This window comes from Pseudomonas sp. GW460-LB5, assembly GCF_059423245.1.
Genome location: NZ_JBWKXT010000051.1, coordinates 1 through 47,683, shown reverse-complemented (window position 1 = coordinate 47,683; position 47,683 = coordinate 1). Strand labels below are relative to the sequence as shown.

Genomic DNA, 47,683 nt, shown 5'->3' with positions numbered 1-47,683 from the left:
GGGAGGACCGCGCTGCAGGCCCCATCCTGGGGCCCAGCGCTTGACGGGCATCCATGCCCGTCACCTCCCTCCGCAAGGCCTGCGTTCGGCCTCCTGAAGTCGCGAAGATCAAGATCAAGATCAAGAGCAAGAGCAAGAGCAAGAGCAAGAGCAAGAGCAAGAGCAAGAGCAAGAGCAAGAGCAAGAGCAAGAGCCGGGGCTCGGCTTTGGGTTACTTCACTTTGCATGCACCGTAATCGCCACCAACCGCACAACCACCGGCCTGACCATCAGCACACAAACAAACGCCACAGGCATCGCCAGTTGATAGGCCTTCAGCACATTGCTCAGGTACTGCGCAGTAACCCCGGCATTCGCCGCAGTGATCACGAAGCACATCAGTAGCGCCATGATCGACGACATGAAAAAGGCAAAAACGTAAGGCGTAGCACCCGGGTGCAATTTGCGTCGGCTGCGCGACTGGGACAGGTTGCTCATGTGAACTCCTGAAAGGTGAGTGGAGCCGCAGGTTAGCAACCCGCCCGGCCGCAGCTGTAGACCAGCTTTACTGAGTTCTTTATAAAGAGATTCTTACGAATCCGAGAGCTCACGCATGGACCTGCTCAACGCCATCCGCAGCTTCATCAAAGTGGTGGAGGCCGGCAGCATCGCCGGCGGCGCCCGTAGCCTGGGCCTTAGCCCGGCAGCGGTCAGCCAGAACCTGGCACGCCTGGAGGGCCATCTGCAGGTGCGCCTGCTCAGTCGTACCACCCGCAGCATGGCACTAACGCCGGCGGGTACGCAGTATTACGAGCGTGTCAGGCATATCGAACGTGACCTGGCTCTGGCCGAGCAGGCCGTCACTACGCCAGACAGTGAACCCCAAGGGCGTCTTTGCATTGCCTCGACGTCCGCTTTTGGCCGCCACGTGCTGGCGCCACTCATCCCCGCATTCAGTCGCCGCTATCCGCTGCTTTCGATAGAGTTGGTAACGACTGATCGGCGGGTAAACCACGCCCGTGAAGACGTCGATGTGAGCCTGCGCATTGCCCCGCAACTGGAAGACCAGCTGTTGGCTCGGCACATAGCCCGTATCCCGTTCATTTGCTGCGCCTCGCCCGGTTATTTGCAAAGCGCTGGGGTGCCGGGTTCGCCCGAGGCATTGCGCGATCACCGCTGCCTTGTGTTCCGCTACCCGGTGGATGGGCGGTTTTTACGCTGGGGCTTTATGCGCGACGGGCTGCGTTTTGAAGCGGAGTTCGGCAGCGTGCTGATCAGCGACGACATCGACGCACTGACTCAGATGGCGCTGCACGATGGCGGCATCACCCGCCTGGCTGAGTTCATTGTGCGACCGCATCTGGCCAGCGGTGCACTGGTACCGTTGTTCGAGTACAGCGACAGTGGCCAAGCCTACGCCCAGACTGAACCGATGGATATCTACCTGTGCCTGGCCGACCGTTTTGCCATGACCGCGAAAGTGCGTGTGTTCACGGATTATCTGCGCGAGTGCCTGGGGGACAGTTGGCAGGTACAGGCATGAAAAAACCGCCACGAGGGCGGTTTTTCAGAGGGTACGTACGGATCAGAAGCGGTAGGTGAGGGAGGCACCGATACCGTGAGCGCTGTTCTCGTACTTGGCCTGGTAGCTGCCTTTGGTTGCGCTCACCTGATTGACCTTGGTGTCTTCCTCCCACAGGTAGGAATAGGCCACGTCGATGGTCATGTCGTCGTTTGGGCTCCAGCCGGCACCCAGGCTGAACACCTTGCGGTCGCCAGTCGGGATACGTGGCGAACGGTCGTGGTTGTTGGTCGGCGATTGGTCGACGGTGAAGCCAGTGCGCAGCACCCACTCCTTGTTGACCTTGTACGACGCACCAATGGCGTGGGCCCAGGTGTCATGCCAGTTCTGTTCTTCGGTGATGGTCTGGAACGCCGAACCTGCCAGTGGCGCCGGGACATCGTTCTGCACGGTGATGTCTTTCAGGCGGCTCCAGCGGGTCCAGGTGCTGCCTGCATACAGGGTCCACTGATCGTCCAGTTCATGGGTCACCGAGAGGTCGACCGATTCCGGCGTCTTGATCTTCAGCGTTGCGTCGAACTTGCTGCCGTTGAACGGCCCAATCAGCGGGGTGCTGACGCGGGTCTTGCCCTCGAGCTTGTAGTCGACCATCGAGTGGTAGGTGAGGCCGACGCGGGTACGGTCGGTGGCCTGCACCAGGATGCCGATGTTGTAGCCAACGGCGGTATCGTCACCCTTGATTTTCACTTCGCCGTCATTACGGCCCGGCGTGAACGGGTTGATCAGGCTCGAGCCCAGTTCCCCTTCGATGCGGTTGATGGTCGGGCCAAAACCGATCGAGACCTTGTCGTTGAAGGCATAGCTGACCGTCGGCTGGAACGTGACAACCTGTACGTGGCTCTTTTTGCCCCAGTAGCGCGCGGCATCATCGCTGCCATAGTCGGTTACCAGGCCGAACGGTACGTAGACACCGAAGCCGACGCTCCAGTGGTCGTCGATCGGCTTGACGTAGTAACCCATGGGTACGCCAACGAAAGGCACCATGTCACCATCGGTTTCCCCCCCGAGGTTGCTGCCACGGCCCGAGATATCGGACTTGGCGATAACGGCGGCGGCGCCCACGGTAGCCTGTTCGCGTTTGAGGCGGGACATGCCGGCCGGGTTGCCAAACACGGTGCTGGCATCATCGGCAGAAGAAGAACGTCCCGCGAAACCTGTCCCCATGCTGCTGATGCTCTGTTCGTTGAGCGCGAAGCCGCTGGCGAGCAGTTGGCTGGAAGCAATTGCAACCGCTACGCCGAGGGAGGTTTTGAGCATTACTTTTTTCATTATTAGAAAACTCCTTGGGATCTCCGGGGCGAAAAGCTACCAACAAATCACGCGCTGCGCTATAGCGGCAATCGCTGAAGATAGAGCGCTTTTGTAGGACAATCCGACCAAAATTCCCTTTTTTCCGGTAATGTTGTAGGACGCTTCTTAAGATGCTTGTGGCAATTTCTGATCTATGCAGGTGTGCCAGGCATGGGTGAAGTCGCGCAAGCGACCTTGGGGATGGAAAATCTGCCGCCAGATCCGCGCCAGCGCTAACAGGTCGTCAGCTGCGGGCAGTGGCGTGCCCTGCTCTTCGACCAGCATCCAGGCAATTGCAGTGGAATAGCGCAGGTTGACGGTGAGTTCCAGATGCGGACCGCCCAGGAAGGCGTGCTGGCTGGCCAGGCCGCGTACAAGGCTGGCCAGGTCGGGGTCGCGGGCCAGATATTCGTCCCAGAGTGCCCGGTGACGGTGTTCGCCAATGCGGTAAAGGCCGTGCCCGCGCCGGTCATGCAAAGCTGACCCGAGTGCCGACTGGCTGGCGGCTATGCCCAGCAACAAGGCTTCGGCGCTGGCGCAGTGACGGTTCAGGTAGACCAGGGTGGGTCGGATCACATACTGACACAATTCATTCGCCGCAATACCCATGATGCCCTCGAGCAATTAAGGGCCGGACGGGCGCTGGAGCTTGGCAGCTGGTGAAAGATCAGGCCCGCCGGAAGCGGTAAGCACCGCTCGAGTTGAAGTGTAGTGTGATAATCGTGGTGTAAAGAGCTGTTTTTAAATCGATTGCTGCCTGACGTCCCGGGCTATATGCCCTGAGGCAATTACGCCAAGAACGTTCAGGCAGGCTTACAACAGGCCGATTCAGCGCTTGAATACCACGGTATTCGCCGCTCACGCGGTGAGCGATTGACGAGTCCGGGCGATGACCGCCTGCAGCGGTTCGTTCCGGCTGTACTGTTCAGGGTACAGGCGCTCGGTGTGGCAGGCGACGCCGTGTTCGTCTACCAAGGTAAAGCTGAAGCTGCCCTTGCGTGGGGCAACGATAAGGCACTTCAACGGCGAGAAGGCCTGGGAGAGGGTGCCAATGGCAGCCTGAATCTGATGATGAGTTTGCATAATTGTTGGAGGTTCCTGCTTTAAACACGGGGGATATGATCCGTGCATGATAGAAACGTTCCAGTGACGCCATTATTAAGGGACGAACGAACCTGACTGGAACAGGGCAGCCAGAGGGAGCGCAATCAAATGTGGGCGCTTGGGCTGACTGGTAGGTACTTCGGAAGGCAGGCAGCACTCCGGGGCCAAGGTTCTAGGCCGTCGGGTGGAATCCTGATCAATCTGTCACGTGATTCGTGCTTGAGCAGCCTGAGGCTGGCGAAGTGAATCATCGAATGGGCCGTCCTGGTTTCAGCAGCGCACTCTTGGGGGGAGTGGGTCTGCAAGGACGATGTGGCCCGAATTGACTTTCAGCTTGGTACTAACGAGGGGCACCTTACTGGAAAGATTGGCGCTTGGCAAGCCCTACGTTTGTTCAGGTGAGCCGCGCAGTATGGCGCGTAATCGCATTGCTGTGAAGAGGGGCAAACGGCCCGTATCCAGGCTGATGTGCCCATTTCGTGCACGACAATGACGATTAATGGTGCACTTGTTCACATTCGGGTCAGCGGTTGTAACAAGCCGGCAACACGCCTCAACAGCCTCGCCAATGCCTTGACTGGGCGGTTAAGTCAATGAAAAAAAACACTATTTTTAGCTGGTGAAAAAATCGTCAGTTTGAGACAAAGCCCCAATTTACGGGGCTTTGCGGGGTGTGCAAGGGGGTTGTCCACCGAGTTATCCACAGGAACTGTGGATTGTCCCGGGCGCTTGCTCTAGAACGGGCGTGCCAGCATTGCAATCAACTGTCCGACAATCGACATGCCCCGACAGACCAGTTGGTCATCGACTGGAAAACGTCAAGAAAAGATCATTGAAATTTTTTTTCAATCCTTCAGAAATCGACAGGTCATGGCGGAAAAAAAAGAGTAGAGTGGCGCGCCTTTCGAGTTACCAAACCTGTTGCTCATGAAGTTTCGCGGTAAACACCTCACCAGCCCCGCTGCATCGACGCCTCTTCCCGAACGCTTTTCCTTGAAAGTGGCCTTGTGGCTGCTCGACAGCCCGCGCCTGGGCGACAAGCCGCAGGTCAAACACCTGGCCGGGCGGCTGCTGAAACAGCCGGCGCGTCAGGGCGTGGTGGTGGCACAGAGCCGTTTGGGGCAGATGCTGTGCCGCGATTGCGGCAATGCCCGCGACCGGCGTATTGGCCATGAACTGCTGCGCCAGGCTGCCCGCGCCGGTGATCGGCGAGCACAGCTGGAGTATGCGCGGCTGTGCCAGAACAACGCACCGGACCAGGCGAAGTAATGCTCCGACAAGCCCCGGGCTGATAAGCTGCACTCAATTTGCAACAGCGTGATCGGGGTAAGCATGACAGTGGATCTGGGCAGCATTCTGCTGGGCTTGGTGGCAGGTGCTTTACCTTGCCTGGTGTGGGTCATGCAGGTGCAGCGCCGCCAGGGTGCACGGCAAAGCGAGCAGGCCTTGCTCGAAGAGCGCTTCAACGCAGCACAATTGACCCTGGCTGGCCTGCAGGCCCAGCTGGAGGCCAGCCGCGACGAAGTCAGCGACCTCAGCGAAGCCAATACCGTCAAGCAGGCTCAGATGGCCGCCCAAGGCCGCGAACTGGAGTTGCTGCAGATTGACCGCGACAACGCCCGTGACGCGGCCCACGCCTGGAGCCTGGAGCGCGCCAACCGTGAAGCCGAGTTGCGGCGCCTGGAGGCGCAGGCAGCGCGTCTGGAGGCCGAACTGCGTGAGCAGCAGGAAAGCCATCAGCAGCGCCTGGAAGACCTGCAGGAAGCCCGCGACACCCTGCGCGCCCAGTTTGCCGACATGGCCACCAAAATCTTCGACGAGCGCGAGCAACGCTTCGCCCAGACCAGCCAGCAGCATCTGGGCCAGTTGCTCGACCCGCTCAAGGAGCGCATCCAGTCTTTTGAAAAACGCGTGGAAGAAAGCTATCAGCAGGAAGCCCGCGAACGTTTTTCCCTGGGCAAAGAGCTTGAGCGCCTGCAACAGCTCAACCTGCGCCTGTCCGACGAAGCCACCAACCTGACCCAGGCTCTGAAAGGCCAGAAAACCCAAGGCAACTGGGGCGAGCTGATCCTTGAGCGGGTGCTGGAGCATGCCGGCCTGGAAAAAGGCCGTGAATACCAGACCCAGGTCAGCCTCAAGAGCGCCGACGGCGAGCGTTTCCAGCCCGATGTGCTGATCATGTTACCCGGCGACAAACAGGTGGTGGTGGATGCCAAGGTCAGCCTCACGGCGTACCAGCAGTTTGTCGCCAGCAATGATGAGGCCGCGCTTAAGCAGCATGTCCAGTCGCTGCGCAGCCACGTCAAAGGTTTGTCGAGCAAGGACTACAACCGCCTCGAAGGCCTGCACAGCCTGGATTTCGTGCTGCTGTTCGTGCCCATCGAGGCGGCCTTCTCTGCGGCCTTGCAGGCCGAGCCGAACCTGTTCCAGGAAGCCTTCGACCGGCATATCGTGATTGTCAGCCCCACCACCCTGCTGGCTACCCTGCGGGTGATCGACAGCCTGTGGAAACAGGAGCGACAGGGCCAGAATGCCCGGGAAATTGCCGAGCGCGCCGGCTGGCTGTACGACAAGTTCGTGCTGTTCATCCAGGACCTGGATGAGCTGGGCAGCCGGCTGCAGCAGGTGGACAAGGCCTATGCGGCGGCCCGTAACAAACTGTGCGAGGGGCGCGGCAACCTGGTCAGCCGCAGCGAACAGCTGAAGCTGCTGGGCGCCCGCGCCAGCAAGAGCCTGCCGGCAGACTTGCTGGAGCGGGCGCTGTCCGATGAGGTGCCGGATGCAGCGGTTACTGAACCTGGCTCAGATGGCGGTTGAGCATGGCGCGCAGGGCCGCCGGCTTGACCGGTTTGGCCAGGTAATCCAGGCCTGAGGCATGCACCATGGCGATGGTTTCCTTGCTGCCGTCGGCGCTGATCACTACGCCTGGTACCGGCTCGCCCAGGCGCGCACGTAGCCAGCCCATCAGCCCGGTACCGGTCTCGCCGTCATCCAGGTGGTAGTCCACCAGCGCCAGATGGGGGCGCATGCCCTTGGCCAGCAGGGCTTCGCATTCGGCCTGGTTGCGCGCGGTCCATACCTGGCAGCCCCAGCGGCTGAGCAGGCTGTTCATGCCAATCAGGATGCTGTCTTCGTTGTCCACGCACAGCACTTGCAGCCCCGCCAGTGGCTGGCCGCCCTGTTGTTCTGCGGGGGCGCTTGGCGCCGGAGCGGCCTGGCGGGCAATCGGCACGCTGACGCGGAACACCGTGCCCTTGCCCGGCCACGAGCGCACTTGCAGCGGGTGCCCCAGCACCCGGCACAGGCCGTCGGCAATCGCCAGGCCCAGGCCCAGGCCTTTTTCGGCGCGTGTCTGGTGGCTGTCCAGGCGCTTGAACTCCTGGAAGATCACTTGCAGCTTGTCGTCGGCGATGCCCGGGCCACGGTCCCACACCTCCAGCCACAGCCGCTCGCCCTGGCGGCGCGCGCCCAGCAGGATCGGGCTCTTGCCGTAGCGCAGGGCATTGGTAAGGAAGTTCTGCAGTACCCGACGCAACAGCTTCATGTCGCTGTCTACCCGCAGCCGGCTGCCACGCAGGCGGAACTCCAGGCCTTTCTCGGCCGCCAGTACCTTGAACTCGGCACCCAGCGTGTCGAACAGTTCGTTGAGGGCGAAGGGCTTGGCGTCAGGGGTGATCTTGCCGTTTTCAAGGCGCGAGATGTCCAGCAGGTCGCTGATCAGCTCTTCGGCCGAGCGCAGCGAACTGTCCATGTGCTGTACCAATTGCTGGGCCTCTTCGTTCATGCCCTCGGCCTGCTGCGACAAGGCGGCGGAGAACAGCCGAGCGGCGTTCAGGGGTTGCATCAGGTCATGGCTGACCGCCGCCAGGAAACGGGTCTTGGACTTGCTTACCGCTTCGGCCTGGCTCTTGGCTTCGGACAACGCCTGGTTCAGTTGCGACAGTTCGTGGGTGCGCTCGGCCACCCGTTGTTCCAGGCCTTCGTTGGCATCGCGCAGGGCCTGCTCGGCCTCACGGAACGGGGTGATGTCGGTGAAACTCATGACGAAGCCGCCCCCCGGCATCGGGTTACCGATCAGCTCGATCACCCGGCCATTGGGGAACAGCCGTTCGGAAGAATGCGCGCGGCCTTGGCGCATCCAGTGCAGGCGCCGCGCCACATGCACCTGTGCTTCGCCCGGGCCGCACAGGCCACGCTCGGCGTTGTAGCGGATGATGTCGGCAATCGGCCGGCCCACGCTGATCAGCCCGTCGGGGTAGTTGAACAGCTCCAGGTAGCGACGGTTCCAGGCCACCAGGTGCAGGTTCTGGTCGACCACGCTGATGCCCTGGTTGATGTTTTCGATGGCGCCCTGCAGCAACGCGCGGTTGAACTGCAGTACCTCGCTGGCTTCGTCGGCGATGCGTACCACGTCTTCCAGCTGCATGTCGCGGCCTTCGATGGCCGCCTTGACCACGGCGCGGGTCGACGAGGTTCCCAGCACCCCGGCCAGTAGGCGCTCGGTGTGCTCGATCCAGTCGCCGTCGGCATTCTGGTTGGGGTTGAAGCCCTTGCCCTGGCGGTAGGCGAAGCGGATGAAGCTCTGCCGGGCGCGCTCCTCGCCAACAAAACGCGACGCCAGGGTCAGCAGGTCGTCGATCTGCACCGCCAGCAATGGCTTGCTGCTGGGGCGGGCGCTGGTCTGCTGGCCGATGAAGCGGCCGGCTTGCCAGTGTTCGGAAACCCGTGTACGCGACAGTACCGAGACCCAGGCGAACAGGGTGAAGTTGCCCGCCAGGGAAAGCACCACCCCTTGTGTCAGCGGGCTTATTGGCAGGCCCAGTGGGTTGCCATGCAGCCAGGCCAGCCCCGGGAACAGCTGCAGCGGCCAGCCCAGGCTATGCGCGGCAATCGGCAGCACCAAGGTGTAGAACCACAGGAAGATGCCTGCCGCGAGGCCGGCGAACACGCCGCGGCGGTTGGCCTGCTTCCAGTACAGCGCGCCGAGCATGGCCGGGGTGAGCTGGGTGACGGCGGCAAAGGCGATCTGGCCGATGGTCGCCAGGCTGGCGGTAGAGCCCAGCAGGCGATAGCTGACGTAGGCCAGCAGCAGGATCACCACAATGGTTACCCGGCGCACCGAGAGCATCCAGTGGCGGAAGGCCTCGAACGGCCGCTCGGCGTTGTTGCGGCGCAGCAGCCAGGGCAGCAACATGTCGTTGGAGACCATGGTCGACAGCGCCACCGCCTCGACGATGACCATGCCGGTGGCTGCCGAAGCGCCGCCAATGAACGCCAGCAGGGCCAGGCTCGGGTGCGCCTCGGCCAACGGCAGGCTGATGACGAACGAGTCGGAAATCACCGTGCCCGGCAGCAGCATCTGCCCGGCCAGGGCAATCGGCACCACGAACAGCGCGGCCAGCGCCAGGTACATCGGAAACACCCAGCGCGCCAGGCGCATGTCCTGGGGTTCGATGTTCTCTACCACGGTGACGTGGAACTGCCGGGGCAGGCAGATGATCGCCATCATCGCCACCGCGGTTTGCACCACCATCGACGGCCAGTTGACGGTTTCTTGCCAATAGGCCTGCAAGTGGATCGACTGGCGTGCCTGGCTGAACAGGTCGTCGAAGCCGTCATACAGGTTGAACACCACGAAAATGCCCACGGCCAGGAAGGCCAGCAACTTGATCAGCGATTCGAAGGCAATCGCCAGCACCATGCCACGGTGGTGTTCGGTCACGTCCAGGCTGCGGGTGCCGAACACGATGGCGAACAGTGCCAGCACCAGGGACACCACCAGCGCGGTGTCCTGCACGCGGGTGCCGGTGGCGTCCGCGTTGGCCCCGATCAGCAGGTTGACCCCCAGCACGATGCCTTTGAGCTGCAGGGCAATGTACGGCAACACGCCGACCAGGCAGATCAGCGCCACCACCACCGCCAGGGTTTGCGACTTGCCATAGCGTGCGGCGATGAAGTCGGCGATTGAGGTAATGTTCTGCTGTTTGCTGATCAGCACCATCTTCTGCAGCACCCAGGGCGCGAAGATCAGCAGCAGCACCGGGCCCAGGTAGATCGGCAGGAATGCCCAAAGCTGTTCGGCGGCCTGGCCGACGGCGCCGAAGAAGGTCCAGCTGGTGCAGTAAACGGCCAGCGACAAACTGTACACCCAGGCACGCAGCTTCGGCGGCAACGGCGTGCTGCGGCGGTCGCCGTAAAAGGCGATGGCGAACATGACGGCCATATAGGCCAGGGCGACCACGGCGATCAGCCCGCTGGACAACGACATGAAAACTCCGAAGCAAAAAAGATAACGCGGTCCCGATCAACCAGTCTGGCACGCAGGTGCAGCTTCGTCAGCGCAGACCATGGTTGTAGGCGAGAGCTTGCTCGCGATTGATCTGAAACAAAACATCATTTTTTTCGGGTGCCCAACCCGTAAAACACCCCCGCCAGCAACACCGACAACACCAGCAGGTAGAAAATTGCCCCCGGCCAAAGGTGCACCAGGGCAAACCCCACCATCACCGGCCCCAGCGCCGCCCCGAGGTTGGACAGGTTCTGCGCGCCGTAATACACCCCGCGCAAGTGCTCCGGCGCGATCAGGTCGATGAACATGTATTCGGCAGGGATCACGATGATCTCGCCCAGGGTGAACACCAGCATCGCCAGGCACCACGCCAGCACCGAGCCTGCCAGCGAAAAGCCCAGCAGCCCGGCGATGAACAGGGCCATGCCGGCCAGCAACCAGGGCATCAGGTGCTGGCGGCTGATGCGCCGGCCAATCAGGTACTGCAGGGCAATCACCGTCACTGCGTTGGTGGTGACCAGGTAGCCGACCAGCCGCGCCGCCTCCGTCGGGCTGCTGGTGACCACCAGGTACTGCGACAGGTAGGCGGTGAATTGGCCGAACACCACCGCGCTGAGCACCCCGCCCAAGGTGAAATACACCAGCCGGCGGTCACGCGCCAGCCCCAGCGCCACCTGGCCGAAGCCGGCCGCAGGCTTGTCCGGTGCGCTCGCCTGCAGGTCACGGTCGCCAAGGCGCCAGTAGGCCAGGCACATGCCCAGGCCTAGCAGGGCCGAGGCGATGAACGGCATGTGGTCGTCCAGTTCCAGCATGGCGACCCCCAGCAGCGGGCCGGCGGCGTAGCCGACGTTGCTGAGGGTGTACTTGATGGCGAACACCTCGGCCCGCGCTTCCACTGGCAGCAAGGCACAGAAGCCTGCCTTGGCGGCGATGTCGACCACTGCAAGCGCCAGGTTGATCAGCACCAGGCACAAAAAGAACAATAGCGCCGATTCACTGACGACCGCGGCGACGAAGGCCAGGGCGAACAGCAGGGTGCTGGCGCTGACCAGCGTGTGGTTGCGCACGGTGTCGACCAGGTGGCCACCATACAGGCTCAGCAGCGAGGCGATGATCAGCGCGCCACCGATCAGCAGGCCGATCTGGCTGATCTGCAGCTGGAAGTTGTCGGCCAGGTACACCACCAGGTAGGGCAGGGTGAGGGCGCGGGCGACAGTGAGGGTGAACGTGGTCAGCAGCAGCAGGCGTACGGTGTGCGGGTAGCGTTTCAGGGCAGCTAGCATTACCACGTCCTTGTTGTTCTGGTTTGCCGGGCACAAGCATAAGCCACATGTGGCCTCGGCAGGAGTGCCCCGGCTGCTTCTGCAAAAAGCGTGTAGGCTTGCCAGCCAAGGCATTTGCCATGCAGATTTGTGGCCTGACGTGCCCGGCGCGCCTCCAATTGAAAAGCCCTCAGGACCAAGGACGATGAGTCACTCCTCGCAATTCACCTTGCTCGGCAAGCGGCGCTTCCTGCCGTTTTTCATCACCCAGTCGCTGGGTGCCTTCAACGACAACCTGTTCAAACAATCGCTGATCCTCGCGATCCTGTTCAAGCTCAGCCTTGGTGACGGTGACCGTTCGATCTGGGTCAACCTGTGCGCCTTGCTGTTCATTCTGCCGTTCTTTCTGTTCTCGGCGCTGGGCGGGCAGTTTGGTGAGAAGTTCGCCAAGGACGCGCTTATCCGTGCGATCAAGCTGGCCGAGATCGTCATCATGGCAATCGGTGCGCTCGGTTTCATCACCAACCACCTGGCGCTGATGCTGGTGGCGCTGTTCGGCATGGGAACCCACTCGGCGCTGTTCGGCCCGGTGAAGTACTCGATCCTGCCGCAGGCCCTGCGCGAGCAGGAGTTGGTCGGCGGCAACGGGCTGGTGGAAACCGGCACGTTCCTCGCCATCCTTGCCGGCACCATCGGTGCCGGGGTCATGATGTCGGCCGACAGCTATGCCACGGTAGTGGCCGGCGGTGTGGTCGGCACTGCGGTGCTCGGCTACCTGGCCAGCCGCTGGATCCCGCGGGCCGCTGCCGCCTCGCCGAACATGGCGCTGGACTGGAACATCTTCAGGCAGTCGTGGGCAATTCTGCGCATGGGCCTGGGGCAGCCGCCCGCTGTGTCGCGCTCGATCGTGGGTAACTCGTGGTTCTGGTTTGTCGGGGCCATCTACCTCACGCAGATCCCGGCCTATGCCAAAGACTGGCTGCACGGCGATGGCACGGTGGTGACCTTGGTGCTGACGCTGTTCTCGGTGGGCATCGCCTTGGGTTCGTTGCTATGCGAACGGCTTAGCGGGCGCAAGGTGGAGATCGGCCTGGTGCCGTTCGGCTCGTTCGGCTTGACCCTGTTCGGCCTGCTTTGGTGGTGGCACTCCGGCGATGTGCCGGTTGCAGCGGCGCCGCACGACTGGCTGGCGCTGCTGGGCATGGGCCAGGCCTGGTGGATTCTGCTGTCGATCGTCGGCCTGGGCGTGTTCGGTGGCTTCTACATTGTGCCGCTGTATGCGCTGATTCAGGCCCGCACGGCCGAAGACCAGCGCGCCCGGGTGATTGCGGCCAACAACATCCTCAATGCCTTGTTCATGGTGGTGTCGGCGGTGCTTACCATCATCCTGATGGGGCTTGCCGAGCTGAGCATCCCGCAGCTGTTCCTGGTGGTGTCGCTGCTTAATATCGCGGTCAACGCCTACATCTTCAGGATCGTGCCCGAGTTCACCATGCGCTTCCTGATCTGGCTGCTCAGCCATTCGATGTACCGCGTGCAGCACCGCGACCTTGAGCGCATCCCCGACGAAGGCGCGGCGCTGCTGGTGTGCAACCACGTGTCGTTCGTTGATGCATTGCTGCTGGGCGGAGCAATCCGCCGGCCGATCCGCTTTGTGATGTATTACAAGATCTACAACCTGCCAGTGCTCAACTTCGTGTTCCGCACCGCAGGCGCCATCCCGATTGCCGGGCGCAGTGAAGACCCCGCCACCTACGAGCGGGCCTTCGCACGCATTGCCGGGTACCTGGCTGCTGGTGAGCTGGTGTGCATCTTCCCGGAGGGCAAGTTGACCGGCGATGGCGAGATCGATGTGTTCAAAGGCGGCGTCAAGCGCATCCTCGAAGAAACGCCGGTGCCGGTGATTCCGCTGGCTTTGCAGGGGTTGTGGGGCAGTTTCTTCAGCCGTGACCCGGCCAAAGGCTTTTTCAGGCGCCTGTGGTCGCGGGTAACCATTGTGGCGGGCGCTGCCATCCCGGTGGAGGCAGCGCAGCCTGAGCTGTTGCGCGAGCAGGTCAGCCGCCTGCGCGGTGACCTGCGCTAGCCAGGCAGGGTCAGCTGGCGCTGACTTTCAGGCCGACAAGGCCGCAGACGATCAGCGCCACACTGACCAGACGTACCAAGGCCATGGACTCGCCGAACAGGATGATCCCGGCGATGACAGTGCCGACTGCGCCAACACCGGTCCAGATGGCATAGGCGGTGCCCAGCGGCAGTTCTTTCATGGCCAGGCCGAGCAAGCCCAGGCTGATGACCATGGCGCCGACCGTGAGTACGGTGGGAATCGGTTTACTGAAGCCGTCCGTGTATTTCAGGCCCACGGCCCAGCCGACCTCGAACAGGCCGGCGAAGAACAGGATGATCCAGGACATGTGAGTGTCTCCATCGTTTAAATGATGGGGCCGTCCCCGGAATGGTCACGCGGTGCGTCGTGAGGCCGTCCTCACCGTGGGCACTATGGTGCACACCTGCAGGTTTCAGGGCAAGCCTGTGCCGGCCTCTTCGCGGGTAAACCCGCTCCCACAGGGACCGTATAGGTATCAAGCCTTGCGCAGCACCTGTGGGAGCGGGTGTACCCGCGAAGAGGCCCGCACAGGCAGACATCAATGCTTGGCCGGTTCGATCCCTTCAGCCTCAGTCTCAGGCTCATCCATGCGCCGGAACCAGGTCGACAACAACGCCCCGGAAATATTGTGCCAAACGCTGAACAAAGCACTCGGCACCGCCGCCAGTGGCGAAAAGTGCGCCGCCGCCAGTGCCGCCCCCAGCCCGGAGTTCTGCATGCCCACCTCCAGCGCCAGCGACTTGCGCTGGGCCAGCGGCAGTTTGCACAGCTTGCCGGTCAGGTACCCCAGCAAATAGCCGAAGCTGTTGTGCAGCATCACCACCGCCATGATCAGCAGCCCCGACTCGGCGATTTTCGCTTGGCTGGCAGCCACCACCGCGCACACGATCATCACAATGCTCACCACCGACACCAGCGGCAGTACCTGCACCGCCGCCTGAACCCGGGCACCGAGCAGGCGCTGGGCCAGCACGCCGAGCACGATCGGCAGCATCACCAACTGCAAGATCGACCAGAACATGTCCATGAAGGACACCGGCAACCAGGCCGACGCCAGGAACCAGATCAGCGCCGGGGTCAGCAGCGGTGCCAGCAGGGTGGTTACTGCCGCGATCGCTACTGCCAGCGCCAGGTCTCCGCGGGACAGCCACACCATCACGTTGGATGCCGTGCCGCTCGGGCAGCAGCCGACCAGGATCACGCCCACGGCAATTTCCGGCGGCAGGTGGAACAGCTGGCACAGCAGCCAGGCCATGCCGGGCATGATCACGAAGTGCGCGACGACCCCCAGCATCACCCGCCACGGCTGGCGGGCGAGGGCGGCGAAGTCGTCGAGCTTGAGGGTCAGCCCCATGCCGAACATCACCAGCCCCAGCAGCGGCACAATGGCGACCTTCAGGGCGATGAACCATTGCGGTTGCAGAAAGGCCAGCACGGCAAACACCAGCACCCACAGGGCGAAGGTATTGCCGACAAAGCGGCTTAAGGCGGCGAGGGCGCGCATGGGGCAATTCCTTTTCTTTTTATAGCACTATGAATCTTACTGGCCCCTTCGCGGGACAAGCCCGCTCCCACAGGTACATCACAGCCTTCAGGCATTGTGATGTACCTGTGGGAGCGGGCTTGTCCCGCGAAGGGGCCGATACTGGCTGAAGTTGTGCCTCAGGCCAGCACCAGTCCTTCAAACCACCTCAGACCCCTTGCGGAATTTCCTCCCCACCCAGCGCCTCGAACAGCGCCGGCAGGAATTCGGTAAAGGTCATCATCATCAGCAGGAAGCTGGCATCGAACTGCTGCGCCGCCTCATCACCACCGTCCTGCTCGGCCTGCTCCTGCAGCAGCTCTTCGAACTTCAGGCGCTTGATTACCATTTTATCGTCCAGAATGAACGACAGCTTGTCTTGCCAGGCTAGGGCCAGCTGGGTTACCACCTTGCCAGTGCTCAGGTGCAGCTGAATCTCCTCGCCGGTCAGGTCCTGGCGCTTGCAACGCACGATGCCGCCGTCTTCGGCGGTGTCACGCAGTTCGCACTCGTCCAGTACATAGAAGCCTTCGGCGGTTTGCTGCGTTTTTACCCAGTCGGTCATGGTGGCGGTTGGCGCAACCTTCACCGTGGCCGGGCGCACCGGCAGCGAGCCCATCACTTCACGCAGGGTGGACAGCAGGTCTTCGGCACGCTTGGCACTCGCCGAGTTGACCAGGATCACACCCAGACGCGGGGCGATGGCGGCGAAGATCATCGAGCGGCGGATGAACGCACGCGGCAGGAAGGCCTGGATGATTTCGTCCTTGATCTGGTCGCGTTCTTTTTTATAGACCTTGCGCATCTGCTCGGTCTCGATCTCTTCGACCTTTTCCTTGACCGCGTCGTTGACCACGCTGCCAGGCAGGATGCGTTCTTCCTTGCGGGCGGCAATCAGCAGGAACTCGCCGCTGACATGCACCAGAGGAGCGTCTTCGCCTTTGCCGAACGGCGCGACGAAACCATAGGTGGTCAGCTCCTGGCTGGCGCAGGGGCGGGCCGGCTTGCTGGCCAGTGCGGCTTCCAACGCTTCAGGCTCGAACGGGACTTCCTGGGTCAGGCGGTAGGTCAGCAGGTTCTTGAACCACATGAGGGGTAACTCTCCTTAATGCATAAGGCGGGCATTATTCTCCGAGCGGAGCTCTGAGGCCAACCCTGTCAGAGGGCCAGCAGTGGCTTATGCATAAAAGAAACAACCGGCAACGCTAGGTCTTTGAAAGGCATGAGGTTTTTTTTAAAAAAAGTTTAAAAAGTGCTTGCCAGGGTGCGGGGTCGTCCGTAGAATGCGCGCCACACCGAGACGAAGGGTGATTAGCTCAGCCGGGAGAGCATCTGCCTTACAAGCAGAGGGTCGGCGGTTCGATCCCGTCATCACCCACCACTCGATGTATAGCGCAGCGGTAGTTCAGTCGGTTAGAATACCGGCCTGTCACGCCGGGGGTCGCGGGTTCGAGTCCCGTCCGCTGCGCCATATTCCACTTCCAGGGCCCACTGAACACCCGGAAGTAACAGAGAAAGCGACCTGAGGGTCGCTTTTTTTGTGCCTGAATTCTGGTGTTGGCGCGAAGTTTGAAAAAACTTCGATAAGTGCTTGCCAGAGCGCAAAGTCGCCCGTAGAATGCGCGCCACACCGAGAGACATGGGTGATTAGCTCAGCCGGGAGAGCATCTGCCTTACAAGCAGAGGGTCGGCGGTTCGATCCCGTCATCACCCACCACTCGATGTATAGCGCAGCGGTAGTTCAGTCGGTTAGAATACCGGCCTGTCACGCCGGGGGTCGCGGGTTCGAGTCCCGTCCGCTGCGCCATATTCCACTTCCAGGGCCCACTGAACACCCGGAAGTAACAAAAAAAGCGACCTTAAGGTCGCTTTTTTTGTGTCTGCGATTTCAGCTACGGCGCTCATCTTCCCGTAAGGTCAGCACCTCAAACCCGTCCTCAGTCACCGCCACGGTATGCTCCCACTGCGCTGACAGGCTGTGGTCGCGGGTAATCACCGTCCAGCCATCCTTCAATGTGCGCGTTCCGCGTCCACCCTGGTTGATCATCGGCTCGATGGTGAACACCATCCCCGGTTTCAGCTTCATGCCCATGCCACGCTGGCCAACGTGCAGTACTTCAGGCCCTTCATGCATCTGCTGGCCGATACCATGCCCGCAATACTCGCGGACCACGCTGTAGCCCGCCGCCTCGGCATGGGCCTGGACGGCATGGCCGATATCGCCCAGCGTAGCCCCGGGGCGCACCTGCTCAATGCCCTTCCACAGCGCGTCATAGGTGGTGTCGACCAACCGCCGGGCTTCATCGCTGATCTTGCCGATGCTGTACATCTTCGACGAATCGGCTATATAGCCGCCCTGTTCGAGGGTGATGTCCACGTTGATGATCGAGCCTTCCTTCAATACTTCATCGACCTTGGGCATGCCGTGGCACACCACGTGGTCCACCGAGGTATTGAGCGAGTAGGGGAAACCGTACTGGCCCTTGCTCGCTGGCCGCGCCTTGAGCGTGTCGACGATGAACGCTTCGGCGCGGTCGTTGATCTGCATGGTGGTCACACCGGGGCCGATGAAGCGGTCGAGGTCGGCGAACACTTGGGCCAGCAGCTGGCCGGCGCGGCGCATCAGGTCGAGTTGGGCGGGGGATTTGAGGATCACCTGGGACATGGGGGGAGGGTAGTTGCTCATGCTGGAATTTGCCCCAGCATAGCGCCAGCGGGTATCGGCTTGCCACCGCATGGTGCACAGCCTGTGCCGGCCCTTTCGCGGGCACGCCCGCCCCACAGGTACGGCACGCCCCTCAGGCCTTGCGATAGCCCTGTGGGAGCGGGCGTGCCCGCGAAAGGGCCGGTATGGCTGGCCCATAAATTGCTGATCTCCCTTCATCCCGGGCTATCAACGTCGACAGCCCATAAAAACTCACGACAAAGGCGCCGTGTTGCCCCACTTGCTCAGCAAGGCGGGGCAGCCGGCGCCTTTTTGCGTTTTTCAACAGGAGCCCGCCCATGGCCAATAGCGAAGTACGCAGCGTCTGCCCCTATTGCGGCGTTGGCTGCGGCATCGTCATGAGCGTTGCCGATGGCAAAGTCGTCAAGGTCAGTGGCGACAAGCAGCACCCCAGCAACTTTGGCCGGCTGTGCACCAAAGGCCTGACCGCGCACCTGCCGCTGACGGCCGCCGGCCGCCTCGAAGACGCCTATGTGCGCCAGCAGCGCAGCCAGCAGCCGGCGCGCACTGGCATGGACCAGGCTATCGCCGACGCAGGCAAACGCCTGCGCGGCATCATTGACCAGCATGGCCCCGACGCTGTGGCGCTTTACGTGTCGGGGCAGATGTCGCTGGAAGCTCAATACCTGGCCAACAAGTTGGCCAAAGGCTTTATCCGTACCCGCCACATCGAGTCCAACTCGCGCCTGTGCATGGCCAGCGCCGGCAGTGGCTACAAGCTGTCGCTCGGCGCCGATGGCCCACCTGGCAGTTATCAGGACTTCGAGCACGCCGACGTGTTCCTGGTGATCGGCGCCAACATGGCCGACTGCCACCCGATCCTGTTCCTGCGCCTGCTCGACCGGGTCAAGGCCGGCGCCAGGCTGATCGTGGTCGACCCGCGGCGCAGCGCCACCGCCGACAAGGCCGACCTGTTCCTGCAGGTACGCCCCGGCACTGACATGGCCTTGCTCAACGGCCTGTTGCACCTGCTACACCGTAATGGCCACACCCACCGCGACTTCATTGCCCGCCACACCGAAGGCTGGGACGAACTGCCAGCCTTCCTCGATGACTACAGCCCGGAGCGCGTGGCGGCCATCACCGGGTTGGCCGTGGGCGACATCATCAAGGCCGCCGAATGGATCGGCAGTGCCAACGACTGGATGAGCTGCTGGACCATGGGCCTGAACCAAAGCATCCACGGTACCTGGCACACCAACGCCATCTGCAACCTGCACCTGGCCACGGGCGCCATCTGCCGCCCCGGTAGCGGGCCGTTCTCGCTGACCGGCCAGCCCAACGCCATGGGCGGCCGTGAAATGGGCTACATGGGGCCCGGCTTGCCAGGCCAGCGCTCGGCGTTGGTGGAGGGCGACCGCGCGTTTGTCGAGCAGCAGTGGCAACTGGCACCCGGCAGCCTGCGCAGTGAAGGCGGCGAGGGCACGGTGGCACTGTTCGAGCAGATGAACGCGGGTGAAGTGAAAGCGTGCTGGATCATCTGCAGCAACCCGGTGGCCAGCGTCGCCAACCGTCAGCAGGTGATCGATGGCCTGTGCCAGGCCGAGTTGGTGATTACCCAGGATGCCTTCCTCGACACCGAAACCAACCGCTACGCCGACATCGTGCTGCCGGCCGCGCTGTGGGCCGAAGGCGAGGGTGTAATGATAAACAGCGAACGCAACCTTACCCTGATGCCGCGCGCCGTCGAGCCGCCCGGGCAAAGCCTGCCCGACTGGCAGATCATCGCCCGGGTGGCCTGCGCCATGGGCTACGCCGAAGCCTTCGACTACCCCGATGCCGAAGCGGTGTATGAAGAAATCCGCCATTTCCATAACCCCGCAACGGGCTACGATCTGCGCGGCATCGGTTACGCCGAGCTGCGCCGGCAACCACACCAGTGGCCTTGTGCACCCGGCCATGGCAGCGACCGCAGCCCATTGCGCTACCTGAACGACGGCAGCAGCCAGGCGCTGCTGCACGATGCCCAGGGCGATCGCCCGGCGCTGGCCTTTCCTACCGCCAGTGGCAAGGCGCGTTTCTTCGCCAGGCCCTGGTTGCCGGCAGCAGAATTGCCGGATGACGACTACCCCATGGTGCTGAACACCGGCCGTGTGCAGCACCAGTGGCACACCCTGACCAAGACCGGCAAGGTGCCGGCGCTGAACAAGCTGGAGCCTGGCCCTTTCGTCGAGGTCCACCCCGACGACGCCGCACGCCTGGGCATAGCTGAAAAAGACCAGGTCGCCATCCGCTCGCGGCGCGGGCAAGCCGTGCTACCGGTGCGAATCAGCGACCGGGTGCTGCCAGGCAACTGCTTTGCGCCGTTTCACTGGAACGACCTGGTCGGTGAGCAACTGGCAATCAATGCCGTGACCTGCGATGCGGTCGATCCACTGTCGCTACAGCCGGCTTTCAAATACTGCGCCGTCGCCCTGCAGCGGGTCGCCGGCGAGCGTATCGACGCCCTTGAGCTGCACACTGCCATTCTGGAGCCAGTCCGCATGCCCACTGCCACCCTGTCCCGTCTGCTTGGCCTGGACACCCTGCCAGCCCCGGTGCTGGCAGAAGAAGAGCGCCATTACCTGCAGGGTTTCCTGCTGGGCCTGGAGCAGGCCCGCGCCGAGGGCGTGCCAAGCCTGCCGGCCAGTGCGCCACTGGCAGGCAACCGCCGGCTGTTTATCGACGGCTTGCTGGCCGGGCTGTTCGCTCAGCCGGCGGCGCTGCCCGTTGCAGCGTTGGTGGCCCCACCGCACCAAGTGTTGTGGGCCTCGCAGACCGGTAACGGCGAGCTGCTGGCCGAGCGTTGTGCCGAACACCTGCGCGGTGCCGGCTTTGATGTGCAGCTCAGTTGCATGGAGGCGGTCAGCCCAAGCCAACTGCAGGGCGCGGCCAGCGTGGTGCTGATCACCAGCACCTTTGGCGATGGTGACGCGCCCGACAGCGCGGCGGCATTCTGGCAGGCCTTGCAGGGCGAGGAGGGCGCCTGTTATGCCGAGCTGCCCTATGCCGTGCTGGCCTTGGGCGACTCCAGTTACGACCAGTTCTGCGGCTTTGGCCGCAAGCTTGACCAACGCCTGGCCGAACTGGGTGGGCGTCGCCTGCTGCAACGGGTGGACTGCGAGCCGGACTTTGACGCAGCGTTCGCGGGGTGGCTAGAAGCCTTGCTGCCCACGCTGGGCAGTGCCGCTGCACCGCAGCCGGCGAGCCACCCCGTACCCATGCCGGCCTACAGCAAACAGCAACCTTGGGCTGCCACCTTGCTGGAAAACCACCTGCTCAACGGCCCCGGTGCCAGCAAGGAAACTCGGCAACTGGTGTTCGACCTGAGCGGTAGCGGCTTCAGGTATGCCCCCGGCGATGCCCTGGGCGTGTGGCCGCGCAATTGCCCGGCCCTGGTCGACGAACTGCTGGCGCTGATGCAGCTCGATGGCCAGACGCTGGTCGAGCTCAAGGGCCAGCCTGCCATGCCCCTGGCCGCAGCCCTGCAAACGCACCTGGAGATCGCCAAGGTCACCGGTCAGCAACTGCAGGCCTTCGCTGGCAGTAGCCCGGACCTGCAGCGCCTGCTGCGGCCGGAGTGCAAGGCCGAGCTGCAGGACTGGCTGCGCGGCCGGCAGTTGGCCGATGTGCTGCGCGCCTTTCCCCAACAGCTGCCGCTGGCCGACTGGCTTGGCCTGCTCAAGCCCTTGCAGCCGCGTCTTTACTCGATCAGCTCCAGCCCGTTGGCCCATCCGGGCCAGGTTCACCTGACCGTCTCCACCGTGCGTTACGGCGAGCGCAAGGGGGTGTGTTCGGCCTTCCTCGCCGACCGTGCGCAAGCGTTGAAGGTGGCCATTTTCCCGCAGGTATCTAAGCACTTCCGGTTGCCCGAGGACGACAGCGTGCCGGTGATCATGGTTGGCCCAGGTACCGGCGTTGCACCGTTCCGGGCGTTTCTTGAAGAACGGGAGGCGCGGGGCGCAAAAGGGGGGAATTGGCTGTTCTTTGGTGAGCAGTACGCCGCTACCGACTTCTATTACCGCGAACAGTTGCAAGCTTGGGAGAAAGCAGGGCACTTGCGGCTCGACACGGCGTTCTCGCGGGATCAGGCGCATAAGGTCTATGTGCAGCAGCGCATGCTCGAACAGGGCGCCCAGCTGTGGCAGTGGTTGGAGGCGGGGGCGTATTTCTATGTGTGTGGCGATGCGCAGCGCATGGCCAAGGATGTAGATGCGGCGTTGCGCACGGTTGTGGCTGAGCATGGCGGGATGGATGAGGCGCAGACGGCTGCCTATGTCAAAGGGTTGAGCAAGGCCAAGCGTTATCGGCGGGATGTGTACTGAGTGCACCGGGATGGGCTGATGTGCACCCCGGTTGTGCATTTTGATCGCCTGTGGGGCCCCTTCGCAGCACAAGGCTGCTCCTACAGGGATCGCGTGCTCCTGTAGGAGCAGCCTTGTGCTGCGAAGAGGCCGGTACAGGCAAAGCAATTGGCACATTCCCTGCTTTAACTCCACTACAACAAGCCCCACTGATCAACGGCGATCAACCTGGGGGCACACCGTGATGAATACAGGCAAAGGCGCCTGGAGCTTCGGCTCCAGGCGCTTTTTTTTTGATCGAGGATCGGCTTATGAAGGCAACAGCGAGCAGCGGGCAACGAGAGCGACTGGTCATCGTCGGCAACGGCATGGTCGGCCACCATTGCGTCGAACAACTGGTCAGCCGCGGCGCCCTGCAGCGCTTCGAGGTGCGGGTGTTCGGCGAAGAGCGCCAACGTGCCTACGACCGTGTGCACCTTTCCGAGTACTTCGGCGGCAGCTGTGCCGAGACCCTGGCCCTGTGCGAACACGAGTTCTACCCCGCCAACGGCGTGCACTTGCACCTCGGTGAGGCCGTGCTGGAAATCGACCGTGAGCGCTGCGAGGTCGTCACCGCCGAGGGGCGCTATGGCTACGACCAACTGGTCCTTGCCACCGGCTCCTACCCGTTCGTGCCGCCGATCGAAGGCTCCAGTGGCTATGCCCGCCTGGTCTACCGTACCCTCGACGACCTCGATGGCATTCGCGCCGCAGCCGCTGGTGCCCGCCGTGGCGTGGTGGTCGGTGGTGGCCTGCTGGGCCTGGAGGCCGCCAATGCGCTCAAGTCGCTAGGCCTGGAAGCCCACGTGGTGGAATTTGCCCCACGGCTGATGCCGGTTCAGCTGGACGGCGAGGGCGGTGCCGCGCTCAAGGCACAGATCGAAGCGCTGGGCGTTGGCGTGCACCTGTCGCGCGCCACCCAGTCGATCAGCACCGGTGAAGCATTCCGCTACCGCATGAACTTCGACGGTGGCGAGCACCTGGAAACCGACCTGATCGTGTTCTCCGCCGGTATCCGCCCACAGGATGCCCTGGGCCGTGGCTGCGGCCTGGATATCGCTGTGCGCGGTGGCGTGGTAATCGACAACCACTGCCGCAGCAGCGACCCGCGCATCTTCGCCATTGGCGAGTGCGCGTCCTGGAACGGCAGCGTGTTCGGCCTGGTCGCCCCCGGCTACAGCATGGCGCGCAACCTGGCCGCATTACTGATGGGGGAGGCGGCGGTAGCGTTCACCGGCGCGGACATGTCGACCAAACTCAAGCTGCTGGGCGTGGATGTCGGCTCGATCGGCGATGCCCATGGCGCCACCGCCGGTTCACGCAGCTACCGCTTCATCGACGAAGCCAACAGCGCCTACCGCCGGCTGGTGGTGGACGCCAGCGGCAAGCACGTGCTCGGCGCGGTGCTGGTCGGCGACAACACGTATTACGACACCCTCTTGCAGTACGCCCAGAACGGTATTGCCCTGCCAGCCGACCCTGCAGCGCTGATCCTGCCCCAAGGCGGTGGTGCACCGGCCCTTGGCGCCGATGCGCTGCCCGATAGCGCAACCATCTGCTCGTGCCACAACGTCAGCAAGGGCGCGGTGTGCGCGGCCATCGACAGCGGCTGCAGCGACCTTGCTGCGGTCAAAGGCTGCACCAAGGCCGCCAGCGGCTGTGGTGGTTGCGCGGCCTTGCTCAAGCAAGTGTTCGAGCACGAGCTGACCGCCCGCGGCGTAGCGGTGGACAAAAGCCTGTGCGAGCATTTTACCTACACCCGTCAGGAACTGTACGGGCTGGTGCGGGTGGAGGGCATCCGCACCTACAGCGAGCTGCTCGAACGCCACGGCAAGGGCCACGTTGGCTGTGACATCTGCAAGCCGGCGGTGGGCAACATCCTCGCCTCGTGCTGGAACCAGCCGATCATGGACCCCGCGCTGGTGCCGTTGCAGGATACCAACGACACCTTCATGGCCAATATGCAGAAGAACGGCACCTACTCGGTAGTGCCGCGCATTCCCGGGGGTGAAATCACCCCCGACAAGCTCATCGTCATCGGCCAGGTGGCCAAAAAGTATGACCTGTACACCAAGATCACCGGCGGTCAGCGCATTGACCTGTTCGGTGCCCAGTTGCACGAACTGCCGCTGATCTGGGGCGAGCTGATCGACGCAGGCTTCGAAACCGGCCATGCCTACGGCAAGTCGACCCGCACGGTGAAATCCTGCGTGGGCAGCACCTGGTGCCGTTACGGCGTGCAGGACAGCGTTGCCATGGCCCTGCGCCTGGAAGACCGCTACAAGGGCCTGCGCAGCCCGCACAAGCTCAAGTTTGCAGTGTCGGGCTGCACCCGCGAATGCGCCGAGGCGCAGAGCAAGGACATCGGCGTGATCGCCACCGACAAGGGCTGGAACCTGTACGTGTGTGGCAACGGCGGTATGCGCCCACGGCATGCCGAACTGTTTGCCACCGACCTGGACGACGAAACCCTGGTGCGGCTGATCGACCGCGTGTTGATGTTTTACATCCGCACGGCCGACAAGCTGCAGCGCACCTCGGTGTGGCGCGAAAACCTGGATGGCGGGCTGGGCTACCTGAAGCAGGTGATCATCGACGACAGCCTGGGCCTGGCCAGCGAGCTGGAAGCGCAGATGCAGCATGTGGTCGACCAGTACGAGTGCGAATGGGCCAACGCGCTCAACGACCCGGAGAAGCTCAAGCGCTTTCGCACTTTCGTCAATGACCGGCGTGCCGACCCCGACGTGCACTTTGTGCGCGAACGCGAACAACGCCGGCCCGCTGCACCGCTGCACCTCATTGCTACTGTCGAGGAGGCTGTCTGATGAACCTGTCCAATGCTGCTGTGAAAACCCACGCGAACTGGCAAGCGGTGTGCCTGGCACAAGACCTGGTGCCCGACTCTGGGGTGGTAGTGTGGCTGGACGGGGCCCAAGTGGCGCTGTTCTACCTGCCGGGGCAGGCGCAGCCGCTGTATGCGGTGGACAACCGTGACCCGCGGTCCGGTGCCAACATCATCGGCCGCGGGCTGGTGGGCAGTGTGCAGGGCGAGCTGGTGGTCGCAGCGCCGTTGTACAAGCAGCATTTCAGCCTGCAGACCGGGGAGTGCCTGGAGGATGGCGGGCAGAGGTTGCGGGTGTGGCCGGTGCGCTTGAACGGTGAGGCTGTGGAGTTGGCGGTGGGCTGAGAGGTTGCGGGGGCTCGGCAGTTGTTCGCCGTTGCATTTTCGTCGCCTGGGAAATCGAGCGCCGCGCGGGCGGCGCTCGGTCTCCCAGGCGATGAAGATCCTGATGCGGTAAGCTTTAAACCATGAACCTCGACACCCGCATCAAATACCGCCACCTGCTGTGCTTCCTGGAGATTGCCCGGCAGGGCAGCCTGGCCAGGGCTGCCGACGTGCTCGCCATCAGTCAGCCGGCCATCTCCAAGACCCTCAAGGAACTCGAAGACCTGCTGGAAGCGCGCCTGTTCGCGCGTAGCCGGCAGGGCGTCGAGCTTACCCCGGCCGGGACCCGTTTCATGCGTTATGCCGGGCCCAGCGTGCAAGCCCTGCGCGATGGCGTCAGCAGCCTGCGCGGTGAAGCGCGGGCGCCGTCGCAGGTGCGTATTGGCGTGCTGTCGACGGTCGAGGGCCTGCTCATGCCCGAAGTGCTGTGCCGCATGCACCAGCGCCATGAAGCGCTGGTCATCAGCGTGGCCACCGGGGTCAGCGCGCAGCTGCTCGGTCAACTGCGCCTGGGCGAGCTGGAACTGGTGGTCGGGCGTATGACTGACAGCCCGCAGATCCAGGGGCTGTCGTTCGAACACCTGTACAGCGAGTCGATGAGCCTGGTGGTGCGCCCGGGCCACCCGCTGCTGGCCAGCACGCCCGTCGAGCGGGGGCAGGTCGGGCGTTACCCGCTCGTGCTGCCGCCCGCCGGGACCACCATCCGCCAGCACGCCGACAGCCTGTTTGTGCAATGCGGCATCCAGATGCCGGCGCAGCGCCTGGAGACCTTGTCGCTGGCCTTGAGCCGGCGTTACGTGCTGGGCAGTGATGGCCTGTGGGTGGCACCGCGCGATGCCGTGCTGCTCGACCTGCGCCGAGGCGAGCTGGTCGAGCTTGACCTGGGCGTGCGCGAGCCCGGCGGCTCGGTTGGCATCTGCCGCAATGCGGCCTTGCCGCAGAGCCTGCCGGGGCAGTGGGTATGCGAGGTGCTGCGTGAGGTGGCGGCGCAATATCGGGAGCAGTCGTATCCGTGAGCATCGTGGCCGTTGAGCGTTTCCAGCTGAGAAACGCTCGCACGGATCACCCCGGTAGCAATCACGTAGCCCGCAAGGAGACCGCGATCACACAAGGCACTGTGGAGCCTCGGTCCTCTTCGTCACGGCCACTGAGCAACAGGCGTTGGTTAGGTGTATCGAGGGCGATCGACCCCGTCGATGTATAGAAGCCGTCCTCGGGTAGATGAGCGCCGAACGTGCCATAACCGTGAGGAGGGACGAAGGTGGTGTCAAATTTGCCGTCCGAGGTGAAGCGAAAGGCAAGAGAGTGGGTGTAGAACATGCCATAGCCGACCAGGCCGCTCGCTACCTCGACGCCTGCGTACCAGCCTCCGGGGCGGTCGAATACCAAAACGTTGCCGTCATTGAACTCTTTGGCTGGCTTGCCGGAATAGTCGATGCGGTAAACAGTCGGGTGGCTGATATCTGCATCGAGGGAGTAAAGTTCGCCATAAAAACTGAAGCGTTGAGAGAGGGCATCCACTGAAAAGCCATTGTTGATCACCCAAGGGTCCGACCAATGCTGGCCATGATCGCCAAAGGCATCATCCATTTTTCCGTCGAGGGTCAAGGCCGTAGTGACGCTGTACGCATCGCCGTTGCGCATCAGGTACAGGGGTAGTAGCAGACGCTCCGGGCCAGAGGGGAGCGTGAAACTGGCAATACCATCGATGATGTGATCCTGGGCATTTGGAATCAGCTTGAGCACATCAAGGACGCCATCAGTCGCAAAACGCTTCCATAGCGCGCCTTCGAGGTCGAGCGCGATCACCACCGGTTCGAACATCTGAGGCCCGCGACGCAACCCGCTGGCGAAAATTCGATCTTTCGCCAGTGCCACGTGTTCAAGCAGCAGCTCTTCTTTGATCACATCACGAATATCTACGAATCCTTTGCCTTGGCCAAATGTGAGGTCCGGTTCCCCCGAGGCAGTCAATTTCCAGAGGTGACTTGTTGATTCACCCTCCACGCCCTCCACGAGGGCAATGATCAGTAAATTCCCTGCAGCATCTTCAACGAGGCCGCTCAGCCTGCTGTAGGCAGCTTTTGGTACCTGATTGAAATCGAAGACGCCATCGCCATGGAAGCCGCTATCCAACCCCCCGTGTTCATTCAAGCACGCCACGAAGACCTTGAACTCATCGGTATTGGGGTTGCTACTCCTACCCATTACATAACTGCGCCCACGGCGTGTCCTGCTATTGATGACCCCATTACTATCGGCGCGAGACCCAGTTGCCTTTTCGAAGATACATGCAAGCCCGCCGACGCCATAATGTTGATCGATCGGCGCCTTCGGCAATGGAGTAGATGATGGGGCCGGACCGGAGGGGAACAGGGTTGAACGGTTAGGCTTTCGTGAGGCGTTCATGACATTTCCTTTGAAAAGGGTACATGCAGAGCGCGCGGCCGCAATGGCGGGTCACTCAGATTTGGCAAATTACGTTGCCTGGTCATTGGAAAGCAGGCTCGAGTTCGGCGCTACTGGCAGAAATGTCAGGTTTTTCGGCTTGCTCGCTGAGCCTTTTGTTGTTTAAAAAGGCTGTTGGCTGCGAGGCGCTGTCGCTGCGAATGGTCAATACTGGCCATTGCCTCGGAAGATTGTGAAGAAGCGCACTGCCTACTGAACTTAGTCCGTGAAACCCGCTCCTATGCCGGTAGCCATTGGTCATGGCCGCCTGCTAAGCTCGCGGCTTTACCCTGATTGCCCTTATGGCGCATGAACAAGGAATTAGCATGAAACAGCATCGTTTGGCGGCTGCGGTTGCCCTGGTAGGCCTGGTACTGGCTGGCTGTGATCAACAGGCCAGCAGCCCCGAGCTGAAGACTCCGGCGCAGAAAGCCTCCTACGGTATCGGCCTGAACATGGGCAAGAGCCTGGCTCAGGAAGGCATGGAAGACCTTGATTCGAAATCGGTCGCTCTGGGCATCGAAGACGCGGTTGGCAAGAAAGAGCAACGCATCAAGGATGAAGAGCTGGTAGAGGCGTTCACCGCCTTGCAGAAACGTGCCGAAGAGCGTCTGGCCAAGGCCAGCGAAGAAGCCGCCTCGGCCGGCAAGAAGTTCCTCGAAGAAAACGCCAAGAAGCCTGGCGTGGTCACCACTGCCTCGGGCCTGCAGTACGAAGTGGTCAAGAAGGCCGATGGCGCGCAGCCCAAGCCGACCGACGTGGTCACTGTTCACTACGAAGGCAAGCTGATCGATGGCAAGGTGTTTGACAGCTCTGTGGAGCGTGGCAGCCCGATCGATCTGCCGGTCAGCGGTGTGATCCCGGGTTGGGTTGAAGGCCTGCAGTTGATGCACGTCGGCGAGAAGTACAAACTGTTCATCCCGGCTGAACTGGCTTACGGCGCACAAAGCCCAAGCCCGCTGATCCCGGCAAACTCGGTACTGGTGTTCGACCTGGAACTGATCGCCATCAAGGACCCGGCCCAACTGCAAGGCGCTGAGCCGGAAGCCGAGGCTCCAGCTGAAGCACCTGCCAAGTAACACTGGCTGGTGCTCGCCAAACGCCCCGTTCTGACGGGGCGTTTTCGTTTTTGGCGATTGGACGAACCTGCGACAACTGATACTGTCCGAGAAAATGCAGTGTGTAGATGTAGGATGTTTCTGACGCAAATCGTTTGCGGTCCGGCATCCACGGCTTGAAACGGCTGTGTAAAAAACGCCCGATCTGACCGTGGCCCTTGCCTGGCAGGCACCTGGGGTCAGAAACGTACCCCTGTTCACAAGGTTATCCACAATAAATGTGGATAACCTGTTCCGCCTGGAGGCTCCATGAGCGCACCTTGGAATTTTGCCCGTTTCCTGCCCTTGGCCGAGCGCCTGCTAAGCCGTGGCCGGCTGCCGGCCCTGCTGTTTGCAGTGGCCCGCAAAGGCCCGCGCCTCGGCCAGCTGCGTGAGGACGTGAAGCTGCTGCAGTCGCTGTGCCTGGCGTGGTGGCGCGGCGAGTATCGCGCCATTAGCCCCAAAGCGCTGGTCACCATTGTGGCCGGCTTGTTGTACTTCGTCAGCCCCATCGATGCCATCCCCGACTGGTTGCTGGGCGTGGGTTTTCTGGATGACATCGCCGTGCTGGGCTGGGTGTTGAAGACTGTGGCCGATGAACTGGCGCGCTTCAGGGCCTGGCGCGACAGCCAGGCACCCGAGCGGTTGCGCGTGGTCGAGCGCCTGCCAGCGACCCCGCAAGCGCTGGGCCTGGAGCGCAATACGCAGTGAAATCAGCCTGAATTGCTCCTCAACCGGACAGACCCCGGAGTTGGTAATATAATTGGCATAAGGGTTATGCCTACGGATTACATGCTGTAATCCTTTTTTAAGGGGTTTGTAATGGGTATTCAGGTCATCAGCCGGGACGGTCAACCCGAGTACGCCGTCGTTCCCTGGGAGCAGTACCAGGCACTGCTCAAGGCAGCAGGGCAGGCGCCTGCCGAGGCGGTTGCCACTGAAGATGCCGGCTCCGCTGCCGTGGCGCCCATGCCGGCGTTCAGTGAAGTAGGGCAGATCCGCCAGGCCAAGGGCATAGCCCCTGAGCAACTGGCGCGCAATGTCGGGGTGAGCCCGGCGTATCTGGCCATGATCGAGTCGGGCGAACGTCAGCCGGATGCTGCCATCCGACGCGCCTTGGCTTGGCACCTGGGGGTGGCTGGCTGGAGCGAGCCATCATGAGCCAGGTCAGGATCAGCCGTCAGCACTGGGAGAACCTGCTGGGCGAGCTTGACCTGGCCCGACGTCAACGTCACTTGCTGACCTACCGAGCGCTGATCGAGCGACTGCAACTGCCCAGCCCCGCCATGCAGACGCTGACTGCCGCGCTGGAGTACCTGGCAGTGCTGGATGCCCGTGCCGAGCAGCCGTTGCGCAGCTCGCTGGTAATCAGCCAGGGCGCCAGCCGTTTACCGCGCACCGGCTTTTTTGAATGTGTCGAACGGCTGGGGCGGTTTGCCGGGCCGGTCGATGGAATGGAGGCGGCCTCCTGGCATGCCTCCGAGGTGGCTCGGGTGTTCGAGTACAGCTACCCCGAAACCGCCTGATGGGGGCCTGTTCTGGCCCTGTCGCCGGCAAGCCAGCTCTCACAGGCACACCCCATCACTCAGAGCCTGTGCTGTACCTGTGGGAGCTGGCTTGCCGGCGATAGGGCCAGGGCAGGCAAACCATGCCGGTGGATCAATCCACAACCTTTGCCGTCAGCATCCACCACCTCCAATGCCTCCAGGTGCCGATGCCGCTCAAACAACTCCAGCAACTGCCCAAGCGTGGCGTTGAGCCGCACTGTCGGTTGCTCGGCCAACGGCACGCTGCCCAGCGCCGGTAACGGCCAGCTTTCCCGTACGCCCAGCTCTTGCGGGCGCCCCAGCAGGTAGCCCTGCACCAGGTCTACCCCCATCTCGGTCAGCACTGCCAGCTCCTCTGCCAGCTCGATGCCTTCGGCAATCACCTGTGCCTTCGATGCCCGGGCAATCTGCAAGATCGAGCCAACGAACTCGCGCTTGAGCGGGTCGCGGTGAATACCGTCGATGAAGTGGCGGTCGATCTTCACGTATTCAGGGCGCAACTCCGACCACAGGCGCAAGCTTGAATAGCCCGCGCCCAGATCGTCGAGGGCTATTGAAAAGCCCATGTCACGGTAGTGGTGCAGCGCATTTGACAGCAGCTGGAAGTCGTCGGTCGGGGTGTGCTCGGTCAGCTCGATTACCACCCGGCTGGGCGGCAGGCCGACCTGCTCCAGCAGCTTCAGGGTGAGGCCGGACGGGTAGTGCGGCTCCAGCAGCGATTCAGGCGAGATGTTGAGAAACAGCTTGCCCTGCAACTGCTGTTCGCTAAAGCGCCGGCAGGCACTTTCCCGGCAAGCGGCTTCCAGCTCGGTGAGGCGGCCGGCCTGGCGGGCGATGCTGAACAGGTTCAGGGGGGCATGCAGCGGGCTGTTGGACGGCCCGCGGCTCAGCGCTTCATGGCCGAAAACCCGTTGCTCGCTCAGGCACATGATCGGCTGAAACAGACTGTGGATGCTGCGTTGAGCCAGGATGGCACTCAAGGCACTGAGCTGTTCGGCGACGGTCATGACGTATTCCTGAAAATGAAAGGGCCGGGCATTTGCATGCCCGGCCACCGTATTTCACGACAGCGCGATGACTGTTTGATGACAGGTCGCACTATTTTGCCATCACTGCCGACTCGCCTTACTTCTTGGCCACCTTGGTGCTGGCGCTGAGGTAGTCGATCAGGATACGACCGGTTTCCGAAAGGTAGGCGTCGTCTTCCGGCTTGGTGTTTTCGTCCTCGACCGGCAGCGCGTCCTCGTCCTCTTTTTTCAGCTCTTTGAGCGGCTCTTCACCCTTGGCCTTGCGGCGGATGTTCTCCAGCGCCAGCTGTTTGGCTTCGATTTCGTCGTGGCGTGCACGGCGGTCCTGCTCGTTCAGGCTGACGGTTTTTTCGGTCATCAGCTTCTGCGTCAGGGCAAGGCGGTCGCGAATGTAGGTGAACTCGGCATCCTTGTCGCTGCGCGCTTCATGTTGCGCCTTGAGCATGGCCAGGTAAGGCTTGAACGGGTCCGCCGCCGGCTTGACTACCGGGCGGATGGTGTCCCACGGCATGGCTTCGGGCAGAGCGCTCTCGCCGATTTCCTTGGTATCGATGATCGACGGGTAGTCGATGTCCGGCAGTACGCCCTGATGCTGGGTGCTCTGCCCGGAAACCCGGTAGAACTTGGCCAGGGTCAGCTTCAGCTCGCCATGGTTGAGCGGCTGGATGGTCTGCACGGTGCCTTTGCCGAAGGTCTGGCCCCCGATGATCAGTGCGCGGTGGTAGTCCTGCATGGCACCCGCGAAGATCTCTGACGCCGAGGCCGACAGGCGGTTGACCAGCAACGCCAGTGGGCCTTTGTAGAAGGCACCCGGGTTTTCGTCTTCGAGCACGTCTACGCGGCCGTCGCTGTTACGCACCAGCACGGTCGGGCCTTTCTCGATGAACAGGCTGGTCAGCTCGGTGGCTTCCTGCAGGGAGCCGCCGCCGTTGTTGCGCAGGTCGATGACCACGCCGTCGACTTTCTCTTTCTGCAGTTCGGTGAGCAGTTTCTTCACGTCACGCGTGGTGCTCTTGTATTCCGGGTCACCGGCGCGGTAAGCCTTGAAGTCGAGGTAGAAGGCCGGGATCTCGATGATACCCAGTTTGTAGTCACGCCCGTCCTGCTTGAGCTTGAGCACCGACTTTTTCGCCGCCTGCTCTTCGAGTTTTACCGCTTCACGGGTGATCGACACGATCTTGCTGGTCTGGTCGCTCGGCGCATTGCTGGCGGGGATGACTTCCAGGCGTACCACCGAGCCTTTCGGGCCACGGATCAGCTTGACCACCTCGTCCAGGCGCCAGCCGACAACGTCGACCATCTCCTTGTTGCCCTGGGCCACGCCGATGATCTTGTCGGCCGGTGCTACCTGCTTGGTCTTGGCTGCCGGGCCTGCCGGCACCAGGCGTACGATCTTGACCTGGTCGTTGTCGCTTTGCAGCACCGCGCCGATGCCTTCGAGCGACAGGCTCATGTTGATGTCGAAGTTTTCCGCGTTGTCTGGCGACAGGTAGTTGGTGTGCGGGTCATAGGACTGGGCGAACGTGTTGATGTAGGCCTGGAAGATATCCTCGGCACGGGTCTGGTCCAGGCGCGCCAGCTGATTCTTGTAGCGCTTGATCAGGGTTTCCTGGATCTGCTTGGGTTCCTTGCCGGCGATCTTCTGGCGCAGCACCTCGTCCTTGACGCGTTTGCGCCACAGGTCGTCGAGCTCGGCCTGGTCCTTCATCCACGGGGCGTCCTTGCGGTCGATCAGCAAGGTTTCCTTGGCGGTGAAGTCGATCTTGTCCACGCCTTTGTTCAGCTCGGCCAGGGCGAAGTCCAGGCGCTGCTTGACACGGTCCAGGTAGCGTTTGTAGATGGTGAAGCCCGGGTCCAGATTACCGCTCTTGAGGAAATCGTCGAATTGCGTTTTCCACTTGTCGAATTCGGCAATGTCGGCAGCGGTGAAGTAGCTGCGCGCCGGGTCCAGCAGCTTGATGTAGCTGTCGTAGATGATGACCGAGCGGGCATCGTCCAGCGGCGGCTTGCTGTAGTGGTGGCGCTTGAGCAATTCCACCACGTTGAGGCTGGCGACGATCTCGTCGCGGTCCGGCTGCAGGCCGTCCCACTTGTTGGCGGCCGCTGCATTGCCGCCGAGCGCGAGGCTGCCCAGGCCGATCATTACAGCGAGGGCGGTGCTTGGGAGGAAATGCTTCATGCTGATTCGACGTGGAGGCAATTGATCACGCATAGTAGGCCGTCTTTTCCGTTGCCGGTTCCATGGAACCGGGCAAATACTGCAAAAAGCCTGGGGTGTGCGTTCCCCAGGCCCAGTCATGATTCAACTATGGAGGCACTGTGAAGGCATTGCAAGGCGTTGACGGACATGTGGAGTGGGTCGAGGCCGAACGCCCGGCCTGTGACGCGGGCCAAGTGCGCATTCGCGTGGCTGCTGCGGGCCTGAACCGCGCCGATCTGCTGCAGATGAAAGGTTTGTACCCGCCACCGCCAGGCGCCAGCCCGTACATGGGCCTTGAATGCGCCGGGGTGGTCGAGGAAGTGGGCGCCGGCGCCGACTGGCGCGTGGGCGACCGGGTGTGCGCACTGCTGGCCAGTGGCGCCATGGCCGAGGAGGTGGTGGTCGATGCCCGTCATGTACTGCCGGTGCCCGAAGGGCTCAGCCTGCATGAAGCGGCAGCCTTGCCGGAGGTGTATGCCACTGCCTGGCTGAACATCTTCCAGCTGGGGGGTGTGACGGCCGGTGAGAAGGTGCTGGTGCATGCTGGCGCCAGTGGCGTTGGCTCGGCTGCCATCCAGCTGTGCAAGGCATTCGGCAGCCCGGTGTGGGTCAGCGTCGGCTCGCCGGATCGCCTGGCCTATTGCGAGGCGCTGGGCGCTGCGGGGGGTGTGGTACGTAACGAGAACCTGGATGCACTGGAAGGTTTCGGGCCGTTCGACGTGATTCTCGACCCGGTGGGCGCCAGCTACGGCGAACTCAACCTCAAGCTGCTGGCCCGTGACGGGCGCTGGGTGATCATCGGCCTGATGGGCGGGCGCAAGTTTGAGCTGGACTTGGCCCAGGTGCTGGGCAAGCGCCTGGAAATTACCGGCTCAACGCTGCGCAACCGCGATGACGGCTTCAAGGCCGAGTTGCTGCGTGAGCTGCAACAGCAAGTGTGGCCGCTGTTCGCCGAAGGGCGTTTGTCACCCCAGCTGGTCGATACCTACCCGGTGGAGTTTGCCCAGGCGGCGTATGCCGAGCTTGAGACCAACCAGGTGTCGGGCAAGCTGGTAATGGTGATCGACCCAAGCCTGGTGTAAGCAGGCCCGGCCCCTTCGCGGGCACGCCCGCTCCCACAAAGACCCCACAATGTCTGAGCGTGTGGTGATACCTGTGGGAGCGGGCGTGCCCGCGAAGAGGCCCACACAAATCTTCAGGACCAGCTAAGGATCGGCCAGCCATTGGTCTGGGCATGCTCGCGCAACACCGCATCCGGGTTCACCACATGCGGGTGATCCACCTTCAGCAGCAGCGGCAGGTCATTGCGTGAATCGGAATAGAAACTCGCTCCCTCAAGGTTCTCCTGCTCCTGATCCAGCCATTCCAGCAGCCGGGTGATCTTGCCTTCGCGGTAGGTCAGTACCCCGTGAGTCTTGCCCGTATACACCCCGTTCACCGCCTCTAGCTCAATCGCCAGGTATTCATCCACCCCCAGCCGTGCCGCAATCGGCCCGACGAGGTGCGTCCCCGAAGCGGAAATGATCAGAATGCGGTCCCCACGCTGGCGGTGCTCGGCAATGCAGCGGCAGGCGTCGCCAAAGATGATCGGCTCTATCACGTCTTCTACCCACGGCTCCACCAGGTGCTCGACTTCTTCCAGGGTACGCCCGGCAATCGGTTCCAGGCTGAAGGCCATGTACTCCTCCATCCGCAGGTGGCCCTTGCCATAGGCCTCCATCAGTTCATGGTCGCGGCGCAGGAACGCTTTGCCGTCTACCCAGCCCAGCCGGGCCATCTGCTCGCTCCACAGCGACGCGCAGTCACCGTGGATCAAGGTTTCGTCCAGATCGAAAATTGCCAGTGCCATTGTGTTGAATCTCCTTAAGCCACTTCCCGCAGCGCCGTGGGGTCGATGGACAAGCTTACCCGTTTCCCGTCCCCGTGCAGGTCGGCCGGCGAGCGGTTGAGCACGTCGACCACCAACTCCACCTCGCGCACGTTTACCCGGTAGCGGATCACATTGCCCAGCAGGCTGTGGCTGCGGACTTCGGCATCCAGTTCGCCGTTGACGCCCAAGGTGATCGACTCTGGGCGGATCGCCAGGCGGCTGGTGACCGGGCGCTGCAACAGGCGGCTGGCGCTTTCGGCGTCGAGCAGGTTGTAGTTGCCGATAAAGCCGGCGGCAAACAGGTCCACAGGCGCTGTGTAGAGGGTTTCGGCATCGCCGCTCTGGACGATACGCCCCTGGTTCATCAGGAAGATGCGGTCGGACAGGGTCAGCGCTTCTTCCTGGTCGTGGGTGACGAAGATAGTGGTTAGCCCCAGCTCGCGCTGGATGGCACGAATCTGCTCGCGCAGGTGTTTGCGAATACGCGCATCCAGTGCCGACAGCGGCTCGTCGAGCAGCAGCAGGCGCGGGCGGGTAACCAGTGAGCGGGCCAGGGCCACGCGCTGGCACTGGCCGCCAGACAACTGGTGCGGGTAGCGCCCGGCAAAGTTGCCCAGCTCCACCAGCGCCAGCACCTCACGGACACGGGCCTGGCTTTCGTCGGCCTTGACCTTCTGCATGCGCAAGCCAAACGCCACGTTCTGTTCCACGGTCATGTTGGGGAACAGCGCGTAACTCTGGAACACCATGCCAATGCCACGCTTCTGCGGGCTCAGCGGCACGATGTCGTGGCCGTCGAGAAGGATCTGCCCGCTGTCCACCGGCGTCAGCCCGGCGATGCAGCGCAACAGGGTGGACTTGCCGCAGCCGGACGGGCCCAGCAGGGTCACGAACTCGCCGCGCTCGATGTGGCAGTCGATGTTCTCGAACACCGGGCTGCCGGCGTAGCTTTTCTGCAGGTTCTGTACGCTGACGAAGCTCATGTCAGGTCTTGTCCTTGTTCAGGCGGTTGGCGACCCAGGTCAGTACCAGCACGAAGGCGAAGTACGAGATCACCAGTGCGCTGTTGAAGTGGCCGCTGCTGTTGCGCATGTTGTTCAGGTACACCTGCAGGGTCTCGTAGCGGGTGCCGACCAGCAGGTTGGCGAACACAAACTCGCCGAACAGGAACGAGAACGACAGCAGTAGCGCCACCATCAGGCCCTTGCGCAGGTTGGGCAGCACCACCAGCAGCGCTGCCTGCCAGGTGCTGGCGCCGAGTAGCTGGGCGGCGTCCATCAGGTCGCGCAGGTTGATTGCCTGCAGGTTGTTGGTAATGGCCCGGTACATGAACGGCAGGGCAATGGTGAAATAGCAGCCGATCAGGATCCACGGCGTGCCCACCATGGCCATCGGCCCGCTGCCATACAGTTGCAGCAGCCCCACCGAGGACACCACCGGCGGTACCGCGAACGGTAGCAGGATGAGCATGTTCATCAACGCATCGAGCCGCGGGAAGTGGTAGTGCACCACGAACAGCAGCGGCAGGATCAGCACCACCGACAGCAGCAGCGCGCCCAGGCACACCAGCAGCGACTGGCCGAAGGCGGCGAGGAAGCGCGGCTCACTCCACAGTGCCACGTACCATTTCAGGGTCAGGCCGCTGGGCAGCAGGCTGGCCGACCAGCTGGTGGCCAGCGAATAGAGCAGGGTGCCGGCCAGTGGCAGCAGCAGGATCAAGAACAGCAGGTAGACCACAACGCGGTGGTACCAGCCGCCGGAACGGGCGTCAGCGCGCATGGTAGCTCCTCTTCAGCAGCCATTGATGCACCACCGTGACCAGCGTCATCAGCCCCACCAGCACCATGGCCAGGGCGCTGGCCAGGTTCGGGTCGAGGCTGATGTCCCCGGCTACCAGGCCAGCGATACGGATCGGCAGTACGTTGAAGTTGCCGGTGGTCAACGCGTACACGGTGGCGTATGCACCGAGGGCGTTGGCCAGCAGGATGACGAAGGTGCCCAGCAGTGCCGGGGTGAGCACCGGCAGGCCGATGTGCCGCCAGTATTGCCAGTGGTTGGCGCCAAGCAGGGCGGCCGACTCGCGCCAGTCTTCACGCAGGGCGTCGAAGGCGGGGTAGAGCAGCAACACACCCAGCGGGATCTGGAAGTAGGTGTACACCAGGATCAGCCCGCTTTTGGAATAGATACTGAAGTCTTCCAGCAGGCCGACCTGCTTCAGCAGCAGTGTCAGCGCGCCGTTGAACCCGAGCAGGATGATGAAGGCGAACGCCAGCGGCACGCCGGCAAAGTTGCTGGTCATGTTGGCGAAGGCGCTGACGAAGTCGCGCAGCTTCGAGTCCACCTGGCGCAACGAATAGGCGCCAAGGGTGGCGATGACGATGCCGAACAGGCTCGACCAGAAGCTGATCTCCAGGCTGCGTTGTATGGCCTGCAGGTAGAACTTGGAGCTGAACACCTTGCTGAAGTTTTCGACGCCCCAGCCGGCTTCCGATTGCACGCTGTTGATCGCCACCCAGGCCAACGGGGCAATCTGGAAGATGACGAAGAACACGGCAAACGGCAGCAAGCAAAGCAGGGCCAGGTAGCGGCCACGGGCGCCGCTGCGCTTGGGTGTGGTCACTTCAGCAGCTCCCGGCACACGGTCTTGTCGTGGGCAGCGCCCAGCAGCTCGCATAGGGTGCCGCACAGCTCGGTCTGCAGCGGCTTGGCCGCCGGGTCCAGGCTGAAGGCGTCACCAAAGACGAACAGCGGCACTTCGCGCTCCTCGGTCAGCAGGCCGTTGTGCGAGCGGTCGTTGTTCATGCCGTGGTCGGCGGTGACCATTACCTGATAGCCCTCTTCGAGCCAGCCTGGCAGGTAGTCGGCCAGCAAGATATCGGCGCTGCGCGCTGCGTTGCGGTACTGGCTGCTGTCCAGGCCGTGGCGGTGGCCGACATCGTCGATGCTCATCGGGTGCACCAGCAGGAAGTTGGGGGCATGGCGACGGCGCAGGTATTCGCCATCCGCCAGCAGATGCGAATCGGGGTAACGGTCGTCCCAGTAGAACAGCCCATGCTGGATCGGCAGCTTCGGCGCGTGGGTATGGCGGTCGCGCTGGGGGTCGAAAGGCGAGCGGTTGTACAGCTCACTCATCCAGTGATAGGCCGCCGCTGCGGTGCCCAGGTTGGCTTCGCGGGCGTAATGAAACACGCTGCGCTGGTTGGACAGGCGGTTGACGTTATTGTGCACGATGCCGCTGTCGATGGGCGGCACGCCGGTGAGGATGCATTCGTACAACGGCCGTGACAGCGACGGCAGCTCGCATTCCACGCGGTACAGCGCGGCGCGGTCGGCCTCGACATAGGCATGCAGGTGGCCCATGGCGTGGTGGGCGACCTGATAGTTCAGGCCGTCTAGCAGGACCAGGATGACGTTGTGTTGCATGGTGGCTCCAGTCATAAACCGCGTTGGCTTCTTCGCGGGCATGCCCGCTCCCACAGGGTTTTGCACGGCCTCTGTGGGAGCGGGCGTGCCCGCGAAGGGGCTGGGTCAGGCACTAGGCAAGCTAGCCGTTTATTCCATCTCGATGATCACTTGCTCCTGCCACATCTGTGGCAGTTTCTTCGAGGTGGCTTCCCAGGCTTCGGCATTCTTGATCGGCTGGGCAGCTCCGTATTGCTCGTTAGGCAGCAACTTGGCCTGCACATCCGCCGGCAGCTTCAGGTGCTCGGCACGGATGGGCCGGGCATGCCCCTGGGCCAGGTTGATCTGCCCGGCATCGCTGAAGATGTATTCACGGGTCAGTTTGGCCGCGTTGGGGTGCTTGGCGTATTTGTTGATGACCGTGGTATAGCCGGAAATCACCGAGCCATCCGACGGGATCAGCACTTCAAAGCGCTTGGGGTCGATCTGTTCACGGTAGCTCAAGCCGTTGAAGTCCCACACCACGCCGACTTCCACCTCGCCTTTCTCCAGGGTCTGGATGGTCGGGTTGGCCAGCGACAGGCGCTTTTGCTGGGCCAGTTTGGTGAACAGTTGCAGGCCGGGGGCCACGTTGCTTTCATCGCCTTTGTAGGCGATGGCGGCGGCAAGCACGCCGTTGGCGGCCTGGGCGGCAGTGCCGACGTCGCCGATGGCGACCTTGTACTTGCCTTTTTCCAGGTCATGCCAGGTTTTCGGCCGTTCCTCTTCCTTGACCAGGTCCTTGTTGATGATGAAGGCAATGGTGCCGGTATAGGCCAGCGCCCAGTGGCCGTCCTTGTCCTTGGCCCACTCCGGCACCTGGTCCCAGGTGCTTGGCTTGTATGGCTGGCTCACGCCCTTGGTCACCGCGATAGGGCCGAAGGCGGCCCCCACATCGCCAATGTCGGCGCTGGCGTTGTCCTTCTCGGCTTCGAACTTGGCAAGTTCCTGTGCCGAGCTCATGTCGGTGTCGCTGTGTTTGAGGCCGTATTTGCTGGCCAGGTCTTCCCAGGTGCCTTTCCAGTTGGCCCAGGCATCGGGCATGCCCACGCTGTTGACGGTGCCTTCCTTGCGGGCGGCATCTTCCAGGGCCTTGAGGTCCTCGGCCATGGCCGAGGTACAGAACGCGATGGCCGAACCGAGCAGTGACGCCATGAACAACTTTTTCATCCGTAGCTCCTTGGGTGGGTGCCTTTAACCGATCGTTGTTATGAGTGAAGCCGTTGCCTGGAACCTTTGGTCTAGGTCAGCAAACCTTGAGCCAAGGTAGGCCGCTTGCGTGACAATTTGATGTAGGGAAGGGCCCGCCAAGGTGTCGACGGGCTCCTGGCAATACAGCGTAGACCATGGTGAACCCCCGGTTTTGCGGGGCTGGCCCGATTCTGGCAGTACCCCGTCGGCAGCCTTGTCACAGGATGTTCATCAGCCCTGCCTAGGCTTGCACTATTCTCCAAGTGCCCTGTTCTGGGGCTGGACTAGTCCAGATAGGTAACCATTCATGCAGCCGATGCCACCGCGTGCGGTAACAGCCATCTGCCATGCCCTGCTGGAGCAAATCGAGCACGGCCTGCTGGCGCCCGGCGGCAAGCTGCCGGCCGAGCGCAAGCTCAGCGAGGTGTTCGACACCACGCGCATCACCCTGCGTGAGGCACTGGCGCAGCTGGAGGCCCAGGGCCTGATCTACCGCGAAGAGCGTCGCGGCTGGTTCGTCGCGCCCGAGCGGCTCACCTACGACCTGATCGAGCGCAGCCACTTCCATGCCATGGTGCGCGATCAGGGGCGTGTGGCCACTACCGAACTCCTCTCGGCACGGCTGCAGCCAGCGTCGGCGGCCATCTGTGCCCGCTTGCAGCTACCGGCGTTGTCCAGCGTGGTGCGAATCTGCCGCTTGCGGCGAATTGACGGGCGCGCGGTGCTGTATGCCGAGCACTACCTGAATCCCCGTTATTTTCCGGGCATTCTCGAACAGGACCTGGCGCAGTCGCTGACCGAGATTTATGGGCGGGTGTATGGCATCCGGTACGGGCAGGTATGCTTCGAGATCTTGCCGACGGCATTGCCGGTGGAGGCAGCAGGGGCGTTGAAGGTGTCGGTGGGCAGCCCGGGGCTGCACATTACGCGGGTCAACAGCGACCAGCATGGGCACCTGATCGACTGTGACCTGGAGTATTGGCGGCATGATGCCATCCGCATCCGTGCACAGGCCGGTTGATCTTGGATTCTGGGCTGCTTTGCAGCCCATCGCCGGCAAGCCAGCTCCCACCTTGATTGCATTGGCTTCAGGCCCTGTGCAGTGCCTGTGGGAGCTGGCTTGCCGGCGATCGGGACCTAACTGGAGGAACCGGATTCCGCTATCCCACCTCCACCAGCAGTCACCACCTGTACCGACAACCGCGGCGTCGCCAGGTCCAGCCCGGCTTCATCCAGCTGCCGCTTCAGCGCCAGGTTGAACGCCCGTGACACTTCCCACTGCTTGATCGGCGCGGTCTTGAACCGGGCCCGCAAGATCGCCGACCCCGATTCGAAACTCTCCACGCCTTGCAGCTCCAGCGGTGACCAGATGTTGCGGCGCATCAATGGGTCATTGCGCAGCTTCTGCCCCACCTCGCGAACCAGCGTGATCGCCTGGTCGATGTTCATGCTGTGCGGGACCGCAACGCGGAAGATCGCGTAGCCAAACTCCCGCGAGTAGTTCTTGATGCTCTTGATCTCGCTGAACGGGATGGTGTGCACGATGCCGTCGATGTCCCGCAGGCGCACGGTACGGATGGTCAGCCCCTCTACCGTGCCCAGGTGCCCGCCCACGTCCACGTAGTCGTCGATGGCCAGCGAGTCTTCGATGATGATGAACAACCCGGTGATCAGGTCGGCCACCAGCGATTGCGCACCAAAGCCGATGGCCAGGCCGATCACACCGGCACCGGCCAGCAGCGGGGTCACGTTCATGCCCATGTTGGCCAAGGCGACAATCACCGCAATGATGAAGATGACCACGAACAGCACGTTGCGGATCAACGGCATCATGGTTTGCGCACGAGCGTTCGCCAGGCCCCGGCGCGAACGCACCAGGGCGTGGTGCACGGCGGTGTCGGCAAGGATCCACACCAGCCAGGCGACGATCAGCGTGCCGGCCAGGCCCAGCAGGCGCAGGCTCACTTCATGGCCGTCGCCCTCGGCAAAGCCGATCATCGACAGGCCCCACACCCGCAGGCCCAGTTCGATGAACACCAGCCAGATGAACAGGTGCACCAGCAGGTAGCCGAAGTTGCGCAGGCGTTCGGCATACACCGCCTGGCGCTTGTTGGCGCGTTTGGGGTTGGCGGCGTGGCGGCGCACCAGGCCGTTGAGCACCATGCACACCACCACCAGCACCGTGCACATCAGCGACTGGCGCAGGGCGGTGCTGGTGTCACCGGCCGAGACAAAGGTGGCGAACAGCGAAATGGCCACCAGGATCAGCGCCGGTATGAACCAGAAGCTGCCGAGGATCTCGATGGTGTCGCTGAGGGTTCGCCGGGTCAGGCGCCGTGCCAGCGGCTGGTTGCGGATCAGGTGGGCGATGGGGCGGCGGAAGCGCAGGATGAACAGCCCGGTGCACAGTGCGGCGATGACGTTGGCCAAGGTCGCCAGGGCATGGGCCAGGTGGGTCCCCAGTGCGACCAGCATGCGCGGGTCGCTCATGGCCTCGCCAAACGCTGCGAAGCTGCCGATCAGCCACAGCGGGCGAAATGCCTGATGCCGCAGGATATGCAGGGCGCGGTGGCGGTGCGGGCCGTCGAGCAGCGAGAAGGCGATCACGCAGATGGCCGAGAAGCAGGTGCCGACGACCAGTGCGTAGGCCAGCACCATGGCCAGCGATTTACCCAGTGACGGTGGCAGCACAACGCTCAGGTACACGGTGAACACCAGCGCCACCAGCCAAGGGCCGAGCTTGCGCAGGGCAAAGCGCACCAGGTCCCAGGTACGCGGGTGCTGGGGCAGTTCTTCGCTCAGGCCAAAGCGCAGGCGTATCCGGTGGCCGACCCAGTTGAAGGCGTAGGCCAGCACGCTCCACACGGCAATGACGGCGGCAAAGCCGAACAGGATCGCCGGCCACTGGTGCACCGGCACTACCAGGTCGGTCAGTTCGGCTTGGGCTTGTTCGATTTCTGCCGCCCAGCGGTGAAACGGGCTGGCATCGCCGCTGAACTGTTTTTCAAAATCATGCAGCGCGCCGCCAATCAGGCCGAGCACGCCCTGTTCCACGCTGGGCTGCGATTGCCTGGTGGCGTCGCGCAGCTTTTTAAGATCGGCCAGCAGCTTGGCCCGCTGCTGGTCGTTTTCCAGGTTCTTGATCACTTCGTCCAGCGACTTGCCCAGCGGCTCGGTAGCCTCCGGTTGCGCGGGCGCACTGCCGCCCAGCAGGCCGGGCAGGCCCGCTGCCTGTACCGGAGTGATGAACAGCAGCAGGAGAAGGAACAGGTAACGCAGGAGGGCAGGCACGGGCAAATCTACCTCAGGTCAAACGATTGACCGAGTGTAGAGGTTTATGTCGGCAGTTTCTCGAGGATCTTCCAGCAGGTGAGGCCAAAGATACCCAAGGTGCCGATCCACATCATCAGTACACCGATATTGCGCTCGCGCATGCTGAAGCCAATGGTCAGCAGCAGCAGGAACAGGAACACCGGCACGAACAGTGACAGGAACGGTGACATGGACAGCAATCCTTTTGCAGTGGGGCCATGTAACAAGCATAGCGCTTGGCAAGCGAGGCGGGATTGACCTTGAGCAGGCCCGGCCTCTTCGCGGGCTTGCCCGCTCCCACAGGTTCAGCGCAGTTCCCGAAGGTTGTGCGGTCCCTGTGGGAGCGGGCGAGCCCGCGAAGAGGCCGGGCCTGCTTACATCAAGGCAGCTCGCGGCTTCGGTAGAAGGCAGTCAGTACCTTCACCAGGTGCGCCAGGTCGTGGCTGCCGCACAGTTCGCGAATGGAATGCATGGCAAAGGTCGGCAAGCCGATATCCACCGTGCGCACGCCCAGGTGGCTGGCTGTAATCGGGCCGATGGTCGAGCCACAGCCCATGTCGCTGCGCACCACAAAGCTTTGTACCGGCACTTCCTCGGCCATGCACAGGTGGCGGAAGAAACCGGCGGTTTCGCTGTTGGTGGCGTAGCGCTGGTTGTTGTTTACCTTGATCACCGGCCCGGCGTTGAGCTTGGGCCCGTGGTTGCCGTCGTGCTTGTCGGCGTAGTTGGGGTGTACGCCGTGGGCGTTGTCGGCCGACACCATCAGCGAGCGCTGGATGGTGCGCACGTAGGCGTCGCCATCGGGCAGCAAGCGCTGCAGGGTCTGCTCCAGCATCGGGCCGTCGGCGCCGCAAGCCGAGCTGCTGCCGACTTCTTCGTGGTCGTTGCACACCAGTACGCAGGTTTCGTCACTGTCGGCGGCCAGCAGGGCTTGCAGGCCGGCGTAGCACGACAGCAGGTTGTCCAGGCGCGCCCCGGCGATGAAGTCGCCGTTCAGGCCGACCAGCGCGGCGTCCTGGGTGTCGTAGAAACTCAGTTCGTAATCCAGCACCACGTCTGCGATCAGCTCGTGCTCGCGGGCCAGTTGCTCGGTGAGCAGGGCGCGGAAGTCGATACGCTCATCACCCGCTACCTGAGCCAGGATGGGCGGCAACTCGTTCTGCGGGTTGATCGCCCAGCCTTCATTGGCAGTGCGGTTCAGGTGGATGGCCAGGTTGGGGATGATCGCGATCGGCAGCTTGAAGTCGATCAGCTGGCTTTCAACTTTGCCGTCACGGCGGTAGGTGACACGGCCGGCCAGGGAAAGGTCACGGTCGAACCATGGCGCCAGCAGGGCGCCGCCATACACTTCCACACCCAACTGCAGGAAGCCCTGGCGCTGCAGCTCGGGCTGCGGCTTGACGCGCAGGCACGGGCTGTCGGTGTGGGCACCGACCATACGGATACCGTTGAGCAACGGTGCCTGCTTGCCCAGTTTGATGGCGATGATCGACGAGTCGTTACGGGTGACGTAGTAGCGGCCGCCAGGCACGGTGGCCCAGCTGTCGCGCTCGTCCAGGCGCTGATAGCCTGCAGCTTCCAGGCGTTGGGCCAGGCTGGCGGTGGCGTGGAAGGGCGTGGGGGAGGCCTTGAGGAATTCGATAAGGCCAGTATTCAGTGCATCGCGCATAGCTCACTCCAGACAGCAGTGGCGCGAGTTTAACGCACAATGTCGACAATATGTGTCTGCCTCTTCGCGGGCCTGCCCGCTCCCACCGGTACTGCACACATTTCCAACGCAGGGTCATCCCTGTGGGAGCGGGCGAGCCCGCGAAGAGGCCGGGACAGCCAGCCGAAAATCAGAAGGGCGCGGGGCACTCGAACTTCAACCGCTCACCGGACACCGGGTGGGTAAAGCTCAACATGGAGGCATGCAGGCACAGCCGCTCATGGGCCGCCAGTGCTTCGGGGTTGGCATACAGCCGGTCACCCAGCAGCGGGTGGCCGATCGACAGCATGTGCACGCGCAACTGGTGCGAGCGCCCGGTGATCGGCGTCAGTTCTACCCGGCAGTAGTCACCGCAGCGCTCGACGATGCGCCAGAAGGTCAGCGCATGTTTGCCCTGCTCGTGGTCCACCACATGCCGTGGCTTGGTTGGCGGGTCGTAGCGCAGCGGCAGGTCGATGCTGCCGCTGTCCAGTGCCGGTTGGCCCCAGCACAGTGCGGTGTAGGCCTTCTCGGTTTCGCGGTCGTGGAACTGCCGCGACAGCTCGCGGTGGCTGTCGGCATCGCGGGCCAGCAGGATGATGCCGGAGGTTTCCCAGTCCAGGCGGTGCACGATAAGCGCGTCGGGGTAGCCGTTTTCCTGCAGGCGGGTAATCAGGCAGTCCTTGTTATCCTCGGCGCGGCCGGGCACCGACAGCAGCAGGGTCGGCTTGTTGATCACCAGGATGGCGGCGTCTTCGTGCAGGATCTGGATATTGGACAGCGGCATTGCATGGTCTCTGTTAAATCGGGAGAAAAAAGCGGGGCCGCTCTGCGGCCCATTCGCGGCACAAGGCCGCGCCTACAGGGGAACGCGATCCCTTGTAGGCGCGGCCTTGTGCCGCGAATGGGCTGCAAAGCAGCCCCGGCTTTCAGCCAGATCAGCGATCCGGCAGGGTGATGTTCAGCTCCAGAATCGAGCAGCTGCCTTGGTTTTCCAGCTCGATGTGCACGTCATCGTTGCCGATGTTCACATACTTGCGGATCACTTCCAGCAGTTCTTTCTGCAGCGCCGGCAGGTAGTCCGGCTCGCTGCGTTGGCCGCGCTCGTGCGCCACGATGATCTGTAGACGCTCTTTCGCTACCGACGCGCTGGTCTGTTTCTGTCTGCCACGAAAGAAGTCAAAAAGGTTCATGGTTTACTTGCCTCCAAACAGTCGCGCGAAGAATCCTTGCTTCGGCACTTCGATGAACCGCAGGGGCTTTTCTTTGCCCAGCAGGCGGTCGACGGTATCGCTGTACGCCTGGCCAGCGTCGCTCTGGTCGTCGAGGATGACCGGGATACCCTGGTTGGAAGCCTTGAGCACGGCCTGAGACTCGGGAATCACGCCCTTGAGCTTGATCGCCAGGATCTCTTCGACGTCGGCGATGCTCAGCATTTCGCCCTTTTCCACGCGCTCGGGGTGGTAACGGGTGATCAGCAGGTGTTCCTTGATGGGCTCTTCGCCTTTTTCGGAGCGACGCGATTTGCTCGACAGGATGCCCAGCATGCGATCGGAGTCACGTACCGAGGACACTTCGGGGTTGGTGACCACAATGGCTTCGTCTGCGAAGTACATGGCCAGGTGTGCGCCTTTCTCGATACCGGCCGGCGAGTCGCAGATGACGTAGTCGAAGGTTTCCTTCAGCTCCATCAGCACCTTTTCCACGCCTTCCTGGGTCAGCGCGTCCTTGTCACGGGTCTGGCTGGCGGCCAGCACGAACAGGTTCTCAAGGCGCTTGTCCTTGATCAACGCCTGCTGGAGGTTGGCCTCGCCGTTGACCACGTTGACGAAGTCGTACACCACGCGGCGCTCGCAGCCCATGATCAGGTCGAGGTTACGCAGGCCCACGTCGAAGTCGACGATGACGGTCTTGTGGCCACGCAGTGCGAGGCCGGTACCAATGGCGGCGCTGGTGGTGGTCTTGCCCACACCCCCCTTGCCGGAAGTAACCACGAGAATCTTGGCCAAGGTGTTTCACCCCTAAAATAAGTCGGGACACGTGTCCCGGCAAAAAGCATAAAAACGGCAACAGTTAAAAAAGTTGCTCTGAAAATGACGGCAAGTATCCGTTAAAGACGGGTGATGTTCAACACATCACCGGACAGGCTGACTTGCACACCGGTGCCCCACAGAGGGTCGCGGCGCAGGTCTTCGCAAACCTTGTACTGGCCTGCGATGGAGACCATTTCGGCGGTCATCTGCTGGCAGAAGATACGCGCTTTGGTGTTGCCTTTGATGCCGGCCAGGGCGCGCCCGCGCATGGCGCCGTACACATGGATGTTGCCATCGGCCAGAAGTTCCGCGCCCGGGCTGACCGAGGCGGTAACGATCAGATCGCCACCTTGCGCGTAGATCTGCTGGCCGCCGCGCACTGGCGCGGTAATGATCCGGGTCGGGCGCACCTCGGGCTCGGGGG

The 47,683-nt window shown here is 62.7% G+C and carries 40 protein-coding genes, 4 tRNA genes and 1 pseudogene; 19 read left to right on the top strand and 26 right to left on the bottom strand.

What is annotated here, in order from left to right:
* Positions 1-53: 53 nt before the first annotated feature.
* Positions 54-236 (top strand): hypothetical protein, encoded by a 183-nt coding sequence (locus tag AC07XM_RS24405; RefSeq protein WP_172455954.1) that lies wholly within the window; start codon positions 54-56, stop codon positions 234-236.
* On the opposite strand, the gene AC07XM_RS24400 is transcribed toward AC07XM_RS24405, so the two are convergent.
* Positions 217-477, bottom strand: a complete 261-nt coding sequence (locus AC07XM_RS24400) for a DUF2798 domain-containing protein (RefSeq protein ID WP_016485290.1) — start codon at positions 475-477, stop codon at positions 217-219. The two genes, AC07XM_RS24405 and AC07XM_RS24400, sit on opposite strands and share 20 nt — an antisense overlap.
* Positions 478-592: 115 nt before the next feature.
* Between AC07XM_RS24400 and AC07XM_RS24395 the strand changes: the two genes are divergently transcribed.
* A complete protein-coding gene (locus AC07XM_RS24395; protein ID WP_016485291.1) occupies positions 593-1,522 on the top strand; it encodes a LysR family transcriptional regulator in 930 nt (309 codons plus the stop codon).
* Between the two features lie 42 nt (positions 1,523-1,564).
* On the opposite strand, the gene AC07XM_RS24390 is transcribed toward AC07XM_RS24395, so the two are convergent.
* From AC07XM_RS24390 to AC07XM_RS24380, 3 genes are all read right to left on the bottom strand, one after another.
* Positions 1,565-2,830 (bottom strand): OmpP1/FadL family transporter, encoded by a 1,266-nt coding sequence (locus AC07XM_RS24390; RefSeq protein ID WP_023048965.1) that lies wholly within the window; start codon positions 2,828-2,830, stop codon positions 1,565-1,567.
* Positions 2,831-2,977: 147 nt separating this feature from the next.
* Complete coding sequence (locus AC07XM_RS24385; protein WP_016485293.1) at positions 2,978-3,460, bottom strand: hypothetical protein; 483 nt, start codon at positions 3,458-3,460, stop codon at positions 2,978-2,980.
* A 249-nt stretch (positions 3,461-3,709) separates the two neighbouring features.
* Positions 3,710-3,934 carry a hypothetical protein gene (locus tag AC07XM_RS24380; RefSeq protein WP_009686213.1) on the bottom strand — a complete coding sequence of 75 codons (225 nt, stop codon included), beginning with the start codon at positions 3,932-3,934 and terminating at the stop codon, positions 3,710-3,712.
* Positions 3,935-4,882: 948 nt separating this feature from the next.
* Here AC07XM_RS24380 and AC07XM_RS24375 point away from each other — a divergent pair.
* Positions 4,883-5,221 (top strand): annotated as a pseudogene (locus AC07XM_RS24375) (sel1 repeat family protein); the annotation flags it as partial.
* A gap of 180 nt (positions 5,222-5,401) precedes the next feature.
* Entirely contained in the window at positions 5,402-6,772 is a 1,371-nt protein-coding gene (locus tag AC07XM_RS24370; protein ID WP_172455955.1) for a DNA recombination protein RmuC, read from the top strand.
* On the opposite strand, the gene AC07XM_RS24365 is transcribed toward AC07XM_RS24370, so the two are convergent.
* Both AC07XM_RS24365 and AC07XM_RS24360 read right to left on the bottom strand, forming a co-directional pair.
* Complete coding sequence (locus AC07XM_RS24365; protein WP_016485296.1) at positions 6,744-10,223, bottom strand: hybrid sensor histidine kinase/response regulator; 3,480 nt, start codon at positions 10,221-10,223, stop codon at positions 6,744-6,746. The two genes, AC07XM_RS24370 and AC07XM_RS24365, sit on opposite strands and share 29 nt — an antisense overlap.
* A gap of 125 nt (positions 10,224-10,348) precedes the next feature.
* Positions 10,349-11,527 (bottom strand): MFS transporter, encoded by a 1,179-nt coding sequence (locus AC07XM_RS24360; RefSeq protein ID WP_095117048.1) that lies wholly within the window; start codon positions 11,525-11,527, stop codon positions 10,349-10,351.
* A gap of 184 nt (positions 11,528-11,711) precedes the next feature.
* On the opposite strand from AC07XM_RS24360, the gene AC07XM_RS24355 reads away from it, so the two are divergent.
* A complete protein-coding gene (locus AC07XM_RS24355) occupies positions 11,712-13,589 on the top strand; it encodes an MFS transporter (RefSeq protein WP_016485298.1) in 1,878 nt (625 codons plus the stop codon).
* 10 nt (positions 13,590-13,599) lie between these two features.
* Here AC07XM_RS24355 and sugE read toward each other — a convergent pair whose 3' ends face one another.
* The 3 genes from sugE to rdgC form a co-directional block, all read right to left on the bottom strand.
* Positions 13,600-13,917 (bottom strand): quaternary ammonium compound efflux SMR transporter SugE, encoded by a 318-nt coding sequence (gene sugE / locus AC07XM_RS24350; protein ID WP_012270979.1) that lies wholly within the window; start codon positions 13,915-13,917, stop codon positions 13,600-13,602.
* A 231-nt stretch (positions 13,918-14,148) separates the two neighbouring features.
* Positions 14,149-15,114: a bile acid:sodium symporter family protein gene (locus tag AC07XM_RS24345; RefSeq protein WP_016485299.1), complete on the bottom strand. Its 966-nt coding sequence runs from the start codon at positions 15,112-15,114 to the stop codon at positions 14,149-14,151.
* A 187-nt stretch (positions 15,115-15,301) separates the two neighbouring features.
* Positions 15,302-16,222, bottom strand: a complete 921-nt coding sequence (gene rdgC, locus AC07XM_RS24340; RefSeq protein ID WP_016485300.1) for a recombination-associated protein RdgC — start codon at positions 16,220-16,222, stop codon at positions 15,302-15,304.
* A gap of 215 nt (positions 16,223-16,437) precedes the next feature.
* Here rdgC and AC07XM_RS24335 point away from each other — a divergent pair.
* The 4 genes from AC07XM_RS24335 (at position 16,438) to AC07XM_RS24320 (ending at position 16,939) form a co-directional block, all read left to right on the top strand.
* Positions 16,438-16,513 (top strand) — tRNA-Val (locus AC07XM_RS24335).
* 13 nt (positions 16,514-16,526) lie between these two features.
* Positions 16,527-16,603 (top strand) — tRNA-Asp (locus tag AC07XM_RS24330).
* Between the two features lie 170 nt (positions 16,604-16,773).
* A tRNA-Val gene (locus AC07XM_RS24325) sits at positions 16,774-16,849 on the top strand.
* A 13-nt stretch (positions 16,850-16,862) separates the two neighbouring features.
* Positions 16,863-16,939 (top strand) — tRNA-Asp (locus AC07XM_RS24320).
* A gap of 81 nt (positions 16,940-17,020) precedes the next feature.
* Here AC07XM_RS24320 and map read toward each other — a convergent pair.
* Positions 17,021-17,818 (bottom strand): type I methionyl aminopeptidase, encoded by a 798-nt coding sequence (map, locus tag AC07XM_RS24315; RefSeq protein WP_371919285.1) that lies wholly within the window; start codon positions 17,816-17,818, stop codon positions 17,021-17,023.
* 317 nt (positions 17,819-18,135) lie between these two features.
* Here map and AC07XM_RS24310 point away from each other — a divergent pair, with 317 nt between their 5' ends.
* The 4 genes from AC07XM_RS24310 to pcaQ all read left to right on the top strand — a co-directional run bounded on the left by AC07XM_RS24310 (position 18,136) and on the right by pcaQ (position 26,421).
* Positions 18,136-22,161, top strand: coding sequence for a bifunctional nitrate reductase/sulfite reductase flavoprotein subunit alpha (locus tag AC07XM_RS24310; RefSeq protein ID WP_102689982.1), 4,026 nt, complete (start codon positions 18,136-18,138; stop codon positions 22,159-22,161).
* A 290-nt stretch (positions 22,162-22,451) separates the two neighbouring features.
* The gene (gene nirB, locus AC07XM_RS24305; RefSeq protein ID WP_102689981.1) at positions 22,452-25,004 is read left to right on the top strand and encodes a nitrite reductase large subunit NirB; all 2,553 of its coding nucleotides are present in this window, start codon (positions 22,452-22,454) and stop codon (positions 25,002-25,004) included.
* Positions 25,004-25,366: a nitrite reductase small subunit NirD gene (nirD, locus tag AC07XM_RS24300; protein ID WP_016485304.1), complete on the top strand. Its 363-nt coding sequence runs from the start codon at positions 25,004-25,006 to the stop codon at positions 25,364-25,366. The genes nirB and nirD overlap by 1 nt, the downstream gene beginning before the upstream one ends.
* 122 nt (positions 25,367-25,488) lie before the next feature.
* Positions 25,489-26,421: a pca operon transcription factor PcaQ gene (gene pcaQ, locus AC07XM_RS24295; protein ID WP_016485305.1), complete on the top strand. Its 933-nt coding sequence runs from the start codon at positions 25,489-25,491 to the stop codon at positions 26,419-26,421.
* 61 nt (positions 26,422-26,482) lie between these two features.
* Here the strand turns inward: pcaQ and AC07XM_RS24290 are convergent, their stop codons facing one another.
* Positions 26,483-27,814 carry a hypothetical protein gene (locus tag AC07XM_RS24290; protein ID WP_256596973.1) on the bottom strand — a complete coding sequence of 444 codons (1,332 nt, stop codon included), beginning with the start codon at positions 27,812-27,814 and terminating at the stop codon, positions 26,483-26,485.
* Between the two features lie 365 nt (positions 27,815-28,179).
* On the opposite strand from AC07XM_RS24290, the gene bamJ reads away from it, so the two are divergent.
* The 4 genes from bamJ (at position 28,180) to AC07XM_RS24270 (ending at position 30,476) form a co-directional block, all read left to right on the top strand.
* Positions 28,180-28,932 (top strand): BamJ family beta-barrel-assembly machinery protein, encoded by a 753-nt coding sequence (bamJ, locus tag AC07XM_RS24285; RefSeq protein ID WP_102689979.1) that lies wholly within the window; start codon positions 28,180-28,182, stop codon positions 28,930-28,932.
* Between the two features lie 288 nt (positions 28,933-29,220).
* Entirely contained in the window at positions 29,221-29,661 is a 441-nt protein-coding gene (locus AC07XM_RS24280) for a YkvA family protein (RefSeq protein ID WP_016485308.1), read from the top strand.
* 111 nt (positions 29,662-29,772) lie between these two features.
* Positions 29,773-30,111: a helix-turn-helix domain-containing protein gene (locus AC07XM_RS24275; protein ID WP_016485309.1), complete on the top strand. Its 339-nt coding sequence runs from the start codon at positions 29,773-29,775 to the stop codon at positions 30,109-30,111.
* Positions 30,108-30,476, top strand: a complete 369-nt coding sequence (locus AC07XM_RS24270; RefSeq protein ID WP_016485310.1) for a hypothetical protein — start codon at positions 30,108-30,110, stop codon at positions 30,474-30,476. Before AC07XM_RS24275 ends, AC07XM_RS24270 begins: the two co-directional genes overlap by 4 nt.
* 59 nt (positions 30,477-30,535) lie before the next feature.
* Here the strand turns inward: AC07XM_RS24270 and AC07XM_RS24265 are convergent, their stop codons facing one another.
* Positions 30,536-31,504, bottom strand: a complete 969-nt coding sequence (locus tag AC07XM_RS24265; protein ID WP_023047312.1) for an EAL domain-containing protein — start codon at positions 31,502-31,504, stop codon at positions 30,536-30,538.
* Between the two features lie 118 nt (positions 31,505-31,622).
* Positions 31,623-33,704: a carboxy terminal-processing peptidase gene (locus AC07XM_RS24260; RefSeq protein ID WP_016485312.1), complete on the bottom strand. Its 2,082-nt coding sequence runs from the start codon at positions 33,702-33,704 to the stop codon at positions 31,623-31,625.
* A gap of 140 nt (positions 33,705-33,844) precedes the next feature.
* Here AC07XM_RS24260 and AC07XM_RS24255 point away from each other — a divergent pair, with 140 nt between their 5' ends.
* Positions 33,845-34,807: an NAD(P)H-quinone oxidoreductase gene (locus AC07XM_RS24255; RefSeq protein ID WP_102689978.1), complete on the top strand. Its 963-nt coding sequence runs from the start codon at positions 33,845-33,847 to the stop codon at positions 34,805-34,807.
* A 113-nt stretch (positions 34,808-34,920) separates the two neighbouring features.
* On the opposite strand, the gene AC07XM_RS24250 is transcribed toward AC07XM_RS24255, so the two are convergent.
* The 6 genes from AC07XM_RS24250 to AC07XM_RS24225 form a co-directional block, all read right to left on the bottom strand.
* Complete coding sequence (locus tag AC07XM_RS24250) at positions 34,921-35,574, bottom strand: HAD family hydrolase (protein ID WP_016485314.1); 654 nt, start codon at positions 35,572-35,574, stop codon at positions 34,921-34,923.
* 14 nt (positions 35,575-35,588) lie between these two features.
* Positions 35,589-36,578, bottom strand: a complete 990-nt coding sequence (locus AC07XM_RS24245) for an ABC transporter ATP-binding protein (RefSeq protein ID WP_016485315.1) — start codon at positions 36,576-36,578, stop codon at positions 35,589-35,591.
* A gap of 1 nt (position 36,579) precedes the next feature.
* Entirely contained in the window at positions 36,580-37,374 is a 795-nt protein-coding gene (locus AC07XM_RS24240) for an ABC transporter permease (RefSeq protein ID WP_016485316.1), read from the bottom strand.
* On the bottom strand, positions 37,364-38,215 hold the full coding sequence (locus tag AC07XM_RS24235) for an ABC transporter permease (protein ID WP_016485317.1): 852 nt from the start codon (positions 38,213-38,215) through the stop codon (positions 37,364-37,366). Before AC07XM_RS24235 ends, AC07XM_RS24240 begins: the two co-directional genes overlap by 11 nt.
* The gene (locus AC07XM_RS24230; protein WP_016485318.1) at positions 38,212-39,018 is read right to left on the bottom strand and encodes an alkaline phosphatase family protein; all 807 of its coding nucleotides are present in this window, start codon (positions 39,016-39,018) and stop codon (positions 38,212-38,214) included. Before AC07XM_RS24230 ends, AC07XM_RS24235 begins: the two co-directional genes overlap by 4 nt.
* Before the next feature lie 129 nt (positions 39,019-39,147).
* On the bottom strand, positions 39,148-40,206 hold the full coding sequence (locus tag AC07XM_RS24225; protein WP_016485319.1) for an ABC transporter substrate-binding protein: 1,059 nt from the start codon (positions 40,204-40,206) through the stop codon (positions 39,148-39,150).
* Positions 40,207-40,534: 328 nt separating this feature from the next.
* Here AC07XM_RS24225 and AC07XM_RS24220 point away from each other — a divergent pair, with 328 nt between their 5' ends.
* Positions 40,535-41,248: a UTRA domain-containing protein gene (locus AC07XM_RS24220; RefSeq protein ID WP_023047315.1), complete on the top strand. Its 714-nt coding sequence runs from the start codon at positions 40,535-40,537 to the stop codon at positions 41,246-41,248.
* 116 nt (positions 41,249-41,364) lie between these two features.
* On the opposite strand, the gene AC07XM_RS24215 is transcribed toward AC07XM_RS24220, so the two are convergent.
* From AC07XM_RS24215 to minC, 7 genes are all read right to left on the bottom strand, one after another.
* Positions 41,365-43,518 (bottom strand): mechanosensitive ion channel family protein, encoded by a 2,154-nt coding sequence (locus AC07XM_RS24215; protein ID WP_024717884.1) that lies wholly within the window; start codon positions 43,516-43,518, stop codon positions 41,365-41,367.
* A 44-nt stretch (positions 43,519-43,562) separates the two neighbouring features.
* Positions 43,563-43,730: a hypothetical protein gene (locus AC07XM_RS24210; RefSeq protein ID WP_012271002.1), complete on the bottom strand. Its 168-nt coding sequence runs from the start codon at positions 43,728-43,730 to the stop codon at positions 43,563-43,565.
* 188 nt (positions 43,731-43,918) lie between these two features.
* Positions 43,919-45,208, bottom strand: a complete 1,290-nt coding sequence (locus AC07XM_RS24205; protein ID WP_060518720.1) for a M18 family aminopeptidase — start codon at positions 45,206-45,208, stop codon at positions 43,919-43,921.
* A 169-nt stretch (positions 45,209-45,377) separates the two neighbouring features.
* On the bottom strand, positions 45,378-46,013 hold the full coding sequence (locus tag AC07XM_RS24200) for an RluA family pseudouridine synthase (RefSeq protein WP_011532730.1): 636 nt from the start codon (positions 46,011-46,013) through the stop codon (positions 45,378-45,380).
* A gap of 151 nt (positions 46,014-46,164) precedes the next feature.
* Positions 46,165-46,419, bottom strand: coding sequence for a cell division topological specificity factor MinE (gene minE, locus AC07XM_RS24195; RefSeq protein ID WP_003252572.1), 255 nt, complete (start codon positions 46,417-46,419; stop codon positions 46,165-46,167).
* A 3-nt stretch (positions 46,420-46,422) separates the two neighbouring features.
* Positions 46,423-47,235, bottom strand: coding sequence for a septum site-determining protein MinD (gene minD / locus AC07XM_RS24190; protein ID WP_016485323.1), 813 nt, complete (start codon positions 47,233-47,235; stop codon positions 46,423-46,425).
* 101 nt (positions 47,236-47,336) lie between these two features.
* On the bottom strand, positions 47,337-47,683 hold a 347-nt coding region (gene minC, locus AC07XM_RS24185), incomplete at its 5' end, for a septum site-determining protein MinC (RefSeq protein ID WP_102690344.1).

Coding starts and splice junctions, on each gene's coding strand:
- AC07XM_RS24405 (WP_172455954.1), top strand. CDS start 54: ATGCCCGTCACCTCCCTCCGCAAGGCCTGCGTTCGGCCTCCTGAAGTC.
- AC07XM_RS24245 (WP_016485315.1), bottom strand. CDS start 36,578: ATGAGCTTCGTCAGCGTACAGAACCTGCAGAAAAGCTACGCCGGCAGC.
- AC07XM_RS24355 (WP_016485298.1), top strand. CDS start 11,712: ATGAGTCACTCCTCGCAATTCACCTTGCTCGGCAAGCGGCGCTTCCTG.
- AC07XM_RS24270 (WP_016485310.1), top strand. CDS start 30,108: ATGAGCCAGGTCAGGATCAGCCGTCAGCACTGGGAGAACCTGCTGGGC.
- AC07XM_RS24280 (WP_016485308.1), top strand. CDS start 29,221: ATGAGCGCACCTTGGAATTTTGCCCGTTTCCTGCCCTTGGCCGAGCGC.
- bamJ (WP_102689979.1), top strand. CDS start 28,180: ATGAAACAGCATCGTTTGGCGGCTGCGGTTGCCCTGGTAGGCCTGGTA.
- sugE (WP_012270979.1), bottom strand. CDS start 13,917: ATGTCCTGGATCATCCTGTTCTTCGCCGGCCTGTTCGAGGTCGGCTGG.
- AC07XM_RS24390 (WP_023048965.1), bottom strand. CDS start 2,830: ATGAAAAAAGTAATGCTCAAAACCTCCCTCGGCGTAGCGGTTGCAATT.
- AC07XM_RS24400 (WP_016485290.1), bottom strand. CDS start 477: ATGAGCAACCTGTCCCAGTCGCGCAGCCGACGCAAATTGCACCCGGGT.
- AC07XM_RS24250 (WP_016485314.1), bottom strand. CDS start 35,574: ATGGCACTGGCAATTTTCGATCTGGACGAAACCTTGATCCACGGTGAC.
- AC07XM_RS24260 (WP_016485312.1), bottom strand. CDS start 33,704: ATGAAGCATTTCCTCCCAAGCACCGCCCTCGCTGTAATGATCGGCCTG.
- AC07XM_RS24310 (WP_102689982.1), top strand. CDS start 18,136: ATGGCCAATAGCGAAGTACGCAGCGTCTGCCCCTATTGCGGCGTTGGC.
- AC07XM_RS24220 (WP_023047315.1), top strand. CDS start 40,535: ATGCAGCCGATGCCACCGCGTGCGGTAACAGCCATCTGCCATGCCCTG.
- AC07XM_RS24290 (WP_256596973.1), bottom strand. CDS start 27,814: ATGAACGCCTCACGAAAGCCTAACCGTTCAACCCTGTTCCCCTCCGGT.
- AC07XM_RS24200 (WP_011532730.1), bottom strand. CDS start 46,013: ATGCCGCTGTCCAATATCCAGATCCTGCACGAAGACGCCGCCATCCTG.
- nirD (WP_016485304.1), top strand. CDS start 25,004: ATGAACCTGTCCAATGCTGCTGTGAAAACCCACGCGAACTGGCAAGCG.
- AC07XM_RS24210 (WP_012271002.1), bottom strand. CDS start 43,730: ATGTCACCGTTCCTGTCACTGTTCGTGCCGGTGTTCCTGTTCCTGCTG.
- AC07XM_RS24345 (WP_016485299.1), bottom strand. CDS start 15,114: ATGCGCGCCCTCGCCGCCTTAAGCCGCTTTGTCGGCAATACCTTCGCC.
- AC07XM_RS24265 (WP_023047312.1), bottom strand. CDS start 31,504: ATGACCGTCGCCGAACAGCTCAGTGCCTTGAGTGCCATCCTGGCTCAA.
- AC07XM_RS24205 (WP_060518720.1), bottom strand. CDS start 45,208: ATGCGCGATGCACTGAATACTGGCCTTATCGAATTCCTCAAGGCCTCC.
- AC07XM_RS24380 (WP_009686213.1), bottom strand. CDS start 3,934: ATGCAAACTCATCATCAGATTCAGGCTGCCATTGGCACCCTCTCCCAG.
- AC07XM_RS24230 (WP_016485318.1), bottom strand. CDS start 39,018: ATGCAACACAACGTCATCCTGGTCCTGCTAGACGGCCTGAACTATCAG.
- map (WP_371919285.1), bottom strand. CDS start 17,818: ATGAGCAACTACCCTCCCCCCATGTCCCAGGTGATCCTCAAATCCCCC.
- AC07XM_RS24275 (WP_016485309.1), top strand. CDS start 29,773: ATGGGTATTCAGGTCATCAGCCGGGACGGTCAACCCGAGTACGCCGTC.
- nirB (WP_102689981.1), top strand. CDS start 22,452: ATGAAGGCAACAGCGAGCAGCGGGCAACGAGAGCGACTGGTCATCGTC.
- AC07XM_RS24225 (WP_016485319.1), bottom strand. CDS start 40,206: ATGAAAAAGTTGTTCATGGCGTCACTGCTCGGTTCGGCCATCGCGTTC.
- pcaQ (WP_016485305.1), top strand. CDS start 25,489: ATGAACCTCGACACCCGCATCAAATACCGCCACCTGCTGTGCTTCCTG.
- AC07XM_RS24240 (WP_016485316.1), bottom strand. CDS start 37,374: ATGCGCGCTGACGCCCGTTCCGGCGGCTGGTACCACCGCGTTGTGGTC.
- AC07XM_RS24385 (WP_016485293.1), bottom strand. CDS start 3,460: ATGGGTATTGCGGCGAATGAATTGTGTCAGTATGTGATCCGACCCACC.
- AC07XM_RS24360 (WP_095117048.1), bottom strand. CDS start 11,527: ATGCTAGCTGCCCTGAAACGCTACCCGCACACCGTACGCCTGCTGCTG.
- minE (WP_003252572.1), bottom strand. CDS start 46,419: ATGAACCTTTTTGACTTCTTTCGTGGCAGACAGAAACAGACCAGCGCG.
- rdgC (WP_016485300.1), bottom strand. CDS start 16,222: ATGTGGTTCAAGAACCTGCTGACCTACCGCCTGACCCAGGAAGTCCCG.
- AC07XM_RS24365 (WP_016485296.1), bottom strand. CDS start 10,223: ATGTCGTTGTCCAGCGGGCTGATCGCCGTGGTCGCCCTGGCCTATATG.
- AC07XM_RS24395 (WP_016485291.1), top strand. CDS start 593: ATGGACCTGCTCAACGCCATCCGCAGCTTCATCAAAGTGGTGGAGGCC.